The sequence below is a fragment of the Marinomonas pontica genome (assembly GCF_036322735.1).
In the GTDB taxonomy this organism is placed as follows: domain Bacteria; phylum Pseudomonadota; class Gammaproteobacteria; order Pseudomonadales; family Marinomonadaceae; genus Marinomonas; species Marinomonas pontica.
Map to the genome: position 1 here is coordinate 1,062,672 of NZ_AP027271.1, position 57,671 is coordinate 1,120,342.

General features: G+C 45.9%; 53 protein-coding genes (2 of these 53 cut by a window edge). 30 read left to right on the top strand and 23 right to left on the bottom strand.

Annotated features, from left to right (window positions below; genetic code table 11):
- On the top strand, positions 1-898 hold the 3' portion of the coding sequence (locus tag AABA11_RS04985) for an IS110 family RNA-guided transposase (protein WP_338264851.1). Its footprint begins 140 nt before the window's first position; 898 of the gene's 1,038 nt are visible here — the last part of the coding sequence; its start codon lies off the left edge, out of view; its stop codon occupies positions 896-898.
- Between the two features lie 611 nt (positions 899-1,509).
- On the opposite strand, the gene AABA11_RS04990 is transcribed toward AABA11_RS04985, so the two are convergent.
- Both AABA11_RS04990 and ppsA read right to left on the bottom strand, forming a co-directional pair.
- A complete protein-coding gene (locus AABA11_RS04990) occupies positions 1,510-2,481 on the bottom strand; it encodes an IS5 family transposase (RefSeq protein ID WP_067038543.1) in 972 nt (323 codons plus the stop codon).
- A gap of 999 nt (positions 2,482-3,480) precedes the next feature.
- On the bottom strand, positions 3,481-5,880 hold the full coding sequence (ppsA, locus tag AABA11_RS04995; protein ID WP_338265931.1) for a phosphoenolpyruvate synthase: 2,400 nt from the start codon (positions 5,878-5,880) through the stop codon (positions 3,481-3,483).
- Positions 5,881-6,086: 206 nt separating this feature from the next.
- Here ppsA and AABA11_RS05000 point away from each other — a divergent pair, with 206 nt between their 5' ends.
- From AABA11_RS05000 to AABA11_RS05075, 16 genes are all read left to right on the top strand, one after another.
- Positions 6,087-6,890, top strand: coding sequence for a pyruvate, water dikinase regulatory protein (locus AABA11_RS05000; RefSeq protein WP_338265934.1), 804 nt, complete (start codon positions 6,087-6,089; stop codon positions 6,888-6,890).
- 407 nt (positions 6,891-7,297) lie between these two features.
- Positions 7,298-9,859, top strand: coding sequence for a ribonuclease R (gene rnr / locus AABA11_RS05005; protein WP_420915711.1), 2,562 nt, complete (start codon positions 7,298-7,300; stop codon positions 9,857-9,859).
- Between the two features lie 80 nt (positions 9,860-9,939).
- Positions 9,940-10,707, top strand: coding sequence for a 23S rRNA (guanosine(2251)-2'-O)-methyltransferase RlmB (gene rlmB, locus AABA11_RS05010; protein ID WP_265728829.1), 768 nt, complete (start codon positions 9,940-9,942; stop codon positions 10,705-10,707).
- A 13-nt stretch (positions 10,708-10,720) separates the two neighbouring features.
- Entirely contained in the window at positions 10,721-11,782 is a 1,062-nt protein-coding gene (gene cobT / locus AABA11_RS05015; RefSeq protein WP_265728830.1) for a nicotinate-nucleotide--dimethylbenzimidazole phosphoribosyltransferase, read from the top strand.
- Between the two features lie 38 nt (positions 11,783-11,820).
- Positions 11,821-12,606: an adenosylcobinamide-GDP ribazoletransferase gene (locus AABA11_RS05020; protein WP_265728831.1), complete on the top strand. Its 786-nt coding sequence runs from the start codon at positions 11,821-11,823 to the stop codon at positions 12,604-12,606.
- Positions 12,603-13,193 (top strand): histidine phosphatase family protein, encoded by a 591-nt coding sequence (locus AABA11_RS05025; RefSeq protein ID WP_338265942.1) that lies wholly within the window; start codon positions 12,603-12,605, stop codon positions 13,191-13,193. Before AABA11_RS05020 ends, AABA11_RS05025 begins: the two co-directional genes overlap by 4 nt.
- A gap of 21 nt (positions 13,194-13,214) precedes the next feature.
- Positions 13,215-13,829, top strand: coding sequence for a trimeric intracellular cation channel family protein (locus AABA11_RS05030; protein ID WP_338265944.1), 615 nt, complete (start codon positions 13,215-13,217; stop codon positions 13,827-13,829).
- A gap of 34 nt (positions 13,830-13,863) precedes the next feature.
- Complete coding sequence (cobO, locus tag AABA11_RS05035; protein ID WP_338265946.1) at positions 13,864-14,517, top strand: cob(I)yrinic acid a,c-diamide adenosyltransferase; 654 nt, start codon at positions 13,864-13,866, stop codon at positions 14,515-14,517.
- A 201-nt stretch (positions 14,518-14,718) separates the two neighbouring features.
- Positions 14,719-15,162, top strand: a complete 444-nt coding sequence (locus AABA11_RS05040) for a tetratricopeptide repeat protein (protein ID WP_265728835.1) — start codon at positions 14,719-14,721, stop codon at positions 15,160-15,162.
- A 20-nt stretch (positions 15,163-15,182) separates the two neighbouring features.
- Complete coding sequence (locus AABA11_RS05045; RefSeq protein WP_338265949.1) at positions 15,183-15,380, top strand: hypothetical protein; 198 nt, start codon at positions 15,183-15,185, stop codon at positions 15,378-15,380.
- A 121-nt stretch (positions 15,381-15,501) separates the two neighbouring features.
- Positions 15,502-15,786: a S24/S26 family peptidase gene (locus AABA11_RS05050; protein WP_265728837.1), complete on the top strand. Its 285-nt coding sequence runs from the start codon at positions 15,502-15,504 to the stop codon at positions 15,784-15,786.
- Positions 15,787-16,027: 241 nt separating this feature from the next.
- Positions 16,028-16,648 carry a YitT family protein gene (locus AABA11_RS05055; RefSeq protein WP_338265953.1) on the top strand — a complete coding sequence of 207 codons (621 nt, stop codon included), beginning with the start codon at positions 16,028-16,030 and terminating at the stop codon, positions 16,646-16,648.
- 149 nt (positions 16,649-16,797) lie between these two features.
- Positions 16,798-17,328, top strand: a complete 531-nt coding sequence (locus AABA11_RS05060) for a GNAT family N-acetyltransferase (protein ID WP_265728839.1) — start codon at positions 16,798-16,800, stop codon at positions 17,326-17,328.
- A 26-nt stretch (positions 17,329-17,354) separates the two neighbouring features.
- A complete protein-coding gene (locus AABA11_RS05065) occupies positions 17,355-18,044 on the top strand; it encodes a pseudouridine synthase (RefSeq protein WP_338265956.1) in 690 nt (229 codons plus the stop codon).
- 12 nt (positions 18,045-18,056) lie between these two features.
- Complete coding sequence (locus AABA11_RS05070) at positions 18,057-18,428, top strand: DUF2750 domain-containing protein (RefSeq protein WP_338265958.1); 372 nt, start codon at positions 18,057-18,059, stop codon at positions 18,426-18,428.
- A gap of 88 nt (positions 18,429-18,516) precedes the next feature.
- The gene (locus tag AABA11_RS05075; RefSeq protein ID WP_265728842.1) at positions 18,517-19,152 is read left to right on the top strand and encodes a TetR family transcriptional regulator C-terminal domain-containing protein; all 636 of its coding nucleotides are present in this window, start codon (positions 18,517-18,519) and stop codon (positions 19,150-19,152) included.
- 14 nt (positions 19,153-19,166) lie between these two features.
- Here AABA11_RS05075 and AABA11_RS05080 read toward each other — a convergent pair whose 3' ends face one another.
- The gene (locus AABA11_RS05080; protein ID WP_338265960.1) at positions 19,167-22,634 is read right to left on the bottom strand and encodes a PAS domain-containing hybrid sensor histidine kinase/response regulator; all 3,468 of its coding nucleotides are present in this window, start codon (positions 22,632-22,634) and stop codon (positions 19,167-19,169) included.
- A 161-nt stretch (positions 22,635-22,795) separates the two neighbouring features.
- Between AABA11_RS05080 and AABA11_RS05085 the strand changes: the two genes are divergently transcribed.
- From AABA11_RS05085 to AABA11_RS05095, 3 genes are all read left to right on the top strand, one after another.
- A complete protein-coding gene (locus AABA11_RS05085) occupies positions 22,796-23,161 on the top strand; it encodes a DOPA 4,5-dioxygenase family protein (protein ID WP_338265962.1) in 366 nt (121 codons plus the stop codon).
- A gap of 245 nt (positions 23,162-23,406) precedes the next feature.
- Positions 23,407-23,889, top strand: a complete 483-nt coding sequence (locus tag AABA11_RS05090; RefSeq protein WP_265728846.1) for an FKBP-type peptidyl-prolyl cis-trans isomerase — start codon at positions 23,407-23,409, stop codon at positions 23,887-23,889.
- A 194-nt stretch (positions 23,890-24,083) separates the two neighbouring features.
- A complete protein-coding gene (locus AABA11_RS05095) occupies positions 24,084-24,926 on the top strand; it encodes a DUF6279 family lipoprotein (RefSeq protein WP_338265965.1) in 843 nt (280 codons plus the stop codon).
- Positions 24,927-25,029: 103 nt separating this feature from the next.
- Here AABA11_RS05095 and AABA11_RS05100 read toward each other — a convergent pair whose 3' ends face one another.
- Both AABA11_RS05100 and AABA11_RS05105 read right to left on the bottom strand, forming a co-directional pair.
- Positions 25,030-25,485: a GNAT family N-acetyltransferase gene (locus AABA11_RS05100; protein ID WP_338265967.1), complete on the bottom strand. Its 456-nt coding sequence runs from the start codon at positions 25,483-25,485 to the stop codon at positions 25,030-25,032.
- A 60-nt stretch (positions 25,486-25,545) separates the two neighbouring features.
- Positions 25,546-25,917 carry a glutathione S-transferase N-terminal domain-containing protein gene (locus tag AABA11_RS05105; protein ID WP_265728849.1) on the bottom strand — a complete coding sequence of 124 codons (372 nt, stop codon included), beginning with the start codon at positions 25,915-25,917 and terminating at the stop codon, positions 25,546-25,548.
- Between the two features lie 174 nt (positions 25,918-26,091).
- Here AABA11_RS05105 and AABA11_RS05110 point away from each other — a divergent pair, with 174 nt between their 5' ends.
- Positions 26,092-26,343 (top strand): TIGR03643 family protein, encoded by a 252-nt coding sequence (locus AABA11_RS05110; RefSeq protein WP_338265972.1) that lies wholly within the window; start codon positions 26,092-26,094, stop codon positions 26,341-26,343.
- Between the two features lie 240 nt (positions 26,344-26,583).
- Here the strand turns inward: AABA11_RS05110 and AABA11_RS05115 are convergent, their stop codons facing one another.
- Together AABA11_RS05115 and AABA11_RS05120 are read right to left on the bottom strand one after the other, a co-directional pair.
- Positions 26,584-26,787 carry an RSP_7527 family protein gene (locus AABA11_RS05115; protein ID WP_265728851.1) on the bottom strand — a complete coding sequence of 68 codons (204 nt, stop codon included), beginning with the start codon at positions 26,785-26,787 and terminating at the stop codon, positions 26,584-26,586.
- A 153-nt stretch (positions 26,788-26,940) separates the two neighbouring features.
- Positions 26,941-27,420, bottom strand: a complete 480-nt coding sequence (locus AABA11_RS05120; protein ID WP_338265975.1) for an Lrp/AsnC family transcriptional regulator — start codon at positions 27,418-27,420, stop codon at positions 26,941-26,943.
- Positions 27,421-27,557: 137 nt separating this feature from the next.
- Between AABA11_RS05120 and AABA11_RS05125 the strand changes: the two genes are divergently transcribed.
- Complete coding sequence (locus tag AABA11_RS05125) at positions 27,558-28,793, top strand: aminotransferase class V-fold PLP-dependent enzyme (protein WP_338265976.1); 1,236 nt, start codon at positions 27,558-27,560, stop codon at positions 28,791-28,793.
- A gap of 46 nt (positions 28,794-28,839) precedes the next feature.
- Here the strand turns inward: AABA11_RS05125 and bluB are convergent, their stop codons facing one another.
- The 4 genes from bluB to AABA11_RS05145 all read right to left on the bottom strand — a co-directional run bounded on the left by bluB (position 28,840) and on the right by AABA11_RS05145 (position 32,282).
- On the bottom strand, positions 28,840-29,505 hold the full coding sequence (gene bluB, locus AABA11_RS05130; protein WP_338265978.1) for a 5,6-dimethylbenzimidazole synthase: 666 nt from the start codon (positions 29,503-29,505) through the stop codon (positions 28,840-28,842).
- 124 nt (positions 29,506-29,629) lie between these two features.
- A complete protein-coding gene (locus tag AABA11_RS05135; RefSeq protein WP_265728855.1) occupies positions 29,630-30,151 on the bottom strand; it encodes a hypothetical protein in 522 nt (173 codons plus the stop codon).
- Positions 30,152-30,249: 98 nt separating this feature from the next.
- Complete coding sequence (locus AABA11_RS05140; RefSeq protein ID WP_338265980.1) at positions 30,250-32,016, bottom strand: sodium:solute symporter family protein; 1,767 nt, start codon at positions 32,014-32,016, stop codon at positions 30,250-30,252.
- A gap of 5 nt (positions 32,017-32,021) precedes the next feature.
- The gene (locus AABA11_RS05145; RefSeq protein WP_338265981.1) at positions 32,022-32,282 is read right to left on the bottom strand and encodes a DUF4212 domain-containing protein; all 261 of its coding nucleotides are present in this window, start codon (positions 32,280-32,282) and stop codon (positions 32,022-32,024) included.
- Between the two features lie 110 nt (positions 32,283-32,392).
- On the opposite strand from AABA11_RS05145, the gene AABA11_RS05150 reads away from it, so the two are divergent.
- Positions 32,393-32,665 (top strand): DUF6500 family protein, encoded by a 273-nt coding sequence (locus tag AABA11_RS05150; RefSeq protein ID WP_338265983.1) that lies wholly within the window; start codon positions 32,393-32,395, stop codon positions 32,663-32,665.
- A 50-nt stretch (positions 32,666-32,715) separates the two neighbouring features.
- On the top strand, positions 32,716-33,180 hold the full coding sequence (locus tag AABA11_RS05155) for an MOSC domain-containing protein (RefSeq protein ID WP_338265985.1): 465 nt from the start codon (positions 32,716-32,718) through the stop codon (positions 33,178-33,180).
- 48 nt (positions 33,181-33,228) lie between these two features.
- Here AABA11_RS05155 and AABA11_RS05160 read toward each other — a convergent pair whose 3' ends face one another.
- From AABA11_RS05160 to AABA11_RS05185, 6 genes are all read right to left on the bottom strand, one after another.
- Entirely contained in the window at positions 33,229-34,908 is a 1,680-nt protein-coding gene (locus AABA11_RS05160; protein WP_338265987.1) for an aminotransferase class V-fold PLP-dependent enzyme, read from the bottom strand.
- A 51-nt stretch (positions 34,909-34,959) separates the two neighbouring features.
- The gene (locus AABA11_RS05165; RefSeq protein WP_265728861.1) at positions 34,960-35,430 is read right to left on the bottom strand and encodes an Lrp/AsnC family transcriptional regulator; all 471 of its coding nucleotides are present in this window, start codon (positions 35,428-35,430) and stop codon (positions 34,960-34,962) included.
- 189 nt (positions 35,431-35,619) lie between these two features.
- Positions 35,620-38,862 (bottom strand): efflux RND transporter permease subunit, encoded by a 3,243-nt coding sequence (locus AABA11_RS05170; protein ID WP_338265989.1) that lies wholly within the window; start codon positions 38,860-38,862, stop codon positions 35,620-35,622.
- Complete coding sequence (locus AABA11_RS05175) at positions 38,859-40,049, bottom strand: efflux RND transporter periplasmic adaptor subunit (RefSeq protein WP_338265991.1); 1,191 nt, start codon at positions 40,047-40,049, stop codon at positions 38,859-38,861. The genes AABA11_RS05170 and AABA11_RS05175 overlap by 4 nt, the downstream gene beginning before the upstream one ends.
- A complete protein-coding gene (locus tag AABA11_RS05180; RefSeq protein WP_338265993.1) occupies positions 40,049-41,425 on the bottom strand; it encodes a TolC family protein in 1,377 nt (458 codons plus the stop codon). The genes AABA11_RS05175 and AABA11_RS05180 overlap by 1 nt, the downstream gene beginning before the upstream one ends.
- Before the next feature lie 173 nt (positions 41,426-41,598).
- Positions 41,599-43,023, bottom strand: a complete 1,425-nt coding sequence (locus tag AABA11_RS05185; protein ID WP_338265996.1) for an aminotransferase-like domain-containing protein — start codon at positions 43,021-43,023, stop codon at positions 41,599-41,601.
- Between the two features lie 251 nt (positions 43,024-43,274).
- On the opposite strand from AABA11_RS05185, the gene AABA11_RS05190 reads away from it, so the two are divergent.
- From AABA11_RS05190 to AABA11_RS05205, 4 genes are all read left to right on the top strand, one after another.
- Positions 43,275-43,481 carry a DUF1127 domain-containing protein gene (locus AABA11_RS05190; protein WP_338265998.1) on the top strand — a complete coding sequence of 69 codons (207 nt, stop codon included), beginning with the start codon at positions 43,275-43,277 and terminating at the stop codon, positions 43,479-43,481.
- Positions 43,478-44,101, top strand: coding sequence for a LysE family translocator (locus AABA11_RS05195; RefSeq protein ID WP_338266000.1), 624 nt, complete (start codon positions 43,478-43,480; stop codon positions 44,099-44,101). Before AABA11_RS05190 ends, AABA11_RS05195 begins: the two co-directional genes overlap by 4 nt.
- A gap of 76 nt (positions 44,102-44,177) precedes the next feature.
- Positions 44,178-44,447, top strand: a complete 270-nt coding sequence (locus AABA11_RS05200) for a GIY-YIG nuclease family protein (RefSeq protein ID WP_265729441.1) — start codon at positions 44,178-44,180, stop codon at positions 44,445-44,447.
- Between the two features lie 87 nt (positions 44,448-44,534).
- Positions 44,535-44,942 (top strand): VOC family protein, encoded by a 408-nt coding sequence (locus AABA11_RS05205; protein WP_265729442.1) that lies wholly within the window; start codon positions 44,535-44,537, stop codon positions 44,940-44,942.
- Here AABA11_RS05205 and AABA11_RS05210 read toward each other — a convergent pair.
- From AABA11_RS05210 to AABA11_RS05225, 4 genes are all read right to left on the bottom strand, one after another.
- Positions 44,917-46,932: a RecQ family ATP-dependent DNA helicase gene (locus AABA11_RS05210; RefSeq protein WP_338266004.1), complete on the bottom strand. Its 2,016-nt coding sequence runs from the start codon at positions 46,930-46,932 to the stop codon at positions 44,917-44,919. The two genes, AABA11_RS05205 and AABA11_RS05210, sit on opposite strands and share 26 nt — an antisense overlap.
- Positions 46,929-47,936 carry a serine/threonine protein kinase gene (locus AABA11_RS05215; RefSeq protein ID WP_338266005.1) on the bottom strand — a complete coding sequence of 336 codons (1,008 nt, stop codon included), beginning with the start codon at positions 47,934-47,936 and terminating at the stop codon, positions 46,929-46,931. Before AABA11_RS05215 ends, AABA11_RS05210 begins: the two co-directional genes overlap by 4 nt.
- Positions 47,937-48,031: 95 nt before the next feature.
- On the bottom strand, positions 48,032-49,297 hold the full coding sequence (locus tag AABA11_RS05220; protein ID WP_338266007.1) for a response regulator: 1,266 nt from the start codon (positions 49,295-49,297) through the stop codon (positions 48,032-48,034).
- Between the two features lie 261 nt (positions 49,298-49,558).
- Positions 49,559-50,209 (bottom strand): 2OG-Fe dioxygenase family protein, encoded by a 651-nt coding sequence (locus AABA11_RS05225; protein ID WP_338266009.1) that lies wholly within the window; start codon positions 50,207-50,209, stop codon positions 49,559-49,561.
- A 335-nt stretch (positions 50,210-50,544) separates the two neighbouring features.
- Between AABA11_RS05225 and AABA11_RS05230 the strand changes: the two genes are divergently transcribed.
- Positions 50,545-52,110, top strand: coding sequence for a methyl-accepting chemotaxis protein (locus AABA11_RS05230; protein ID WP_338266011.1), 1,566 nt, complete (start codon positions 50,545-50,547; stop codon positions 52,108-52,110).
- A gap of 108 nt (positions 52,111-52,218) precedes the next feature.
- The gene (locus AABA11_RS05235; protein WP_338266013.1) at positions 52,219-54,006 is read left to right on the top strand and encodes an ABC transporter transmembrane domain-containing protein; all 1,788 of its coding nucleotides are present in this window, start codon (positions 52,219-52,221) and stop codon (positions 54,004-54,006) included.
- Here AABA11_RS05235 and glgX read toward each other — a convergent pair.
- Both glgX and glgB read right to left on the bottom strand, forming a co-directional pair.
- Positions 54,003-56,042 carry a glycogen debranching protein GlgX gene (glgX, locus tag AABA11_RS05240; protein WP_338266015.1) on the bottom strand — a complete coding sequence of 680 codons (2,040 nt, stop codon included), beginning with the start codon at positions 56,040-56,042 and terminating at the stop codon, positions 54,003-54,005. The two genes, AABA11_RS05235 and glgX, sit on opposite strands and share 4 nt — an antisense overlap.
- A 36-nt stretch (positions 56,043-56,078) precedes the next feature.
- Positions 56,079-57,671: the 3' portion of a 1,4-alpha-glucan branching protein GlgB gene (glgB, locus tag AABA11_RS05245; RefSeq protein WP_338266017.1), read on the bottom strand. Its footprint extends 603 nt past the window's final position; the window shows 1,593 of its 2,196 coding nt (coding positions 604-2,196); the start codon falls outside the window, past its right edge — the gene reads right to left on this strand; its stop codon occupies positions 56,079-56,081.

Genomic DNA, 57,671 nt, shown 5'->3' on the forward strand with positions numbered 1-57,671 from the left:
CATCGCTAATCTTCCACCTTGCGTCATTGGTATTGAAGCCTGTGGCGGTGCACATTATTGGTGTCGTCAATTTACGGCCTTGGGGCATTCTGTTCGTATTATTGCCCCTCAATTTGTCAAACCCTATGTCAAATCGAACAAGAATGATGCTGCGGATGCAGAGGCTATTTGTGAAGCAATCCAACGCCCAAGTATGCGATTTGTGCCTACGAAAAGCATTGAGCAACAAGACATCCAGAGCATTCACCGAGTGCGTAGCCAAGCGGTTGCCCGAAGAACGGCGCAAGCCAATCAGATTAGGGGACTACTGATGGAGTACGGCATTACCATTCCCAAGGGAGTCTCCTATGTTCGAAAGCACATCCCCCTTATCCTCGAAGAGGCCGAAAGTGGCCTAAGTGACGTATTCCGGGCGTTGCTCAGTACACTCAGCGATGAAATGGTTCACTTGGATGATCGGATTGAGGCACTTGAGTTACAACTGGCAACCATCGCTAGAAACCATGAAGATTGCCAACGCTTACTCACCATTCCTGGTGTCGGCCTGCTGACCGCCACCGCACTGATCGCGGCGATTAGTGATGTGGCCGTGTTCAAAAACGGCCGTGAGCTGGCCGCCTGGCTTGGGCTGGTGCCCAGACAGTATTCCACTGGTGGAAAACCCACCTTGCTCGGCATCAGTAAGCGCGGGGATACCTACCTGAGAACCCTGATGATCCATGGTGGCAGGACAGTTGTCAGGGTAGCTGACAAACATGATGATCGCCGCAATCGTTGGGTAAAGGAGCTTGATAACCGCCGAGGCAAGAATGTTTCAGCCGTTGCGGTTGCCAATAAAAATGCGCGTATTGCCTGGGCAGTATTAAGTAAAAAAGAATCTTATCAGGCAGCAGCTTGATCCTGACCGTGCTGGGTATGAGATTCAAAGAAAAGTTAAATAGAAAAGCGGTTAACAAAGTAAATCAGCAACGAGTTGCGTGGATAAAGTACAAGTGATGGCATAAAAGGTAAGACCTGCGTTCCTAAAACCTGCTAGGGTCTAGGGCTCATAGAGGCCGATCATCTGATGAGGTAGGGGCGAGCGAATTCCATCAGGGCCAGAGGTTATAAAACCTCAGCTAAAGGCCGGATATATGGAAGCAATATCTTTCTGTCACACCAGTAACTTTATCTTGCATCGCGGGGTGGACCATATATGACCCTAATTGTTTTACTAATTGTTTAGATTGTTTCGGATGGTGCTAGGAAGGGGAGATTGATACTGAAACTCTATAGATGGGCGAAATCGGCTCACTAACATAAAAACCGTGAACAGATTTTGTTGGATGGAGAACAAAAACGTAGGACGCCATGAGCGAAGCGTGATGTGCCTAAGGAACATACGAACAAGTAAGACAATTTTTAGCTGACATTCAGCTTGTGACAGTATTTCCTCAGAAGCGACATTTAATCACCACTTAACCCACTTGTAAGGTACTTCAAGCACCTTACAACCGTTATTTGGACGGATTAACCCCGTGCAGAACGTATCATCTGATCTACTCGTAACAAATTTCCAAGTGCAAACAGCACGGCGAGTTTGTTGTCATTTTTAGACAGGCCTTTGTAGACGACTTTGCGGAACCCAAACTGGCATTTCAGTATTCTAAACGGGTGCTCGACTTTCGCTCGGATACTCGCCTTTAAGTATTCCGTTCGGATCAGCTGCTTGTTGAGGCGGGGGTGCTTTTTCCAAGCACGTATCTTGCTGGGCATCTCAGCTACTAACCAATCGACATTCTTATCTTTTGTTTCTGTGCGCTTTTCTACGCCACGGTAGCCAGAGTCCGCCGATACAAATGACTCATTGCCATGAAGAAGTTCCGTCAACTGGTTTAAATCGTGATCATTGGCAGGCGTCGTGGTGAAGCTGTGAACTAACCCACGCTTTGCATCAACACCGATGTGAGCTTTCATGCCAAAGAACCATTGTTTTCCCTTTTGCGTTTGGTGCATTTCGGGATCGCGTGCATTAGATTTATTTTTGGTGGAACTTGCTGCCTCAATAATCGTCGCATCAACGATTGTCCCTTCTTTAAAGTAGGTGCCAGAATCAGACAGCCATTTGTTTACTTCTTTGAAGAGTTTACGACCCAGCTTATGCTTCTCAAGCAGGTGACGGAAATTCATGATGGTCGTGTGGTCTGGGATCGCACCTTCTAATGATAGGCCAGCAAACAGCCGCATAGAGGTGATCTCGTAAAGGGCATCTTCCATCGCTGGATCACTCATGTTGTACCAGTTCTGCATAAAGTGAATGCGCAGCATGGTAGCGAGAGGGTATGGACGCCGACCATTGCCAGCTTTTGGGTAAAACGGCTCAATCTGAGCTTCGAGCTGTAGCCATGGAATCAGCTCATTCATCCGACCAAGGAAGAGCTCTTTGCGAGTCTTGCGGCGTTTGCTGGTAAATTCGGTATCGGCGAAGGAAAGCTGATTCATGTCATTCGGTCTTGAGGTAATGGTCAGATCGGCATTGTCTCATATTGGGGACTTAATCGCAGTTTCCTTAGGCGACTTTTTCATTTTCTTCCAGACCAAATGCGCAAAATACGACTATTCAAAACAGGCAAACTGAGCCAAAACCTGGAAACCATAAAAATAAACTGTTTATACCCATAAATTCCATGTCGGGCTAAAGCCGCGACCTATAGTGAAAGCTTCGCTTTCAGCGGCACATCACGCTGCGCTCATGGTGCCCTACGAAAACCTAGTCTCTACAATGAAGTCAGTTCGACGCAACGAAGTTGCGCGACTTTATGGCGTTTCAGAGTCAGTGTTTGACGAGCTATCTCACAGCGAATAAACAATCTATGCCTTACGATACAACGAGCGTAGGGGAACAGTTATGTGCCTATGATGAAAGGCAGGCATTAAAGATCTTAAAGTTACCCGCTCAGCAGAGCGGAATAAAGGTTGGGAATACAAAGTGTTTGAATGGAACATGAATTCCTACGAAAAACCAGCATCACAGATGAAGCCAGTTCGACGCGACGAAGTTGCGCGACTTTATGGCGTTTCAGAGTCAGTGTTTGACGAGCTATCTCACAGCGAATAAACAATCTATGCCTTACGATACAACGAGCGTAGGGGGACAATTATGTGCCTATGAAAAAAGTTAGGCATTAAAGATCTTAAAGAGACCTTTTGGTTACTTTTGCGGATCTGGGCAAAAGTTACCCGCTCAGCAGAGCGGAACAAAAGGTTGGGAATACAAAGGGTTTGAATGGAACCAAAGAAACCCCTCCCTAACCCTTGAAGAAAGGGGAAGGAACTCAAAAAAAAGCCCCGCAAAGCGGGGCTATCAAACTAGGGAGTGACAACGATAAGGTCACGCGCTGTTGTTACACAGCATTCTGATCCGGTGCCGTATTATTGAATACAACACCAAACGCAGTGGGTTTTCCTGTTGAATCATGTCGATGAAACAGGAATGTTTTGTTAAATGGCTTTGTTGGTTAATTCGGTATTTTTCAATACTTCATCAAGGTGTAGCCAGGTTTCGATGACGGTGTCTGGGTTAAGAGACATGCTTTCGATACCTTGGGCGACGAGCCAGTCGGCGAAGTCGGCGTGGTCAGATGGGCCTTGGCCACAGATGCCAACGTATTTGCCTTGTTCGCGACAGACGGTGATGGCCATTTTTAGCAGTTTTTTCACAGCTGGGTTACGTTCGTCGAATTTGTCGGCGATCAATCCTGAGTCGCGGTCAAGTCCGAGTGTTAGCTGAGTCAAGTCGTTAGAGCCGATTGAGAAGCCGTCAAAGTATTGTAGGAACTCGTCAGCCAGTAGGGCGTTAGACGGTAGTTCGCACATCATGATGACTTTCAGGCCGTTTTCACCGCGAGCCAAGCCTTGTTCAGCTAGCAGTTCGGTGACTTGTTGGGCTTCTTCCAAGGTACGAACAAATGGGATCATGATTTGTACGTTGGTTAAGCCCATGTCGTTACGAACGCGGCGGATGGCTTCACATTCTAGGGCGAAGCAGTCGCGGAACGAGTCGTCGATGTAGCGCGCTGCGCCACGGAAGCCAAGCATTGGGTTTTCTTCGTCTGGTTCAAACAATGGACCGCCAACAAGGTTGTGGTATTCGTTTGATTTGAAGTCAGACAAACGCACGATGACAGGCTTCTTAGAGAAAGAGCAAGCCAGTGTTGCGACGCCTTCGACCAGTTTGTCGACGTAGAATTCCACTGGGCTGTTGTAGCCGGCGATGCGGTGGTTGATCTCTTCTTGCAACGCGGGTGTCATGTCTGCGTAGTTCAACAAGGCTTTCGGGTGAATGCCGATCATGCGGTTGATGATGAATTCTAAGCGAGCCAAGCCTATGCCAGCGTTTGGTAACATGGCAAAGTCAAACGCGCGGTTTGGGTTGCCCACGTTCATCATGATTTTCACTGGCAGTTCTGGCATGTTGCCCACTTCAGAGGTGATGATGTCGAATGGCAGTTCGCCTTGGTAAACAAAGCCCATGTCGCCTTGTGAGCAAGATACAGTGACGATTTGGCCATCTTTCAATACGTCTGTTGCGTCGCCACAACCAACAACGGCTGGAATACCGAGTTCACGTGCGATGATCGCCGCGTGACAAGTACGGCCACCACGGTTGGTGACAATCGCAGAAGCACGCTTCATGATAGGTTCCCAATCCGGATCGGTAATGTCGGTAACCAGAACGTCGCCCGGTTGGATGCGATCCATTTCGGTAATAGAAGACAATACTTTTACGGCGCCTGTGCCGATTTTGTGACCAATGGCGCGGCCAGTGATCATTACCTGAGAGGTTTTCTTCAGGTTGTAACGTTCCATGCTTTGGGCGTTGGCTTGGCTACGAACGGTTTCTGGTCGCGCTTGAACAATGTAGATCTTGCCGTCGATGCCGTCTTTCGCCCATTCAATGTCCATTGGACGTTGGTAATGTTTTTCGATGATGCAGGCTTGGCGAGCTAGGTCTTGCACTTCGTCATTGGTCAGTGCAAAGCGGTTTTGGTCATCTAAAGCCACTGGGACGATTTTGACGAATTCGTCATCGCTGCCTGCTTCGGCGTATTCCATTTTTTGCGCTTTGCTGCCTAGGCTCTTGCGCACAACCGCCGGGCGATTGGCGGCCAGTGTTGGCTTGTGAACGTAGTATTCGTCTGGGTTTACGGTGCCTTGTACAACCATTTCGCCAAGACCGTAAGCGGCGGTGATGAAAACCACTTCGTCAAAGCCGGATTCTGTGTCTAGGGTAAACAAGACGCCAGACGCACCGATGTCACTGCGTACCATTTTTTGAATGCCTGCGGACAAAGACACGCCTTGGTGTTCAAAGCCTTGGTGAACGCGGTAAGAAATCGCACGGTCGTTAAAGAGGGAAGCAAACACGCGTTTGATCGATGCTTTGATGTCTGCCAAGCCTTTCACGTTTAGGAAAGTTTCTTGCTGGCCTGCGAAAGACGCGTCTGGTAAATCTTCCGCGGTGGCAGAAGAGCGTACGGCAAATGACGTGTCGTCTGTGTTGTCATCGCAAAGCGTTGCGAAAGCCGCTTCGATTTCTTGGTCAAATTCGGCAGAGAAAGTCGCCTCTTCGATCCATTGGCGAATTTTCACGCCCGTTTCAGCAAGGGCGTGAACATCGTCCACGTCCAATGCATCTAATGCTTGATGGATTTTTTCGTCTAGGCCGCTTTCAGTGATGAAGCTTTGATAAGCATAGGAAGTGGTTGCGAAACCGTTTGGTACTTGAATACCAAGGTCTGTCAGGTTGGAAATCATTTCACCCAAAGAGGCGTTCTTGCCGCCAACTTCACCGACATCTTCCATATGAAGATCTTTAAACCACTTAATAAACTTGCTCACTAGAGACTCCAATTTTTTTTATAAATGAATGGCAGGAATAGTATTTAGCCAGTTTTTCCTAGTACACCAAGTACTTGTCAAAGCACTTGATCTGGGTTCATTGTATGTAGGTGCGTTGCTTCGAATAAAATCGATTATTCGATGTAGTTTTATTTCAATCGAAAAAACGAATGTCGTTAGATAACAACAAAACAGGTGAATATTGAATGAAAGTGTATTTTGTCTCTGATGGAACGGCGATTACCGCTGAGGTATTTGGTTCGGCAATGTTGTCGTTTTTTGATGTGGCGGTAGAGACAAAAAGTGTGCCTTTTTTGATCACAAAAGATCAGGCGGAAGGGCTAAAACAACAGATCAATCTGGAAATGAAGGAAGGGGTTGCTTTGTTGGTTTTTTATACCATTGCCGATGTGGCGATCCGCGATATTATCGAGTCTTGTGACTGCCATTGTTACAACCTTTTTGGGGATTTACTGTCGCCGATTGAGCAAGCCTTGGGCGTGAAAGCACAGCCAACCGCACAGAAAGCGCATGGTATGAAAGAGGGCGTTTATGATGGCCGAATTGACGCGATAAACTACGCTTTGGCGAACGATGACGGGGCGTCGGTAAAGAATTTTACCGAAGCCGATATTATCCTACTTGGCGTGTCGCGCTCCGGTAAAACGCCGACCAGTTTGTATCTCGCAATGCAATACGGTATTAAAGCCGCTAACTACCCCATCACCGAAGACGATTTTTCTTCTCCAGGTTTGCCAAAAGTCTTAAAAGATCACAAGAAAAAGCTGTTTGGTTTGACCATCGATGCCCAGCGATTGCATGAAATTCGCACCGGTCGTATGGCGGCGAGTAAATACGCATCGTCGCGCCAGTGTCGCTATGAAGTGGACGAAGTGGAGTCTTTATATCGCCAAGAACGCATCCCTTTTTTGAATTCAACAAAACTGTCTGTGGAAGAAATTTCCACCAAAGTGATGGCTGAAATGAATTTGGTGCGGCACAGACAGTGAACGGATGCTGAGAAGTAATCGAATTATTCGATGGATTCCTGTTTTTTGCATGAAAAACACACAAAAATGGCATAAAAATATTTCAGTTAGTTCAAAATGGCATTACAAATGTCAGATAAATGTGACGAAGTCACCGGTTTAGATGCCAGTTTGTTGTGTAATTACCAAATTCGCTCTAAGAGAGTGTGAAGATAATGTTAAGAGCAGCGTGAACTGGGAGAGTATTTGTTGAATATGCTCTATAATGACAACTAATTGAACGCATCCGTCATTCGGCAGACGTGACAAACGAATACCGAGCGTTCTGAATAGTGAGATGTTCATATTTCTATTTTATAAAAGGGCGTCTTATTGAAAAAACCAAGGATAAAAATACATTGAGTAATAAAAAAATTAACGATCCCCACATGCAGCGAGAAGCGTCTAAGTACGATAATCCCGTACCAAGCCGTGAATTCATTCTAGAGTTTCTTGCCACCCAGAATAAAAGCATGGGTCACTTAGATTTATGCAAAGAGTTTTCGCTGACTGGCGAAGACGAAATCGAAGCCCTCCGTCGCCGTCTCATCGCTATGTGCCGAGACAATCAAATGACCAGCAACCAAAATGACGAATACTCGCCGATTTTAGAGAGTGACCTGATCGAAGGTTACGTCCAAGGCAATAAAGAAGGTCATGGTTTCTTGCTGCGTCAAAGCGATGACGATATTTTCCTATCTGCCCGTCAAATGCAGAACGTGATGGATGGCGATAAAGTCAAAGCACGCCTTTCTGGTCGTAGCGTTAAAGGTCGCTTAGATGGTGTCGTGGTTGAGGTGCTAGAACGTAAGCACACGCAACTTGTAGGTCGATACTATGAAGAAAGCCGTACCGCTTTCGTCACACCTGAAAACCCACGTATCGCTCAAGATATCTTGATCACCACAGATTCGGGTTTAACACCGACTCATGGTCAATATGTGTTGGCGGAAATTGTTAGCTACGCTGAGCGCGGTAAACCAGCCCAAGGTTTGGTGAAGAAAGTCTTGGGTGACTTTATGGCACCGGGCGTTGAAATTGAAGTGGCGATGCACCGTTACGAAATTCCTAACGAGTGGCCAGCGGCGGTAGAAAAGCAAATCAAAAACTTCAGCACAGAAGTAGCAGAAGAAGACAAAGCGCATCGCGTGGATTTGCGTGAGACACCGTTTGTTACCATTGATGGTGAAGACGCGCGCGACTTTGATGACGCGGTATATTGTGAAAAAACACCGGGTGGTTGGAAACTGTTTGTTGCCATTGCTGACGTTTCTCATTATGTGAAGAAAGACACCGCATTGGATGAAGAAGCGATTGTGCGTGGTAACTCTGTGTATTTCCCCGGCCGTGTTATTCCTATGTTGCCAGAAGTCTTGTCGAATGGCTTGTGTTCCCTAAACCCTGACGTAGACCGTTTGGCGATGGTTGCAGAAGTATCTTTGACGAGCAAAGGCAAGATGCGTGGTTTCAAATTTTATGAAGGTTTGATCCGTTCCCATGCCCGTTTGACTTACACCAAGGTCGCGAAAATGATCGCAGACGAGCCAGAAGAGCAAGGTGTTGAGCTGCGTGAGCGTTATGCGTCCATTGTGTCGCACATTGATGATTTGAAAGGTTTGTATCAGGTCCTAAAAGGCGCGCGTGATGAGCGCGGCGCGATGGAGTTCGATACCATCGAAACGCGCATGGTGTTTGACGAGAACTCCAAAATTGAACACATTGTTCCTGTCGAGCGTAATGACGCTCACAAATTGATCGAAGAATGTATGTTGTGCGCTAACGTAGCGGCGGCAGAGTTATTGATCAAAGCCGATTTGCCGGCCTTGTTCCGTGTTCACGAAGGGCCAAAAGACGACCGTTTGTTAACGCTACGCACTTATCTTGGTTTATTGGGATTAGAGCTAACGGGCGGTACTAAACCAACGCCAGCAGATTACGCGGCCTTGTCTGAAAGTATTAAAGACCGAGCGGATGCCCGTAGTATTCAAACTATGATGCTACGCTCTATGTCTCAAGCTGTGTATCAAGCCGATAATTTGGGTCACTTTGGTTTGAATTATGAAGCTTATACGCACTTTACGTCACCTATTCGTCGTTACCCAGATTTATTGGTTCACCGCGCGATTCGTTATTTGATTCGTGGTGAAGGTCGTCCGGCTGTGCGTCAGGCGCATCGTGTGGCAGGCAGCCCAGAACTGAAAGAACGCAAGATCTACGGCTACAACCATGCTGATATGGATGGTTTAGGGGATTCTTGCTCCTTGACCGAACGCCGTGCTGATGAAGCCACCCGTGATGTTGAAGCTTGGTTGAAATGCCAATACGTTGAACAGCACTTGGGGGAACCCTTTGATGGTGTCGTGACGGCGGTGACGTCGTTTGGTTTGTTCGTTGAGCTGCAAGGTTTGTTCGTTGATGGTTTGGTGCATATTTCGGGTCTTGGGCAAGATTACTTTGTTCACGATATGGAGCATCAAGCGATTGTTGGTGAGCGAACGGGTCGTGTTTTCCGTCTTGGTGACACGTTGAAAGTTCGCGTATCTAATGTGAACTTAGAACAGCGCAAAATTGATTTGAGCTTGGATGATAACGGCGGCCGACCACCACGTAAAAAGGTGGAGCGCAACGATATGACCGAATTGGAAATGCAATTGGCGCAATTGCCACCGATTGAATTAGGCGGTCGATCTAAGCCTAAGACGGCAGCAAAAGTAAGCGGAGATAAACCCAAAGACGATAAAACCTCTAAAGAGGATAACTCCAAAGACGGCAAAGGTTCAGACGGTAAAGCAAAGAAAAAACGCCGTTCGCCAGTGTCTAAAGGTAAACGCATTAGGCAGAAGAAATCGGGCACGGTGTCGGCAAACGGTAAGCCAACGGCGGCGGCTAAGAAGCCGAAAAAGCCTAAGAAGCCGAAAAAAAGCAATGCTAAGCCAAAAGCAAAAGATTGATCAGACATTGAAAATTGAACTTTCTAGATAAACAAATAAATGAATAAAAGGCGTATGCCCCCAAATTAATAGAGTAGATAATGTCAGATTTAGAATGGATATACGGTATTCATGCCGTGGAAAACGCGTTAAACCAACAGCCAGAACGCATCAAAGAAGTGCGTTTTCAAGAAGGCCGTGACGATAAAAAAAACCAACGTTTAGTACAGCTTTGTAAAACCAATAAAGTGCGTTACAGCGTGGTTGCTCGTCGAGACTTAGACCAATTGTTTACCTCCAGTAAAGATCGCGTGGTTCACCAAGGCGTGGTGGCTTACACCACGATGAACAAAGCGGGGAACGAAGCCGATTTGCATACTTTGATTGGTGGTTTGGATGAGACTCCGCTGATAATTATTTTAGATGGCGTGACCGACCCTCATAATTTAGGCGCGTGCTTGCGAAGTGCCGATGCGGCAGGTGCTCATGCTGTGGTGATGCCAAAAGACAACTCTGCGCCACTGAATGCGACGGTCAGCAAGGTGGCTTGTGGTGCTGCAGAAAGCATTCCGGTTTATGCCGTAACGAACCTTGCTCGTACGATGAAGAAGCTACAAGACCAAGGCGTATGGATCTTCGGTACGGCTGGCGAAGCAACACAGACCATTTACGAGCAAGACTTAACCATTCCAACAGCGATTGTGATGGGAGCGGAAGGTGATGGCATGCGTCGTTTAACTCGCGAGCAATGCGACTATTTGGTGAAGCTGCCTATGGCTGGTGTGGTTTCAAGTTTGAATGTGTCCGTAGCGACAGGCGTTTGTCTCTACGAAGTCGTGCGTCAGCGCGCTGTTAAGGCCAAAGGTTAAGGGGCACAAAGCCTTGTTTAAGCAGTTTACTATTCAAGCACCCTCGGTGCGTATTGAAGCCGAGCTACAACACAAAATCGACAATAAAACCAAACCGTTAGGTGCGCTGGGTGAGTTGGAAAGCATTGCGTTTCAGCTTGGCAAAATTCAGCAAACGACAACGCCCGATGTGTCAAAACCGCAGATGATCATTTTTGCGGCGGATCATGGCGTGGTAGCACAAGGCATCAGTTTGTTTCCACAAGAAGTCACACCTCAAATGGTGATGAACTTTCTAATGGGCGGCGCGGCGGTGAGTGTGTTTTGCGAACAACATAACGTGCCATTGCGCATTGTTGATGTGGGGGTGAATGCTGAGCTGGAAGCGCACCCTTTATTGGGTGCTCGCAAAGTGGCGTTTTCTTCGCAAGATTTCAGTCAACAGGCAGCCATGACGAGCACACAGTTAGAGCAAGCCCTTCAAGCTGGCGTTGACGAAGCGAATTTGGCAATTGACAAGGGCGTGAACCTATTGATGTTCGGTGAAATGGGCATTGGTAACACGTGCGTGTCGTCTTGCATGATGACGGCGTTGATTGGTGTGAGCGCCGAGGACAGTGCTGGGCGTGGTACAGGACTGGATTCTGCTGGGGTTTCGCACAAAGCACGTATTATTGAGCAATCATTACAGCGTGCGGAAAAAGAAACTGGCCAATTGATGTCTGACTGGAGTGCGCAAACACTGGCAGAACAAGTTGGCGGCTTTGAGATTCTGGCTATGGCAGGCGCGATGTTGCAATCGGCTCAGCGTCAAACGGTGTTTGTGGTGGATGGTTTTATCTGTTCAGTCGCGTTGTTGTTCGCTCAGAAAGTGGCGCCTGATGTGCGTGAATACGCGGTTTTTGCGCACCAATCAAATGAAAAAGCCCACAAAATGTTGCTGAGTCATTTGAAGGCCGAGCCTATTTTGTCTTTGGATTTGCGCTTGGGTGAAGGTTCTGGCGCTATTTTGGCCTATCCTTTGATCCAAAGTGCCTGTGCATTTTTGAATAAAATGGCGAGCTTTGAAAGCGCTGGCGTCACCGATTCTAAATAATATCAGTCGTACGAATAATTAGGTAAACATAGCCCATTATGAAAGGCGTTCTTGTTGGTCCCTATTGGCAAGGCTTTAAACGTAGCCTTGTTACTTATACTCGAATTCCGCTGAAGGTGGATTGGAGTGACGAGATAAAGCACATCCCAGCGGTGTGCTTTTTACCATGGATTGGACTGGTGGTTGCACTATTGAGTGCTTGGCCATTGTGGTTTGATTGGTCATCTGCGTTGCAGGCATTGTTGATGCTGTTGACCGCTGTGCTATTAACCGGTGGATTTCATGAAGACGGTTTGATGGACAGTTGCGATGGCTTGGTTGGTGGTTGGGACAAAGAGCAGCGTTTGGCGATTATGAAAGACTCGCGTATTGGCAGTTACGCGGCGTTGTCGATTTGGTTTGCTTTGTCGTTAAAATGGCTCTTGTTGACTGAGTTATTAGACAGTATTCCCAATTCATTTTTAGGCTTTATTTATACCTTGAGCGCTTGGTGTGTGGTGCATGTCATCGCGCGGGTGTTTCCATTGTTATTAATGCACACGTTGGACTATGTGACCATGGGACAAAGTAAAGCGTCGAGTATGATTGCTAAGCTAACGTCCAGTCACTGGTTGGTCGCGTTATTGCCCTGTTTGCTGGTTGGAATCGTGGCATTTAGTCTATTTGATCTTCTTGTTACCTTGCTGTTTTGTCTTGTTGTAGTGGCATTGATTCGCTTTTACCTGCGTAAAAAAATTGCTGGTTTCAATGGCGATACATTGGGGGCGAGTGAGCAGATTGGTGAGATTTTTGTCATTGTCTGTTTGTTGGTGTCGTATTCATGAAGTTGTATTTGATTCGTCACCCGAGACCGGATGTTAAGCAAGGTTTGTGTTATGGCGACATGGATGTACCGTTAGCAGACGGTTGGGAAGCAGGGGCTGCGGCTCTAAAAGCTCGCCTCGGTATAAACTTTGATGATGCGTCGAATGCGTGTTTTCACAGCCCTTTAATTCGAGCGGCAAGGCTTGCTGAGTACATAAGTGATGCACGTTCTCATTCGGTTGATGCATTAAAAGAGTTAGATTTTGGGCAGTGGGAGGGGCTGTGTTGGCAGGATATCCCAAAAGCCGAAATCGATTCATGGGCGAGTGATATTGTCCATTGCGCACCTTATCATGGAGAGTCGTTGCAGGTGGTGGCCAATCGCGTATGGGCGTGGTGGCTATCGATACGCGACTTGTCTATGGAGAACTGTGTGGTGGTGGCGCATTCAGGGGTAATTAAAGTCTTTGTTAGTTTGTTGTGTCAGTGGCCGTTGGAACAATGTCATCGCATTGATGTGGGTTTTACCAGTGTGACTGAGTTTGTTGTTTTGGACGATTTTGTTGTGTTGAAGCGTCTGGGTGCAGGCGATTGGGTTTCTGCTTAGGTTAATTCGAGAAGAATAAGAATGTTGCTATATCTTTTGGGTATGTTTGGGATTGCTGCGTTTGCCATTACGGGGGTGATTTCGTCTGGCAAAAAAGACATGGATCTATTTAGTGTTGTGTTTCTGGGAATGGTGACGTCATTAGGCGGAGGTACGATTCGTGATACGGTGCTGTCTGTCGAAACGGTTTATTGGGTGAAAGATACTTCGTATTTATGGGTGGCGTTTTTGTCGTCTGCATTGGCGTTTTTTACGGTGCGGTTTATTGAAGACAGGCAGACGGTTTTTCATTATGCCGATTCGTTTGGTTTGGCTTTATTTACTGTTGTGGCAACCGAAAAGGTGTTGCTTTTAGGCTTTCCGCCAACCATCGCCATTACGATGGGAATCATTACTGGTGTGGCTGGTGGTATTATTCGTGATGTCTTGAGCCATCGTCCGCCTTTGGTGTTGGGGCGTGAGTTTTATGCAACGCCTGCTTTTTTAGGGGCTTTACTGCTTGTACTACTTGAAAAAAACGTACCGACACATGAGTTTAACTCGATTTACGCTGTCTCTTTAGTCTTTATACTGAGGGTGTTCGCAATTCATAAAGGCTTATATTACCCAAGTTGGTTGTTGTACAAGAAAAAGTAGCGCAAGAACAATAGCATGTTAAAAGAGAGACATTATGACGGATACTACTCGAGATAAAACAAGCTCAGAGCTAAAAAGTACGGAGAAAACAGCAGAGCAAGCGGACAAGAACGAAGCGCGCTTGTTGAAAAAAAAGGCCATTGTGGATGAACGAATTGCGGCCGCAACCGAAGAACGCGGCGTTACGATTTTATTAACAGGCAATGGCAAAGGCAAAAGCTCCAGTGCGTTTGGCACCATGGCGAGAGCGTTGGGGCATGGGCAAAAAAGTGCGGTTATCCAGTTTATCAAGGGGCGCAAAGCCACCGGTGAGCAGTTGTTTTTTGGTTCTCATCCTTTGGTTGATTTCCATGTTATGGGCCATGGGTTTACATGGGAAACCCGAAACCCTGAATTAGAAAAAGAAGCCGCAGAACAAGCGTGGGCATTGGCAAAAAAAGTGTTGTCTGATCCTAGCGTACACTTTGTTTTGCTGGACGAAATTACCTATATGTACAAATATGGCTATTTAAACGAAGTGGATTTGGTTGCTGCATTAGCCGCTCGTCCAGCTCATCAAAATGTGATGATGACTGGTCGCACCGCACCAAGGGTTCTGTTGGACAATGTGGATACTCACAGTAAAATTGCCAACGAGCGTCATGCTTTTGCAAACGGTGTGAAAGCTCAAATCGGGATTGAATGGTAGTTCGCTTTGCGAGCTACTTGCTTGATTTGTAACGATTTTCTCTTGTGTTTATATTTATTTCCATGAATTCTCCTTCCTTAGCACTCTCGAACGTCCCCGTGTAAAGCATTTAAATGAGATTTATTCTCAAATTGGCTGGATTTTTTAAGATCTTTTACGATAATGATTCTCATTAAGTTTTTTATTCTTGTGGAGGATCTAATGCAAAACTGGGAACGTTTAACAAGGCAGGCGAATAAGGCATTTTCAAACCATGATTTCACGGATGCGGTCGACTTAAATCGCCAAGCTTTAATCCAAGCTGAGCGTTCATTTGATGAAGATTTCTATCGTGATGCGGAGTCGGCTGTCGCGGCTGCGGCGGTGAGTTTTTTGAATATGGCGGAATCGTACACGGCGTTGGGCGATTTTGTTTCGGCGAATACGCAGTTTGAATGCGCGGTAAATTTTTTGCAGCGTGTGATGTCCCGACCAGATATGAATAACGAGCAGCGTGATCTTATTATGAGAACCGCCACTCATATTCGTTTTGAGTGGGATTTATTCACCCAGAGTTATCGCAGAGAAGTCTCAATACAGAGTAAGGCATTAATGCAATCGTTATCCCATGCTATCTCCACATCTAATACGTTTGTTTGTCATTAGTAATGAGTTGAGGAGAGAGCATGAAATTGATGGTTGAGTGTGTATTCGTTTGCGCGGTCTTGTTAATGAGTCAAGTAGGGTTGGCCGCTGAGGGGCCTTTTGAGTCAAATGAGACGCGAGAGTTACTTCACTCTATTGGTGTTTTTGTTGGCGTTTTTGTCATAGTTGGAGGCTTTGTTTATAAACAATGGCTTCGTCGTAAAAGGTTTATGAAATAACAGGGGGAGCATCATGATGCATAGTGTGGTGGCGTTACTGGATAAGGTTGTGCGTTTTAAAACGGCAAAGGCGGATTGTGCTGTTGCTCATGGATTTGCGTTTTTATAGGGAGGAGCGTCTATGCTTCGCTTAATGAAAGTAAAGGGTGAGAACATGTCGCCGCAATTACAAGATGGGGATTTTGTTTGTATCAGTCGATGGTATCGGAAGTTGAAAATTGGTCAAATTGTGGTGGTTGATCATGCATTATATGGACTTATTATAAAAAAGGTCCTACATATTGCGCCAGATGGTCAGCTTTGGTTGGGAGGCGAAAATAATAAAAGCCTACAGTCTGAGCGTATCGGATGGGTTTCACCACGTCGTGTTGTAGGAAAAGTAATACGCCGAATCTGCTCGTCCTGATGCTGTTAAGATGGTCATAACGTTACGTCTTTTTGAACGGCACTTAATCTCCTTCTTTATTTGCGTGCTTTACAGTTAAAAATTTTTGAGGGATGAATGTATACATCTATGATGTGTACATAAAAATAGACACTCCCTGAAAATGGCCAAAAACGGCCTTCGGCTTCTGTATTGGTCTTAGTCTTATTTTTCTCTAGAATCCACGCCATTCTAATCCCGTCATTTATGTAGAGAGAAAACCATGTCGACAGCCGAGTTGCCAAAAACCAATAAACACACGCGCCTCGAAGATGCCCAAGCGGTGATTCTTGGTACCTTGATTATTGCTCTCGGCGTGAACCTTTTTACTCATGCGGGTTTATTAACCGGCGGTTCGGCGGGACTGGCATTTTTGATGCAATATTCAACACCATTGAGCTTTGGCCAGGCTTTTTTCTTGATTAACTTGCCGTTTTATATTTTGGCAATTATGCACTTTGGTTGGGAGTTCACCATAAAGACGTTCTTGTCCGTCTTCTGTTTGTCTGTGTTTGCCGACGTGACACCAATGTTAGTGACGTTTGATCATGTGAACCCTATTTACGCAAGTGTGGCCGGTGGATTCTTGATGGGGGTCGGTTTTCTGATGTTGTTCCGTCATAACGCCAGCTTAGGTGGATTAAACATTCTTGCGCGTTATCTTGCCGAAAAATATGGCATTTCAATGGGTAAATTTCAGATGATTGTCGATTGCATGATTGTGATGCTGTCCGTTTTTGTTGTGGACTATACCCTGATCATTATCTCGTTTGTTGGGGCCGTCGCGTTGAATATGATCATTGCTGTAAATCATAAACCTGGCCGCTACATGGGCAATGTGTAGAGACAGGCGATAATGCCTTCGTGAAAAAGCATAAAATAGCGACTTCGGTCGCTTTTTTTATGCCTACTTGCGATTCAATATGGCTGACGTTTCCTAACTGTGTCGTGCTCAGGTATCATTGGCACAACCAAAAGTCAGAGGAAAAGAGTTTGGAATTACTCAAAGTAGACAACCTTAACCCTTATTTGGACGATCTTGTTGAATTATTGTGTGATGCCGTGGATTCCGGTGCGCCTATTGGCTTTTTACCGCCAATGAGTGAGTCTGAAGCGAAAGCCTATTGGCAGACAATTAACGATGATTTACAGGCAAATGCGCGTCAAGTGTTACTTGTTCGAGAAGACGACAAAGTCGTAGGCAGTGTGCAAATCTCTATGTCGCCCAAAGCCAATGCATTGCATCGTTGTGATGTAGAAAAGTTGATGGTGCACACTCAAGCGCGTGAAAATGGTTTAGGTGGCATTTTAATGCAAGGTGTTGAGCGTGTTGCCGCCGCCATGCAAAGACAATTGTTGATATTGGAAGTAAGAAGCGATGACATAGCTCACGACATGTATGTGAATATGGGCTATATTCCGTTTGGTGAAGTACCTGGATACACACGCAGTGCAAACGGTATGTTGCATAATGCCACGTTCTTCTACAAAGAAATTGAAACCACCCACGAAGTATTCTCTTAATTTAAACAAAGCCATAGGCGATTCCCTTGAGACTTGATTTTTATATATCCCACGTGACCGAATTGGCGCGTAAAGCGGCAAAAATTGCTGCATCCAAAGGCCGTGTTACCGTAAATGGTGAAGTGGTTAAAAAAGCCAATTTTACGGTGCAAGAAGGGGATAAAGTATGCCTTGATGACACTCTTTTGGCGTGGCCATCGGAAGGGTACTACTTACTGAATAAACCCGCAGGTTACGTTTGCGCCACTCAAGACCCAGATCACCCTACCGTATTGGACTTGCTGCCCTCTCATTTAGGCCAAGAGCTGAAAATAGTGGGCCGGTTAGATAAGGACACGACAGGGTTGCTGTTATTGACGACCGACGGGCAGTGGTTACACAGAATTACATCACCACGAAATGCATGTAACAAACGTTACCGAATGATGCTAGCAGACCCAATCAGTGACGATGCATTAGCACAATTGGAAGAAGGCGTGATGCTGCATGGCGAATCACAGCCTACGTTACCGGCGATTGCTGAACGTATTAGTGACTGTGATATTTTCCTGACGATTCAAGAAGGCAAATACCATCAAGTGAAGCGCATGTTAGCGGCGGTTGGTAATAAAGTGGAAGAGCTTCATCGTGATCAGATTGGTCCGCTTTCGTTAGACGCCGATCTGGATGCCGGAGAATTCCGCGCTTTGACCGAAGAAGAAGTGGCTTACTTTTAAAAAAGAGAGTGAATGATGAAAGAGTTATCAATGGATGAACGCGTTCAATTATTAGTTGCGCCCGACAGTGAACGTTTGGCGTATTTTGTTGAGCAAGCGAAAGCGACACAATTGGTGTGGAGTTTGAGTAACGAAGAAGGCTTCGTTATGGTCGAAACAGACGATGGCGATTGTGTCATGGTATGGCCAGATGCTGAGTTTGCGAGCCAGTGGGCCATTGATGATTGGGACGATTGCGAGCCTGTTTCTGTGTCATTGGAGACGTTTAAAACCGAATGGTTGCCAAGTCTTACTCTGGATAATGTCACCGTGGCTGTTTTTCCTAATATTGAAGATGAAGGCAAAATATCGACGGCGGAAGAATTGACCGCATTGTTGGCTTAATACTGGAAAAGTACAGATTTTTCGGACAATGCTGATTCGTCTTTTCGGCTTTGTTCGAAGTAAATATAACTAAGGACCTAACTCCCCCATGAGCAAACGTCAAAATCATCGTGAAGAAGTCTTTGTAAAAATCCTAGAAGCGGCCGAAACGGAATTCGGGCTAAAGGGTTACAATGGCGCTAGCTTGCAGCACATCGCTGAGCGTGCAGGACTACCTAAACCTAATATTATTTATTACTTCCAGTCGAAGGCAAACTTATACAAGCAGGTGCTTGATCAAACCTTAACTGGGTGGAATGATTTATTCGATCGTGCAACGTTAGACGATGATCCTGCCTATGTATTAGACAGTTTTATTCGTGTCAAACTGAAACAAAGCTTTGAAAAAGGCGGTACGTCACGACTTTTTGCAATGGAAGTCATCGGTGGGGCGCTGCATATTGGCGACTATTTAAAAGAAGAATTACGCCCGTGGTTTAAGTCGAGAACGGAGCTGCTTCAAGGTTGGATGGACGCAGGTAAGATGCGTTCGTGTGACCCTGCTAGTGTGATTTACATGATTTGGGCGACGACACAGCATTACGCAGATTTTGAGGCGCAAGTGCTGGCGCTAAGCGGTATTGAATCACTTGGTGATGAGGACCTAAAGCGTATTGGCGATACGGTCAGTGGCATTATTTTGGCGGGCTGCGGCTTGCAGCCCCCTAAAATGGATTCTCATTAAACGACAAGTGTGAATTAATCATCGTCGTTTGCTTCTTCTCTTAACTGGTGAATATGCTGAACCAAAGCTCGCAATTTCGCGGGCTTTGCTGGTTTTGCCATATAAGTAATATTTTGCTGTTTGCATTGCTCTACTAATTCAGGGTCCCGTAATGCCGTGATGAGCACGGCTGGAATAGTTTTCCCCGCTCTTTTTCTGAGGGCCTTGATCAAAGAAACACCGTCTTTATTATCGTCGAGGTGGTAATCCACGAGCAGCAGTTCCGCTTCTCCCTCCGCTTCTAACGCATCGCTAAAACGATTAAAAGTGCGACAGTCGCATTGCCAATGAGTCAGGAGTGTGTGCATTGCAATGAGGTTGTTTTTCTCGTCATCAATACACCAAACATAACAATGCGACAGTTTTTCATGCTGTGTGCTGGTGGTTGGCGTCACGGCAATATCGGTTATTTGGTTGCTCTGAGCTAAAGGAATACCAATGCTAAAGCAGCTGCCTTTGCCTGGGATAGAGCGAATTTGTGTCGCAAGTCCTAGCTGTTTTTGCATACGTCGCACTAGCCCCAAGCCCAATCCCATGCCGGGTTCTTGGGTGTTTTCCCAGCGGTAAAAATCATCAAATATTTTTTTCTGTTCGGTTGCTGGAATGCCGACGCCAGTGTCCCATACTTGCAAATAAACCACGCCATCTCTGGGTCTCACGCTTAACAATACGCGGCCCTTTTGAGTATATTTCACCGCGTTAGAGACAAAATTTTGTATGATCCGACGCAAATAGATTGGGTCGCTGTGTACCCTAAAAGGACGTAGGTAAGTTGTTAGACGAATGTTTTTACTTTCTGCAATCACGCCAAATTCCGCGATAATAGGCGCTAAAATGTCTTGTAAGTTGCAATCCACTAATTTGGGGTGAATCGCCCCTTGGTCTAAGCGAGCAATTTCGAGCAGGGTAGAAATCAGGGCTTCGGTTGATTCTAAGGAATCGGACAACTTTCCAATGACTTGATTGGTGTCTTGAGGTAATGACGTGGACTGTAAAATGCCCATGTAGAGCTTGGCAGCGTTTAATGGCTGTAGGATGTCATGGCTGGCCAAAGCGAGAAATTCTGTTTTTGAGGCGTTGGCTTTTTCGGCTTCGGCCTTCGCACTGATAAGGGCTTTTTCTGCTTGGTTACGGCGTTCAATTTCCTGCATTAGCTCATTATTGACGCCTTGCACTTCTTCTGTACGAGCCTCCACACGTTTTTCTAAGTCAATGTTGGCTTCTTTTAACGCTTGTTGGCTTTCTATGTGTTCCGTGACGTCGGTAAAACTGGTTACAAAGCCACCGTCTGGAAGTGGGTTGCCTACCATTTCTATCACGCGTCCACTGGCTCGGCGGCGCAAAAAACGGTGCGTGGTGCCTTTTCGTAGATGTTCTAAGCGTTTGCTGACCAGTTCTTCTATGTCACCAACACCACATTCGCCGCGTTCCGCATTAAAGCGAATGAGCTCTTCTACGGGCAGTCCGACGGTCAACATACCTTCTGGGTATGGGTAAAGTGACAAGTAGGTTTTGTTCCAAGCTACGATGCGTAGGTCTTTATCTACGACGCTGATGCCTTGGTCCAAATTGTCCATGGAAACAAATAACAAGTTTTGACTAAACTGGATGGCTTGCGTTGTTTCATCTAGATACGTCACCATTTCTTCGACCTTGATTTGCTTGTCTACCAAAATGGAGTTGATGATGGTTCGAGCAGACGAGCCACCTAAAACGCCACCTAGAATGCGTTCGCAGTAGTCGACAAACAGCCGGTTTGGTGAGGCATTATTCGGCAAGGTTTGGTTGTAGTCTTGTTCAAAGTTAGCGAGCACTTGTTGGCATTTTTGTTTGCCTAAAAAGGTTTCTAGCAAAACAAAGAAGTCGCCGTTGGTGGCTTTGCTTTTCGGCTTAAAAAAGCCCTTTTCTAGTTCGGTAGTGGGGCTAACGAAAGCGGTTGCTTGAATGCGGTCTATCAGTCGTTCTGTGGACAATATCGATCCTGCAATGTAGCCAATAACGTTGGCTAACAAGCTGATAAATGCCCCGTAACTAATAAGCTCGGAACGAGATTGCGCGCTGTCTATGCCCCAGTCAATATTGCCTGTTAATGGTAGCATCATTAGCAAAACCCAACACAAAAAACCCAGTGTTAGCCCAGTATAAACGCCGTGCGCATGGGCGCGTTTCCAGTACAGGCCACCTAACACTGCGGGCATGAGTTGCAAGACCAATGAAAAAGCCAGTACGCCTGTACCAGCCAGAGATTCATTGTTGGCGAGCTTTTGGTAATACAAGAAGGACAGTACCAAAATGCCAATCATGGCAAGGCGACGGATGGTCAGTATTCGACGTCGATACAGGGGAAGGGCTTGTTGTTGCGCACTGGCGCGAGCCAGCATGAGAGGCAAGATCACGTCGTTACTGATCATAATGCTCAGGGCAAACGTGGCAATGATGATCATGGCGGTCGTCGCTGACATGCCACCAAGGAAGATCAATATTTGCAGCGGAAGGTTGTCTGAGACCAGGGCAAACTGGATAACGTACGTATCAGGGTTTATATCCGCAGAAAAAAGACTTTGTCCTGCAATGGCGATTGGCGGAATAATGGCGGCAAAAATCAATAGGTACAAAGGAAACAGCAATCGCGCCATATTGGATTGCCTGTCGTTCTGATGGTCCACCACAGTGACATGGAATTGACGTGGTAGACAAATGACTGCGGCCGCTGACATGAAGGTTTGCATCAAAAAGGAAAAAGACAAAAATTGTTCGGGGTTCCAAACAGCAAAGTCCACATTTTGACTTATTTCAGTGATATCTCGTTCTTGCGTCATTAAAATGGCGACTAGGCCAACGGCCACGATAGCGATTAATTTAAACAACGATTCGGCGCCAATGGCGAGCATCATGCCTGAACGATACTCTGTGACTTCTACTTTTCGTGTGCCAAACAGCATGGCAAAAACGCCAATTAAAATGGTGGCGATCAACACCACAATGCCCGTTGACGATTCGTCTTGATTCACAAATAGCGCAAAATTCGAGCCGATGGCTTTGAGCTGCAACGCAATATAAGGAATGACTGCCAGCATGCTGATTAGAATGACCAAGGGCGCAGTCATTGGGCGTTTGCCATATCGAGAAGAAATAAAGTCCGCGATGGAGGTGATGTTTTGTTTTCGGCTGACCGTAATCATTTTGCGTAAGATCGGAAAAGCGAACAAATACAAAAGAATGGGGCCAAGCAAAATGGGTAAGTAGCTCCAGCCAGATCGAGTAGCTTCACCGATCGAGCCGTAAAATGTCCAGGCCGTACAATAAATGGCCAATGATAAACTATAGACCAATGGGTGACGCGTGAGTTTTTTTGCTGTTGGACTTTCCTTGTCGCCCCAGATGGCAATCCAGAACAAACCTAAAACATACAGAATAGCTAACAGAATCCAGAAAACAGTCATTAAATTCGATACCTGAATATAGGCTGGGGATCATGATTTTGAATACTAAATGTAACACAAGCCCAAGAGTAATCCTCTACGACTTAGGTCGTGTAAGGGGGAGAGGGGAGGTGCTACACTGTTTGTAAATCCACAGATGATAATTAACGTTAGGCATTAAAATGAGCATACTTCCTTCATATCGAGACATCAAAGCGTTCCATGCACACCTTTATTATCACGATGAAGAGGGTGTTGAGATCGCAAAGCAGGTGGCGGCTCAAGCGGCAGAATTATTTGATATTCGTATTGGGCGTTTTCATCAAAAAAACGTCGGCCCACACCCAGCTTGGAGTTGTCAGCTTTCATTTGCAGCAGAGACGTTTGCGCAGATTGTTCCTTGGCTGATGTTAAATCGTCAGTCGTTGGATGTTTTTTTACATCCATTAACGGGTGATGAATATGTCGATCATACTCAAGGCGTTAGTTGGTTAGGCAAGTCTTATGAACTGGATATTTCGCAGTTCATGCCACCACATGACGAATAAACGGCAACGTAAAAGCATTGTTGTACCGTGTCTTTGGTATTTTTTTTAAAATTTTGTCAAACATCCCTTTAAAAATCGCCGAACGTACCAAACTTGTAGAGTTATACGGTAGTTATTGCGTTTATGGGACGTTATCATACTCATAATAACTGTTGTCTTGGTTCGTGTTGTGGCGGTGTCGTGCAAAATTGTTTGCTTGTATCAAGCACTCGTTCCTTATATTTATTTTTAAGCTGGAGAATTCAATGCAAATTACAGAAAACGCCGTTGTTAGCATGCACTACACATTGACAGATGAACAAGGCCAAGAACTTGACTCTTCTGTTGGTCAAGAGCCTTTAGTATTTCTAAGTGGCGCGCAAAACATCATTGATGGTCTAGACAAAGCCCTTCAAGGTAAAGCGGCTGGCGACAAGCTTGCTGTTTCTGTTGCTCCTGAAGATGGCTACGGCGCTGTTCATCAAGAATTGATTCAAAAAGTGCCTACTGAAAACTTCCAAGGCGTAGATGAGATCCAAGTTGGCATGCAATTCATGGCTCAGACGCCAGGTGGCCAACAGCCAGTGACGGTTATTGCAGTAGAAGACGATGGCGTTATGTTAGATGGTAACCATCCTTTAGCGGGCAAGACATTGAACTTTGATGTTGAAATCATTGACGTTCGTGAAGCATTGGCTGAAGAACTAGAACATGGTCATGTTCACGGAGAAGGTGGTCATCACCACTAGGCCTATTTTTTAAAATAGCAGGCTATACTGTAAGCGGCTTCTGTCTTGTTTTTATAACACGCAGAAGCCGTTTTTTGTATCTGCAATAACCGCCAACAGATTCCGCTTTTAAAGTAATCCGCTTGACCAACAAGTCCGTACAGGTTAGATAGGAAATACACATCTACTTGGTGACTTAAGGCGAGGGGTTGAAAATGAAGAAGGTTAAATTTCCCCTAATATTAGTATTTAGCTTTCTTTTGAGCGCGTGTTCATCTTCGTTTATGTACAACAATATTGATTGGTTACTTTATTGGTATGTGGACGACTATGTGGATTTATCGTCAGATCAAAAAGCGGCATTAGATAAGCACATTGTCGCATGGCAACATTGGCACCGTTCTACTGAACTTGAAAAATATCAAACACAACTTAAAAGCCTTCGCATTAAATTAGAGTCTGGACCTCTGAATGAAAAACAATGGCTGAGCGAATTTGAGCAAGCGCAACAGCACCTTAATCGTTTTCGTTCTAAAGTTGCGCCAGAGCTTGCGGGTCTTGCAGAACTCCTGTCTGCAGAGCAGGTAGAAGCGCTGCTGGTGGCATGGAGCAAAAAAAGGCAAGAACGTCAGTCTGAATCAGAAAAGCGAACAGAGGAAGAGCGGTTAATTCGTCGAGAGGAGCGTCTGGCTGAATTCATTGAGGATAATGTGGGCAGGCTAACCCAGCAGCAAACCGATATAGTTTCGTATTACGCCCTCAAATTTATTACGACAACGAATGGACGAACGGAATATCAAACCACCTTACAGAATGTGGTGAGAGATATTTTTGCCCATCGCGATAAACCAGAATTTACACCAAGGCTTGTTGCTCTTATAAGCGATCCAGACCAGTACAAAACCTCACAATACAAAGCAGAATCAGCTCACAATGCACGTTTGCATGCTCAAATGCTGGCTGAACTGAACCTTTCTTTTACTCATAAGCAAAAGCTAACGCTTGATACGCAACTTGAGGAATTGATCAATTTGATTGACGATTTGGTTTCAGACTGATGTGTTAACCATTTTTGAGAAGTACCCTCTAGTTCAAGCAACCTCCTAGATTTGCAGTAAACGTTTTGCTAGAGCTAACATCTAGCATGGCGAATTAAGGGTTTTATTCTGTCTTTCGTATCATATGGTAATGCTCAATTCCATCTTCCATATAAGGCTCAGAGACTGTGCTAAAGCCATGGGATTGGTAAAAGCGTTCAAGATGGGACTGCGCGCCAATTTTAATGTCGCTGTCTGGCCAACGTAGAAGCGTTTCTTTGATGGCGTTTGCCATTAGAACATGACCTATTTTATCTTTTCGGCTATTTTGCGCGACAACCACGCGTCCTATGCTGGTAAAGCCAGTGTAGGAGTCACCTTTTGCCAACAGCCTAGCGTAAGCCACCACCTTATTATCTTTTAGCGCATAAAGGTGTCGTGTATCCGGTCGTGTATCCAGATCATCTAAATCTGGAAAAACACAGTTTTGCTCAACCACAAAGACATCGCTGCGCAGTTTAAGTAAATCGTACAAGGTATGTGTAGTAAGCTCATTAAATGCCTGACAATGCCAAATCATACTGTTTTCCGTGAATGGTTTTTTTTGCGTTATGTGTGAAAAATTTGACCTACTTTTGGATCAGGCAAAACGTTTTTCAAGATAACGAATGATTTCAGACGATTCATACAGCCATTCCACCTCGCCATCTTTTTCGATGCGTAAGCAAGGCACTTTTACTCGACCACCGCCTTCTAGTAACTCATCACGGAAAGGTGAGCCTTCTGAAGCGCTGCGTTTTTCGATAGGCAGATTAAGTTTGTATATGGCGCGACGGGTTTTGATGCAGAAGGGACAAGCAAAAAACTGGTAAAGCGCCATGTTTTGGGCTTCTGCCTCTACAGATTGTTGTTTTTCTGCTGTGCGTTTTTGTTTTGATCCGCGAGTAAGGATATCGACGGTGGCAATGATAAGGCCTAAAAGATTTCGGATCAGTTTAATAAAAAGTTTCATATGGGTTACTCAGCTTCGCTAATGGGTCTTACAAAATGTTGGCGACATTCTAGCGGTAAAGTGTCCATTGTTTAAGTGTTCGTCATAAATTGTCATTCAAGACAGTTTGAGTCATCTCTTTTGTGAATCTATGCGTATTAGAGTCAACTGATTTTAGCAAGGGCAATACACGTTATGACATTGACGAACAGCGAAGCATCCAGAGTGATTGAAATGGCATGGGAAGACAGAACACCCTTTGAAGCCATTGAAAAACAGTTCGGCATGGGGGAAGCACAAGTGATTCGCTTTATGAGACGTCACCTAAAACCCAACAGCTTTAAATTGTGGCGAGAGCGCGTGAGTGGTCGCCAGACCAAGCATTTACAGCTTCGTGACCCTGCTGTGAGTCGCGGTTATTGTCGGGCGCAATATAAACCAAGATGACTGTGGTCGAGTTTTTCTTAAATACATTCTGGGTTGGCATTAGTGAACCGTATTTAATAAAGAAAACGACACCGAGCTAGCATGTTAGAGAATTACTGGAAGAAAAAGAAGGGGAGCAGGGAAGCGCTTAATGTTTTTATTCTAGCGCCATTTCCTGTTCAGAAGCTGGTTGGAATAAGCCAAAATATCTACGTTAGAAAGAGTAGACGCTTATCCAATATAGTCTGATTTACTGTGCGATTAAGCGTGTTGAGCAGAAGACGTTACTAGAGACGCTTTCAATTTTAGTACGGCTTTCTTAACGGCAACAACAGCAGAAGAGATACCAGCAACAATGTATTCTGCGCGTTCAGCGCGAGCAATGGCTTCGTATTTTTCAGCTTCAGTTAAGTAAGAAGTGTTAACGTTTTCTAGTAATTCAGCGATAGTTTGAGTGTTTTTCATGGTGTTTCCCTCATTTATGGTTGTTTCGATAAGCACCAAAACGTTTTCTGTTTTGATGCTTGTATAGTAGAAACTATGGGTAAATAAGACAAACGATAAAAAATACGCCTATACCTGAAAAAAACTAATCAATCGGATGGTTTTCTCATTTTGTCAGCATGAAGGCGTGTCTAGTGGGCTGCCATTTTGTTTGGCGGTATCCAATCGAATGTAGGACTTTGTACTGACAACATCAGCGTGTGCGTAGAGTTGCTTGACGACCAATTCAGTAAATTCGGTCATGTTTGTTGCGTATATTTCGACCATAAGGTCGACGTCTCCAGTGACGCCATGTACGTTGATTGCGGCACTTTGTTGTTGTAGAAAGCGCATTACATTGTCTCGAGCATTCGGGACATCTTTGCTGACGGTAACGAGTGTCCAAGCCATGACGCTATAGCCGAGCTTTTCATAGTTTATTTGTGCTCTGTAACCACTAATAATGTCCATTTCTTCTAAATGACGTAAGCGTCTTAAGCACTGAGATTGAGATAGGTTAATGGCCTCTGCTAATTGCGTGTTGCTCATGCGGCCATCTTTTTCCAATGCTTGGATTATTTTATAGTCGAGACGGTCTAAGGTGATTTCTTTCATAAAAGACTCATTAAAAACAAAAATCTTGTTTTAGCGTAAGTATTCTCTCGTAAAATGGCAAACAACTTGTGTGCCTTATTCTCTATACTTTGTTTTGTGAATCGCAGGTTTTAGACAATTTTATAGAGGTTAAGGCTATGGCAGTCTCGTTAGATTTAGCGTTTGTTCGCTCTCAGTTTCCCGCGTTTAAAGAGCCTTCTTTGGCTGGACAAGCCTTCTTTGATAATGCAGGCGGATCTTATGCTTGCCAGGCAGTGATTGATCATCTGGATCAATATTATCGAGAAACCAAACTTCAGCCCTACCACCTTCACCCTGCAGCACAAAAAGCCGGCGCTCAAATGGATTTAGCGCACGAGCGTTTGGCGTCTTATTTGAATGTCAGCAGTGGCAATGTGCATCTTGGTCCTTCTACCTCTCAGAACACTTATGTGTTGGCGCAAGCCTTCGGTAAGATTTTGAAAGCGGGTGATGAGATCATCGTAACCAATCAAGATCATGAAGCAAATATCGGAGTATGGCGTGCTTTGGCTACGCGCGGGGTGGTCATTAAAGAGTGGCAAGTGGATGCAAAAACCGGATCATTAAACCCGGATGATTTAGAGAAACTATTGACTGAGCACACTAAACTTCTGGCTTTTACCCACTGTTCCAATGTTGTTGCAGACATTAATCCTGTCGCAGACATTTGCGCGCGCGCAAAAGTGGCTGGCGTTGCCACATTGGTTGATGGCGTTTCTTTTGCTGGTCATGGACTGCCGGATGTTGGTGCTTTGGGCGCAGATATTTACTTGTTCTCTCTTTACAAGGCCTATGGCACGCACCTTGGTGTTATGGTTATTCGAGATGACATGGCGGATAAACTCGGCAATCAGGCGCATTACTTTAATCAGGCTTATCGCCAAAAATGGTTTGTACCAGCGGGGCCTGATCACGCTCAAATAGCCGCGAGTCGTGGGGTGTTGGATTATTTTGATGCCTTGCACGATCATCACTTTGAGGCGACGGATTCTGTTGCCGAAAAAGCCCAGCGTGTGCGAAATTTGTTGCATGATGCGGAGCAAATCTTATTGGCTAAGCTGCTTAATTTTGTTGAGCAGCACCCCAAACTGACCTTGCTTGGAGGTGCTGATCCGACCAAAAGGGCCGCTACGGTGTCAATTATTCCTAAAGGTCAAACGGTTCAAGCATTCGCCCAGAAGCTGGTTGATCAAGGGATTATCTGCGGGGCAGGGCACTTTTATGCAGTGCGTCTATTAGAAGCCATGGGCGTGGACACAGAAACCGGCGTGGTTCGTTTGTCATTCGTGCATTATACCAGTGACGAAGAAATGGATCAGTTGATTCATGCGTTGAACGTCGCGCTTAATTGAAATCCAATACGATAAGGCGGATGAATGTCATCCGCCTTGCGTGTCATTATTTTGGTTTATGCGACTTTGTTTCTTGCCAAGATTCATAATGAACCGCTGAGCTAACGTCTCTTCTGGGAAGCCATCCTGCTCTTTCTAGGTCGGGCGTGTCATGAAATGTCTCTACATAACCGACGCATAAATACGCAATGATATCGATGGACTCGGGGATGTTGAGCGTGTCGCGTATGACTTTATCGTGGACGATGCTCACCCAACCAGCGCCCAGGTTTTCCGCTCTCGCCGCTAACCATAAGTTTTGTACCGCGCACACGGCGCTAAATAAATCCATTTCTGGCTTGGCAGTTCGCCCTAGTACGACAGAGCCTGTTCTGCTGCGATCACATGTAATGCAAATGCCCAATGGCGCTTCTTCAATCCCTTCTAATTTTAGGCTTTTATATTGCGTTTGACGCTCACCTTCGAACAGTTCTGTGGCTTCTGCGTGCGCTTGCAGGAATCCTTGTTTGATTTGGTTTTTGGATTCTGGTTTGGTGACAAGGATGAAGTCCCAAGGCTGCATGAAACCAACACTGGGGGCATGGTGTGCGGCCAGTAAAACACGCTCTAAAACGTCATTTGGAATAGGGTCGGGTTTGAATTCTCGGCGAACATCACGACGCGAAAAAATTGTTTTGTAGACCGCGTCTCGTTCTTCTTGGCTGATGTTCATAATAATCGACTTTCGCTCGTGGAAAAGCCGATATTATGGTGGTTTCTGACGTCTGATACCAATGAGGAAAGCGCAGGTTAAAAAGAGCGATATTGAATTTGCGCTTTTGCTCGTTAATAGAGGATTATGCCTGATTACCGCAAACCGCTTTTATCAATGGGTCATCATTTTCAAGAGCATGCCATGTAGATTGAGTGTCTGTGGAAGATTTCGCAGTGAAGGTCTGGGTAAAATCCGCTCTTGCTGACTGGACACAATCAACAATTTGGGGAACACGCTTCGCCATGTGACGACGCTCAAAGAAATATAAATCAACAAGCACGAGGTTTGGGTCAATTTTATTAACGGCTGAATTAGCAACATCGGCTGCGATAAAGCGAACGGTTTGAGGAAAAACGTAACTCCATGGGCGCCATGGGGCTTCTTCTTGAACGGCTTTTACTACCACTACGCCTTCTGGCAGTAAACCGGCTTGATGATCATACCAGTCGTATTCTCCTTGAATTTGGAACCCTAACATTGCGGTTCCTGCAAATACGGGAACCAGCCATTTTGGGGCAGTTTGTTTGGTGATTTTTCTCAACAACAGGGCAATACCCGCGCCGCCAATACCAGCAAAAACGGTAGCAATGAGTTCCCAAAACATAAGCGCTCTCTTTTTGATCTTGAGTGGATTCTTATTATAAGGAAGTCGGGCCTCACAACATAGTAAGGCCCGATTTTAATGCAAGTGCGTGTTAGATCTTAATGATCAACGGCACCGCCTGCACCTTGAGGGTAACGAACACTTTCAACAAGGTCTTGGATTTCTTTTGGTGGTGGAGGCGTCATAGAAGACACGATGAACGCAACCGCGAAGTTAATCACTGCACCAATAGCACCGAATGACAACGGCGACACTCCGAACAACCAATTGTCTGGTGTGTTAGCGAAAGACGCTGTACCTGGGATGAAGAACCAACCTAGGAACAAGAAAATGTATACCAAGGTAGAAATCAAACCAGCTAGCATACCGGCTACAGCACCCGTGCTGTTTATGCGTTTAGAGAAGATACCCATCATCAACGCAGGGAAAATAGAAGCCGCAGCAATACCAAAGGCCAACGCTACTACTTGAGCCGCGAAGCCTGGTGGATTCATCCCGAGATACGTTGCTACAACAATGGCGACGAACATGGATATCCTAGCGGCTCGCAATTCTCCTTTGTCAGTGATATTGGGGTTAATCGAGCCTTTGATTAAGTCATGACTGATCGCGGACGATATAGCCAATAACAAACCCGCTGCCGTAGAGAGCGCCGCCGCAAGACCACCTGCAGCGATCAAACCAATAACCCAACCAGGAAGGTTCGCAATTTCAGGGTTTGCCAATACAAGGATATCTCGGTTAACGACTAACTCATTGCCTTCCCAGCCACGAGCGGTTGCTTCGTCTTTGAATGCTGGCACATCGTTATAGAATTGAACGCGGCCATCGCCATTTTTGTCTTCAAACTTAATAAGACCTGTGGTTTCCCAAGTTTGAACCCAATCTGGGCGTTCTGCGTATTCAATTGGCGCTTCTGTTGGACCAGAAGGGTAAATAGTGGTCAATAGATTCAAACGAGCCATTGATGCAACAGCAGGTGCTGTTAGGTACAACAAAGCAATGAATACTAGTGCCCAACCTGCAGACCAACGAGCGTCAGCGACTTTAGGAACAGTGAAGAAACGAATGATAACGTGAGGCAGACCCGCTGTACCTATCATCAATGATAGAGTAAACAGAACCATGTTTAACTTGTTATCAACGTCTGCTGTGTAATCACGGAAGCCAAGTTCTCGAACCACTTCATCCAGTTTTTGCAGCAAAGGCAAACCAGACTCTGTATGAGTAGAGAAAAGACCGATCGCAGGGATAAAGGTATCGGTTAATTGCAATGAGATGAAGATAGCAGGAATAGTATACGCGATGATCAATACGACATATTGAGCCACCTGAGTATAGGTAATGCCTTTCATACCACCTAACACTGCGTAGAAGAAAACCACAACCGCAGCGATCATTAGACCAGTATTGCTTTCTACTTCTAAGAAGCGGGAGAAGGCAACGCCTGCACCTGTCATTTGACCGATAACGTAAGTCACGGAAGCAATGATCAAACACGCCACAGCAACAAGTCGAGCGGTTTTGCTATAAAAGCGGTCACCGATAAAGTCTGGCACAGTGAACTTACCAAACTTACGTAAGTAAGGAGCAAGCAACATAGCAAGCAATACGTAACCGCCAGTCCAACCCATTAGGAAGGTGGAGTTAGCGTAACCGCCTGCTGCGATTAAACCCGCCATAGAAATAAATGATGCGGCCGACATCCAGTCTGCTGCGGTCGCCATACCGTTAAGTACCGGATGGACACCACCGCCTGCCACGTAGAATTCTTTTGTAGATCCCGCACGTGCCCAAAACGCAATACCGAAATACAGCGCGAAGGAACCGCCGACGAAAAGTAGGTTAATAGTAAACTGATCCATACGACTTACTCCTGAAGGCCAAATTCTTCATCAAGTTTGTTCATTCTCCACGCGTAGAAGAAAGTCAAAATGATGAACACGAGGATGGAACCTTGTTGAGCGAACCAGAATCCTAAGTCTGTTCCTCCGATATGAATACCTGAAAGCATGGGGCGAAGTAGGATGGCACAGCCGTAAGAGGCCAATGCCCAAACCACCAAACTGCCTAGTATCAGCCTGAGGTTTGCTTGCCAGTATTTTTCTGCATTAATGCTATGATCTGACACGGTAGATCTCCTTATAATTATTTTTATACGCCTCGTTAATTTAGCAGGCAGTCGATAGATAAGAAGTCAGACTTTAGTCGCATAGGGTGATTTTTAAACGATATAAGGCAATGCGAGATTCACGCAATGCCGTTTTTCAAAAAGAAGGAATGGAAGTGAATACAAAGATTAAACAAAAGATTCTGTCGGTTTGTGCGGAAAAAATTAAACAAAAAGGCGAAGGGGTTCAAGTATCGTTTTACGCCTTTTTTGCCAATAAAAACGACGATCCCATAACCTTGATGGAAGTTGCCCGCTGGTGGATAGAAGAGCATCAGTTAAATCACTTTGAAAAAGCCACTAAGATTTACGCCATGGTGGAAGATCTGAATGACAGTTTTTAATCACCTATGCCATACTCAATTCGCAATAATCTTGTCTTAGGAGACAAAGGGTGATTCAAGCAATTTTCGTGTCGAAAAAATCCAAGCAATCGCAGATAGGCATTGATGCCGTTAAAGTGGATGCGGGGAAAGGCATCGTAGGCGATCGATACTATGGTAAGAAAGGCACAGACGGTCCAAATATTACGTTTGTTGAAAGTGAAGAGATCGCTGCCTTTAATGCTAACTTCGCACAAAGAGTTGGCCTTTCAGCGACCAGAAGAAACATAGTGACCCAAGGTGTGCGGTTGAATCAGCTAGTAGGGCAAGAATTCTCGATCGGCGATGTTCGCTTTTATGGTGTCGAATTGTGTGAGCCCTGTGGCTCGTTAGGAAAATCTCTTGCCAACGATTCGATATCATCATCACAAGTGGTTAGAGCTTGGCTGCATCGTGGTGGTTTAAGAGCCAATGTCTTAAGCACTGGCATTTTGCGTACAGGCATGCAGTTTAATTTGATCCAGAAGAAAGCCTAATCGTCTCATCTGGATCGTATCTTAATACCTCAAAAAAAATCCGCTTGATTAAACAAGATCCTCAGCCAACACGAAGCGTTTAATGTCGTTGAACTCTTTACTAAATGGCTGTGTTTGTCGTGTGTATTTCCCTGCTAGACAGTCTCTTACAATCACTTTGGCTTGTTTTAGATAAGTGTGTTTATCTTCCGTTCTATCTGTTGTTTGCTCTGTCTGTGGTTGCTGTGCTTCTGTTTGCAAGAACAATAGCTCGTTAAGCGACTTAGGCGTGTTGGTTTGCCCTTGGAAGCGCCATAAATCCGCAGTTTGATCATAAGCGTAGTAAGGCAATAACGTGGTGCCGTGTTTCGCGACAAAATCGATAGCGTCCAAAATAAACATCGCTTCTGCATCGTCTAAGAAGTAATTCAAATTGAAGCGAACCCAACCCGGTTTTACGAGTTTCTCACCTTGTTTCAACGCTACTTGAATGCGCTCTGATTCCGTTTTGCCTATGCCTAAAAGCTGGTGGCCGTAAGGTCCTGCACAGGAACAACCGCCGCGAACTTGAATACCAAACATGTCATTTAATAGCGCGGTGACAAAGCCATGATGTAAATAACCCCATTCGGTTTTGATACGAAATGCGGTAATCGATAAACGATCTGCCTCTGCGTGGCCCAAGCGTTCGATATTTGGTTGCTGCTGCCAATGCTTGTCGATGAGTTGCACAAGTTCGTGCTCACGAGTTTCGATGGCTTTTTCGCCAACCGCTTGTTTGAGCTGGAACACTAATCCAGCGCGAATCGATTCAATGATACTTGGTGTGCCGCCTTCTTCTCTGCGTTCGCCCACGGGCAAAAAGGTATGATCATTCGGTGTCACAAAAGACACGGTTCCACCGCCTACATTGCTTGGTATTTGGTTGTCGATGATGGCTTTTTTGACGACTAAAATTCCTGGAGTACTTGGGCCGCCGATGAATTTATGAGTAGAGAAAAAGATCGCATCTTTGGCAAGAGCGGGGTCTGAACTTGGATTCATGTCCAATTTGACGTAAGGCGCAGCGGCGGCAAAATCCCAAAAAGACAGAGCGTGATAGCGATGAAGTAAGCTGGTCATGGCGTCTTGATTACATAAAATTCCGGTGACGTTCGATGCCGCGCTAAAGCTGCCTATGAGGCGTTTATCTTGGTTCGCCTGTAATTGACTTTCTAGAGTAACCAAACATACGCCACCGTCTTTAGATTCAGGAATTCTAATGACCTTAATGCCCAATTCACGCCACGGTAATTCATTGGAATGGTGCTCATAAGGACCAATAAAAACGCACACTTCAGATTTTTCAGATTCGCTCAATTGGCGCAATCCAATTTGGCTAATTAAGGTATTAATCGCGCTGGTGGCGCCGCTACCGCAGAATATCACCAAGTCATCTATTGACGCGTTAACGGCTTCTCGGATTTGCAGGCGAGCTTGTTCGCGAAAGGCGGTGGTTTGTTGGCCGGTGGCGTTGGCTTCGGTGTGCGTATTGGCGTAAAGCGGCAGCACATGATGGCGAATGGCGTCTTCGATAAAATCGAGACTGCGACCCGATGCGGTGTAGTCAGCGTAGGTGAGCGTTTTTACGCCAAATGGCGTGTGTATTTGCGTGTATTTGCCTATGATGCCGTCACGTATACGGGCGAATAAAGTCTCAGTATTAGATTGGGGTTGCTTGGTTGTATTTTCAGCGGCAGCAATGGACATCACTTTTTCCTCATTTGGCTGGCCGCATCAATACACTTGTTCGTTCGCTGCTTACTCTTTTGGGTTAGGCAAGGGCAACTGAGTTGTCCACTTGATCTGCTCCATGGCGAAGTTTGAGGTGACGTCGGTTAATGCGGTGGCACTAATTAATCGTTTATAAAATTTGTCGTAGGCTGGTATGTCTTTTACCAGTACGCGAAGCAAATAATCGTATTCTCCCGCCATGCGGTAAAACTCCACCACCTCAGGAAATTCCGCTACAACGCGAGCAAATTCCTCAGCCCAATTTGCATCGTGCTGGTTGGTTTTAACCTGTACAAAAACGGAAACACCAAGGCCAAGTTTGTCGGCGTCTAACAGCGCAACACGACGCTTGATAAAACCGGCATTTTCTAGCTTTTGAACGCGTCGCCAGCAAGGGGTTTTTGATAGGCCAACGTGCTTCGCCATAGACTCTGTGGAAATACTATCATCACTTTGAATTAAGGCAAGTAGTTGCAAGTCAACGTCATCTAAGTGCATTTTGTTCTCTTATTGTATTTAAATTTAGAATATGGTTTCGTATTGTGGTGGTTTTTTTATTGTTCTGCAACTTGGTTCCTGATTTGGACGAATAAGCGAAATGAAGTCACAAGGCATGTCTTGAAAATAAAACAAAAAAAAGCGTATTTTTTTCAAAATACGCTTGGATTTTCCTGCTTCTACATCATTTTACGGCTGGTCGGATGAGCTCGCTAAGGGGCTGGTATGCTTTAGGCGAGCAATTAACTCGTGAATATCTTCTTTGATCATTAATAAAACAGGAATCAAAATCAGCGTAATCACAGTGGCAAACATGATGCCGTAAGCGAGGGAAACCGCAGCAGGAATGAGCATTTGTGCTTGTCTTGATGTTTCCCAAAGAATCGGAATCAGACCCGCAAAGGTGGTGAAAGATGTCAGCAAAACTGCACGTAATCGGCTCCGGCAAGCGAGGCTGATGGCTTTTTTAACATGGCTGGTTTCATGACGAAGGTCGTTAAAGCGAGACACGAGCAGCAAGCTGTCGTTAACCACCACGCCGCTCAAAGCCAAAATCCCATTCAGAGAGAAAATCCCCAGCGCAAGATTGTTCATCCAGTGGCCTAATAAAGCACCGATGATGCCGAATGGAATGGCCATCATGATGATCAGTGGTTGCGAGTAAGATTTGAGCGGAATGGCAAGCAAACCATAAATGATCAGCAAGGCAATGAGGAACATTTCAGACATGGACGATTGTGTTTTCTCTCTTTGTTCCGCTTCTCCTGAGAAATAAATAGACACTCCCGCAAATTGGCGTTTCATCTGCGGTACAACGGCATTTTGTAAGTATTCGACGACCTCTGTGGACGACATGGTGTCTTTATCGACTTCGGCAGACAAGTACAACGAACGTTTACCGTCAATTCGAATAATGCGCGTTTCAGCGTCTTGTTGTGACAGTGTTGCCACGGTTGAAAGCGGAACTCGCGTGCCGTCTTCTAACACTACCTTGGTGTTCATCACAGCGGCAGGAGACTCTTTTTGATCACTGGGATAACCTACGTGAACTTCCACTTCAGAGTTATCGCGCTGGTACTTTTGTACGACTTGACCGTCAAAGTTGCGTGATACTTGAGTGGCGAGATCGCTGGTTGATAATCCAAGCAAGCGACCTTGGTCGGTGAGTTGTAGGATGAGTCTGGATTCTGTAGGGGCATTGTTTTGTTCAACCCCTGTTACCGCGGGCAGTGTTTCTAGTTGCTTTAATAACGCTTGCATCGAGCCATCTAAGACGCTGCTGTCGTTACCGCGTAACTCTATTCGCAGGGCATCGACGGTTTCGCGAGCGCTGCGAATACGCAGGTTTTTAACGCCTTCTGGCATGCCCGAAAGCTGTTGCCACTTACTGGCAAATTGCGCCGATGTGTATGGGCGATTATCGTCCAGTTCAATACGAATGTTTCCAGATTGGTCATCGCTTGCGGTTACTTGGATATTCTTGATTGCCACATCGCCTTTGGGTTTTGACGGTGTGTTTGGTTGTGATGCATTTGTTTTTGAGGAATTGGTGGATTCAGCACTGTCAGCCGCCGGTCGTTTTCGGTCGTTATTCCCGCTGCGCAACGCGATATCAGCGAGGTAGGCTTTTTGTTCCAGTTCCAGCAATACTTTGTTGGTTTGCCCATAACTGACGTCGTTGTACATGGTCAGCTGGCCCCGTACTGTATCGCCCGGAATTTGAGGGAAAAAGCTCATGCGAATCACACCGGTGAGAGGCATAGAGATCACCAGTGCGAAAATCGCGATGAAAAACACACAGACGGCGTACCGATGAGTTAATGCAAGATCAATGGTCGGGCGATAAATGCGTTCGCTGAACCATTGTAGTCCGCTGTCGGCACCCTGTTGAACCATCGCCCACGCTTTAGACAGTGGGTTAGTACGAGTCGATTTTTGGGTGTTGATGTGCGCCAAGTGCGCAGGCAAGATGATTTTGGATTCGATGACCGACAGAATCAAACAGATCGCCACCACCGTTGCAAACTGAGAGTACAGTTGCCCCAGACGCCCTTCGATATTGGATAACGCCCAAAACGCTGCCACTGTGGTAAATACACCGAATAAGGTAGGGATGGCGACCATTAAAGTGCCTTTGATGGTGTTGCCGATGGTGTCGCCTTCTTGGGAGCGAACGGTATACACACTTTCTCCAACGACAACCGCGTCGTCGACAACAATGCCCAGCGCCATGATGAAGCCAAATGTGGTAAACATATTTAATGTTAAGCCAACACTTTCCGTCCCCATAAAAAATAAGGTACCAAAGAAAATAAAGGGCAAGCCCATAGCAACCCAAAACGCGACGGTGACGTTCAGGAAAATCGCCAGCAAAATAAACACCAGCAGAACACCTGTGATGGCGTTTTCTACCATCAACTCTAAGCGTTGATTAATGGACTCGCTGCGGTCATACCAGGTGCCTAATTTGACATTGGCGGGCAATCTCCCGCTGTCTTCCCAATCCTGAATAACCGCTTTGGCGCCAATAACCGAGTTGGATATGTCGCTTTTTCCGGTGGTTAGCACCTGAATGCCCAAGCTGTTTTGTCGATTAAAGCGAGACAGCACGAAGTCATCTTCATCAAACGTGTCGCGTATGTTGGCGATGTCGCCCAATAGTAGTTTGCCACCTGCCGTGTTTGATTGAACAGGAATGCGCGCGAACTCACTTTTGATATAGGCTTGTTCAGACGCACTGATGGTTAGGTAGATGTTTTCATCGCGCAGGGTGGCAACTTGTGCCGGAGAGGATTCTGCATTGATCGCTGTGGCAATGTCTGACAGGGTCAGTCCGTAAGATTCGAGTTTATTCTTATCAACGTCAATCATGATGGTTGGATCTAACCAACCCGACACCGACGTGGCACTGATGTTTTCATTGGCGAGTAAGTCGGACTCTAACTCAAGAGTGAGCTTTTGCAATGTGCGTCGATCAGCCTCACCGTAAAGCTGAATCCAAATAGAGTGTTCTTCTCGAGTCGCCTTGGTGACAACGGCTGGATCGGCTTCGTCTGGTAATGACGATATTTGATCGATTTTGTCCTTCACGTCGTTGAATAGTGTGTCTATGTCATAACCATCCAGCATTTCGATGCTCGTGCTGGTGGCGCTGGCGGTGGACGACGTCGTGATGGTTTTTATCCCTGAAACGCCTTGCAGTGCTTCTTCGATAGGAATCGCAATGCCTTCTTCGTTTTCTTTCGCGGATCCACTGTCATTACTCACCGAAATGGCAACTCGGTTTGGCGTCAGGCTTGGAAACGCTTCTTTGTTGATAGACCCCATGTTTAAGACGCCGAGACTGATGACCAGAATCAACAGTAGATTGGCCGCAACCGGGTTATTGGCAAACCAAGGAATAATGCCTTTTGGTTGGTCTATTGGGGTCATTGTTTCGCGCCTTTATTTGCCGGGATAGAAGCATTCAGTGATTTGGCGAGCGTGCCTTTGAGGTAGCTGTTGTAAGGCTGAATAATGACTTGATAGGCTTTGTCGCGCATATTGTTAGGGACTTGAATGTAAACAAATTGGCCATCGACAAAGCGAGGCGTGGTTTCAAATGCCGCCAAACGGCTGTTTTCGTCTATGTACCAGATTTCGCTCTTCTGACTTAACGCGGTGTTTGGCAATCGCCATAAGTTATCAAGCTGCTTACCTTGAATTGTGATTTCGACAAACGTACCAGGCAGCAATGCTGGCGACTGGCTGAGTGGTTTATCAAGGCTAACAAATAGACTGCGCATGCGAGTGGTTTCATCGATGTGTTGGTTTACGCTGAGTATTTTGCCTTGCCAAGTGTGGTTATCATCGACACTGGCGATACGAGCTGGCCAGTCATTTTGTAGTAAGGTTTTGGTATCGGGAAGCTTTAACCAATCGTTATTTGAAAGGTCAATTTGTATTTCGGCTCGATCCACGCTGTACAGTGTGCCGACTTCGCTTCCGGAACTCATGTACGAACCCAGAGAAATATTGCGATCGACTATTAACGCATCAAATGGTGCGACCAATTTGGTGTGTTGAAGTTTTGTTTTGGCGTTATTTAGTGCGGCTTTTGCGGCTTCCAATTCGGCCTTTGCGGCGGAGAGTTGTGGCATGCGCAATACGAGGTCGGAGTCTGGATCACCATTGAAACCGGCTGCTTCCCATTCGGCTCTGGCTTGTTCACCTTGTCGTACTTCTTCTTTGAGCGCCAATTCTGCCGCTGCTAAGGTATTTTCCGCGCTGGCCACGTCACTGTTCAGTTCGGTGTTTTGTAATACCGCCAAAACATGGCCTTTTTTTACCACCTGACCGGCTTCGAATACGGGCGACAAACGCGTTATTTCTCCACTGACTTGGGTTGTCAGTGTTAATGCGTAACGTGTTTTCACAATTCCCGACGCTTTGATGGTGGCAGAATAGCTGCCTGTGTTGGTGGTCATGGTTGAAATTTCGATGGCTTGTTCCGGTGTCGCGGGCCGCGGTGTTTGCACTCTGTTTTTTTGTGCTTCGATGGCGCCGGTCACATAAACGTACACGCCAGCTATTGCAGCACCAGCCAATAATAACGTGATCCATTGTGAAAGATGTTTCATTAAGATTTTACTCCAAGACCGAGTGCGAGCCCTAAATCGACTCTGTTTGATAGGTGCTGATAAATTAAGTCGTCTAATTGCGCTTCTAAATCAAACGCGGTGGTTTGCGCACTGATTAGGTCGTTTAATTCGACTAAACCGGTACGGTATTTTTTCTCGTACTGTTTGAGGTTCTTTTGTGAGCTGGCTAAGGCCTCGGTTATGTGGCGTACCTGTTGCGATAACACTCGCTCTTGTCCCAAGGTATTTTCCACTTCATTGACTGCGGTAAGTAGAGTGTCTCGATAATCTTGATAAGCTTGAGCGGTTTCCAGTTTGGCTATTTCTGCTGCGGCTTTGAGCTGACCACCTTGGTAAAGAGGTTGGGTGATTTGAGCGAGCAAAGACCAGATAGGAGAGCCAAACAAGGCCGCACTTGGTGAGGCTGCGGATTCGCTCAGCGTGGCGCTTAAGCTGATGCTGGGAAGCATGTCTTTATAGGCGACCGATGTGCTTAAGTCGGCGGCTTCAATCGCTAAATACGCGGCTTTCAGGTCAGGGCGGCGTTGTAAGTTTTGTTGGGGAAAGTCATGCAGACTCAGGCTAACAGCGGGATATTGTGCGTTGGTCACAAAGCTCGGTAGGGAGGTTTCACCCAGATAAAGCTGCAAATTGCGTATTTCGATGGCAAGGTCTTCTTTGTACTCGATCAAATCGGCTTTGGATTGAGAAGTCGAGGTACGTGATTCGTCCATTTCTTCTAACGTGCCAAGGCCATTTTTAAAGCGTTTGAGAATGAGCTTTTCGTTGGCTTCTAACAGCGCAAGTCGCTTTTGTTCGATTTCGATGGCGTGTTGCTTTGCGGTGATTGCAAGCCACGTTTTAATGACGTTGGCCACGAGAGTGTCTCGGCTGGCTTGGTACAGCGCTTCGTCGCTGGCCAGTGATTTGGCGGCGGCTTGTTCGGACTGTGCCAGTTTTTGCCACAAATCGGCTTCCCAACTGATGCTTAGGCTGGCTTTGTAGCTGGTGTCACTGCCCTCGGACTTACTGCCAGAGAACCCCGCTTCGACACTAGGGAGAGAATCGCCGTGTTGACTTTTTATGCTCCACAAGCTGGCCTGTAAGGTGAGTTGTGTTTTTTGCAAACTGGGGTTGGCTTGCAATGCGTTGGTGATGAGGTTGTCTAATTGGGCATCTTGGATGAGATCGGTTAAGTAGCTTGCGGGAGCAACGTTATCCATAGTCTGCCATTCAGAGGTTTTCGATTTGCTCACCGTGTCGAGTTCGCTTTGCGCTAAGTCTGCGTAGTTTTCACGTTCTTGTGACGCACTGCAAGCTGTTAGCAACAGGCTTAGACAGAGTAATGTGGGAGGTAAAAAAGACCGTTTTAGCATTCAATGTGTCCTGATAACAAGGTCCGATTCGAGTCGTATTTATACGCTACATTTGATTTTTTGGTGAGCGCGATTTTTGAATTATTGCGTTTTTGGTTTAAGGCATTAAGTGTATTTTCGTTTCTTTACATTTCATCGGCGCTTTACACATTAAGGGGCTAAAACGGTCTTTATTATCCCGTCTTGGTACGTTGTTCTAAACCAAGCAAAATCGCGGCCAAGGTTTTGATGGCCCATTCTCTTTTTTCTTTGCTTTGTTCGCTGAAATTCAGTCGGAAACAATTGCGATATTTTCCCGTAGCTGAAAATAATGGACCGGGTGCAAACCCTACACCTTCTTCGCGACAGCGTTCTACTAAGGCCACACTGTCGATATTGGGGGTGAGTTCCACCCACAAAATAAAGCTGCCGGCAGGGTAGCTGACTCTTGTGTCGCTGGGAAAATAGGTTTTGATAGCCTTGAGTAAGTGGTCTCGCTGTTGTTCGTAGTTTTGTCTCATTTGGCGTATGTGTTTTGCGTAACCACCAAGGCGAATGAATTTAGCGATGGCCAGTTGGGGTAACACAGGGCACATAGAGCTGCTGACGTACTTTACGTGGGTGACCTTGTCTCGGTAGCGACCAGGGGCAATCCAACCAACTCGCATACCAGGGGCAATCGTTTTAGAAAACGATGAACACAGCAAGACACGGCCATCTTCATCAAACGATTTGATGGTTTTCGGGCGAGGGAATTGATAAGAAATGTCACCGTAAATATCGTCTTCAATGATGGCAATGTCGTAACTTTGAGCCAATCGATAGAGTTGCTCTTTTTTGTCGTCTGGCATGCTATAACCCATTGGGTTGTTGCAGGTTGGTGTGACAAAAATGGCTTTTATCGGCCATTGATCCAACGCCAGTTCTAGTGCTTCTAAACTAATGCCTGTTTCAGGGTGAGTTGGGATTTCCATCGCTTTTAGGTTAGCGGCTTTTATGGCCTGCATGGACCCATAAAAACTGGGCGATTCAATGGCAATAATGTCACCGGGTTCTGTTACCGCACGAAGGCAGACAGCTAGCGCTTCTTGGCAGCCTGAGGTGACCACTAAATCGTCTGGATGAAGCTGGCACCCTGACGCAACGGTAAGACGACAAAGTTGAGTCCGTAATTCTTCCGAACCGCGAATATCGGCGTAGCCCAGTCCGAGTTCAGGTTTTTGTTTCGTAAGATCGGACAAGGTTTTCAACAAAGGCTTCAATGTTGGGGCTTTCATGTCGGGCATTGCATGTTGCAACTGCACGCCTTTATTGCCGCTGCGATTCATCAGCATGTTGAGCACTTCTTCCCATTGAGAGACTTCTAAAGGACGCTGTGGCGGTCTTGAAATGCTGGGGAGATTGTCTTTCTTACGAGCGCAGACAAAGTAGCCCGACTTGGGTCTTGCTTCAACCAAGAACTCTTGTTCCAGTTGTCGATAGGCTTCTTGCACGGTCGAAATGCTCACGCCATGCTCCTGTGCAAGCTGTCTGACCGAAGGCAGTTTATCACCTGCTTTATAAAAATCGTGTTCTATGTGCTCGCGTAAACGGTTTGCAAGATTTTGATAAAGTGTCATGGCGTGAATTGAATCCTGTCGCTAAAAAGTAATCTGTATTGATAGTATGGTGTTTCAAATAGGAATTAACCATACAGTTATGGGTTTGTTATCCCATACAGATGCAATATTCGCAATCTGTATGAATCATGAAGCGAGTTTCTGAATCTGTATTGTTTGTTTTACTTCTTCTAAAGTATTTACTCATACACAAAGCACTGTTTCATCAGACTGCGTTGGGTGTAAATCGACGGATAAATAAGGAGAAGGTCATGTTAGTAATTAGTTTATTTGTGTGTATTCAACAAAGTGTGGAACGTTTTCAAACTCGCCGAAAATTGGCACGCTTAACCATTCAGCAATTAAACGACATTGGCATGACCAAAGAACGCCAACATGAAGAGATTTCCCGTGCCACTATAAAAGGGTTGTGGCGTGATGTTGTATTATTGATGAAACAGAAAGGAAGGACGTTATGATCGATGTGTCATTTTTCTTGGCGTTGGCTATGTTTGCTTTTGTGACATCGGTGACGCCCGGTCCGAATAATATTATGTTGTTGGCTTCTGGGGCGCAGTTTGGTTTTCGTAGAACCTTGCCGCATATGTTGGGCATTGTCTTAGGCGTGGCGAGTTTACTCTTGTCTACCTTGCTTGGTCTTGGTGCTCTATTTACCTTGTATCCGCCTTTATACAGTGTGCTGAAGTGGCTGGGTTGTGCGTATTTATTGTGGCTAGCATGGAAAATTGGCAGTGCACCTGTAGGGTCATTGGACAATAAAACGTCCGGTCGCAAGAAATCCGCTTCGGCTCCGATGCGCTGGTGGCAAGCGTTGCTGTTTCAATATGTGAATCCCAAAGCGTGGATGATGGCAATTGGTTGTGTTAGCACCTTTGCCATCGCTGGGGATCTGTATGTGCTGTCTGGTTTTTGGATTATTGTTTTGTTCGCGGCGGTTGGCTTTCCTGCTATTTCGATGTGGGCTTGGGCGGGTATCAAAATACGTCAGTGGCTCACCGACGAAAAACGCCAGCGTGGCTTTAATTTTGTCATGGGATTGGCGACGGCGTCGACCTTGTTGTTAATCGTGGGACATTAGTGATGGGTAGGGAGTAACGGTGACAGACACGCTGGAAAAAAGCGCCACACCCAAAAACATCGTATGGAGTCTTTATATGATAAAGACGCGAATGAATACGCTGTATACCGGCATAAGCACCGATGTGAATCGGCGCTTTTCGGAGCACTCAGGAAGCAGTAAACGAGGGGCCCGTTACCTTCGCGGAAAAGGCCCGTTGGAGCTGGTTTGGTCTGAGGTTGTTGGCTCTAAAGGGGATGCGTTGGTGTTGGAATATCAAGTCAAAAAGCTCAATCGTCGTCAGAAGCAAAGTTTGATTGAAGGGAGCATGGAACTGCAGTCTTTGCGTAACCATCCCAATGAATAAAGTCGCCGATCTGTGCTTGTTTTTCGGGGGAATCATTCGTAGCATGTCACCTACTGGGTAATGGCTTGCAATGGGAGGCAAGGAGCTATGATTAGTCACATTGACCACATCGTATTAACCGTAGCGGACATAGACAGGGCTGTTGTGTTTTACGAGACTGTTCTGAAACTGAAGTCGGTTACCTTTGCGAATGGACGAAAAGCCGTGCAGTTTGGTCAACAAAAAATCAATTTCCAGTTGCTTGGGCAAGAGTTGCGCAATCACGCCATGGAAGGGGCGGGGGATGTGTGTCTCATTTCCGATTGGCCGCTTGACGATGTAATCGCACATCTAAAAGCCAATAAAGTCGCCATTTTAGAAGGACCTGTGAGCAAGTCTGGTGCGCAAGGCCCTATCCAATCTGTCTATTTTAATGACCCTGACAATAACCTCATTGAAATCAGCGTGTATGACACAAAAAACGACTCCGCTAGCGATGAGACAGACACTGAGTAACCGCGCCTTTTACAGCCAAATAACGTTTTTCTTCGTATACCCCAAAGCCCTGTAACTGTCTCGCTTTTACCTTAGTAAAAATAGGTTGGGTAAGTCCCGTTAAAAAACGAGTGATTAGCACCGGGGTAATGTCTGTCATAGGGCTTTTGGTTTGAACGTGTTGAATAAATTCAGCGCAATATTCCGCTAGTCTATTTTTCCAATCGTTCGATTCAGCTTCTGAAGCGGTATGAGATTGGGCAAAGGTCAATGGTTTTCCTCGACAGACTGAGCAATGCCCACAGTGTTCGGGGGCGTTTTGATCACCAAAATAGCGTGCCAAATTGTGATTCAAACAACGATCTAATTGAAAAAAACGTATCATGGTGGCGATACGTTCAATTTCTGCGTTTTGTTTTTCTTCGGTATATTGATGCAGTTGGTTTGCTAATGTTTGATGATGAAAATGCTCTGTGTGGACTTGATATACGTCCGTTAACCCTTTGCTTTCTAGGGTCAAAACATGGTGGTCGGCAGCGAATTCCAAGATGTTTAACACCTCACCTCGTGATAATCCCGCGTCGTTAAACAGTGCGTCAAAATCGGGCGTTCCCCAGATTTTCTTATATTGAATGCCCTTTAAAATCGCTTGGTACGCCGCTTGCCATTCAGTTGGAATGCGATTTGCGAACGCTGTGCGGTCGCCTTCCCACTTAACACGAACATCGGCGTAGTAGGTGTATTTTGGCGTGATCACGTTCAAAAGCTCCAGTTGTACGAGCAGTGTTTTTAGCGGCAGCGAACGAATGTTTGTCAGGTTGGATAAAGCATACGGCTGCGTTTCCCATATCGCATTGGAAGCATCATAGTGAACCGGAGCGTGAGTTGTTTGTTCTGTGATGCTTTTGAGAAGTCTGTCGATATCTTGCGGTTCAGGTGTATCACCATAAACAAAGTTTTCTAATGTGCTTAAGCCTTCTAAGCTGGCCAATAATACGCAGCGACTGGGTTGATTATCGCGTCCTGCTCGGCCGATTTCTTGGCTGTAGTTTTCTATGGATTTGGGCAGATCAAAATGCACGACCAAGCGAATGTCGGATTTATCAATGCCCATGCCAAACGCAATGGTTGCGACAATAATACGCGTTTGGCTGGTTGTGTCTTTGTCGTTCATAAAACGGGCTTGAATTGCGCTTCGTGTGTCGCTGTCCAGCCCCGCATGATACGCTATGGCAGAATAGCCGTCGGCTTGTAAAGCGCGCGCCACATCCTCCGCCGTTTTTTGCTGTGTGACGTACACAATGCTTGCCCCTTGAGTATCGTCTAATGTGGTTTTTAACTGGTTCAGCTTTTCTTCGTACGGATTTACATCGCTTGGAATGGAGATAAGCTCTATGTCCAAATTATGACGGTAAAAGCCAGTTTGAGTGATGTGTTCAGGATGAATGGCAAACTTCTGCGCCATGTCTCGTTGAACACGACGAGTGGCTGTGGCGGTCAGTAATAACACCAACGGAATGGCGAGTTCCTGTTGGTAAGAGGGCAGCTTCAAATAATCCGGTCTGAAGTTATGTCCCCATTCCGAAATACAATGCGCCTCATCCACAACTAACATGGAAATAGCAATGTGTTTAATAAAGCGTCGAAAGCGTTCGTTTTTGAAGCGTTCAACGGAGATCATTAAAATTTTAATCGATCCGTCTTGGACACCGGACATGACAGCCTGACTTTCTTCTTTGCTTTGGCTGGAGTCTAAGCACGCCGCAGGGATTCCTTTCGAGGCTAAAAATGACAGCTGATCGTGCATGAGCGCAATTAAAGGCGATATCACCAGCGTTAAGTTAGGCAATTGCGTTGCTGTGAACTGATAACACAGGGATTTGCCCGATCCTGTAGGGAAAACCGCCAATGAAGAGTGGCCGGACAATAGCTGTTCAATGGTCTGTTTTTGTCCTTCTCGAAAAGCATCAAAGCCGAACTGAGAACGCAGAGTCTGTTCTAGAGGCATCATCGTGAAATATTCCCCCACTCTAATTCACAGCTTTTAAGCTCATTTAGGTGGTTGATCCAGTAATCTTCTGAGCCAAACCAACCAAATGCTTTTACAAACGCAGGGTCATGCCAACGGCTTTGTAGCCACGCCGCATAACTGATGACTCGTACGCTTTTAAACACATCAATCAAATCCAGCTCGCGAGTATCGAACGCTTGGTAGGTTTCGTAACCTTCAATAATCTCACTCAGTTGTTGTCGCGGGTTTTCCGTTTGGGTTATGTGTAGCCACAAATCTTGAACAGCTATGCCACTTTGACAGTCATCGAAATCCAATAAATGAAATTGACCATTGTGTAGCATGAGATTGCTGCGATGACTGTCACCATGAATAGGGCGTAATTGGGCTGGCCAATACGTATTGATTCGAGCTTCACTGAGTGCTCTAAGCGTAGCCACTTGTTTTTTGTACAGTGGCTTGAGCTTTTCAGGCAGCTGCAATGCCTTTGGAAGTTCGGCGTTACCAAGCAATGTACTTCCCGTCAGGATTTGGTTCGCAGCGGCGTCCATTTGCGCCAAAGGTGAAACACGCAAACGTTCTTCAAAATGCGTTTCAGACAGGCCTTGATGTACTTGCCCAATCAGTTCGCCAAGTTGGTAAAGCTGGTCTAAATTGTCGGCTTCTGGGTGTTGACCGACCAGGCGAGGGTACAAGCAAAAATACATGCCGTTGTGATTCAGTAAGCTGTCACCCTTAAATTCCAACGGTGCCACCACCGGAATGCCCTTGGCTTTTAGTGCCAATAACGCGTGATGCTCTTCTCGAATTTGCGCTTCGCTCCAGCGCTCTGGGCGGTAAAATTTCGCAATAACCGGCGTGCTGTCTTCGATACCAATTTGGTACACACGGTTTTCGTAGCTGTTTAATGGATAAATACGTGAATCACTCCACAAACCGGTCGATTCTACGGCATCTAAAATGACGTCAGGAACAAGAGTCGAAAACGAATGGGTTGCCGTCATAATGAAGCTCTTTGGTATGGTGAAAATAGAGAAGCAACCTGTTAGCAAGATTGCTCTATTGGAAAATGGTCGATGACCTTAACGATGTGTCGCTATTATAGCAAGCCAAGGCGCTTTTTGAGCGTGTGTTTTTGTGCAGAAGAAAGCGCCGACGCATGACCAGATTTAATCAGGCGATTCCATTGTTTCCACGACTTGATGGCTTCACCCAGATGATCGCGAGCCAAATATTGCTGGATTTCAATACGGAAGGAATTCGAGATGGCGGCGGGGTTTGTTTTGCCAAATGAGCGAAGTCGTATCAGCGTGCGTTTAAATTTATCGGCCCATTTTGAATTGTCAGCGCCACTCGACATGAGATTGGTTAAGCATTTTAAGTATTCGTAATAATGTTCTACTTTTTCGTAATTGGTTTCACGGGTCAGTCGGATGACGCGGGAATAGGCTTGTTCAGCGGTTGCCCAGTCATTTAACTGAATGCTTATTTGCGCGAGTCGGATGGCTCGTTCGCTCGACCGGGGAGAGACTTCCAGTACTTTGCTCAAAATGGTTTGCGCGTCGTTTAAATTTCCTTGGTCTTCGTGAGCGTCGGCCAGCAGATCGTAAGCGGATAAAAAATGCCGACTCAAACGGATGGTTTGTTCTAGTTTTGTGATTGCAGCAGCAACTGCGCCAAGTTTTAATTCACAAAGGGCAATGCCGTAGTGCGCCCAGGCTAAGTTTTTGTTTTTTAGAACGATCAACATGTAGTGATTTTTGGCGTCTTTATAGCGGCCACGGGCATAAAGCGATTCACCAATGATTTTTAGGCATTCACTGGCCAAATTTGGGTATTGCGCCATGATGGCTTTGGCCTGTGATTCCATGCCTTCAAAATCTTGATTTTTACGCGCGGCATTAATGCTTTCAAAGGTTTTCTTTTGTTTTTGAACGCGATCAAAACGTCGAAAAAATGCCGCAGGCGGAAACGGTTTGACTAAATAACTGTCTGGCTGATATTCGAGAACATTGACCACGCTTTCATAGGCCGTGTCGGCCGTTATCATAATAAAGATGGTGGAATGGTCTTGTGAATGGTTTTTACGAGAGGTTTCTAGAATTTGTTGTCCATCAATGCTGCCGCCGAGGTTGTAGTCGGATAACACGACATCGTATTGCTTTTCTAATATGCGTTTTATGGCGGATTGACCAGAAGGTTCGACATCTATGTTCGCGTAGCCAAGTGACGTCATGTAAGACTTTAACATGAGCCTCATTTCACCCAGATCTTCAATGATTAACACGCGTTTCTGTGAAGTATCAATCAATTCTTGGGGGATATTTTGGGTGCTTTCACTACTCAATGCCATTACATCCGACAACGCTACATCCTTACGTCACATGGTTACAATTCATTCTGTATGTGTATGTTTATAGCATGAGGAAAATGAAAACACTAAGGCTAATTTATCGGGCAAACTTTTCTATTTAAGGAAAGGCTAATATTTCTTTAAATATCAAATAGATGTTGTTTTGTATAAGAAATAGAGATTATAGAGCGTGTCATTTTTGAATACTCCCCGCTTTTATGGTGAATGAAAAACGGGGAGTGTGAATCAGTTAATCGCGATGCAACGGATCGATTAATGAAGTAAATTGGCGGTTAAGACAAAAATGTCCATATAACCTTGGTCGCCATTAATCGGTTGAATGGGTTGCGCACTGTGGAAAAACTTCCGGTCGTTTAGAACTACAAATTCGCCTTTATCAAAGTCATGGCTGATCAAAGCCGGACTGTTTTTTCCTAAATGTACGTTGATGTTGCCACCTTGAATGTTATGGCGCTGCATAACGTAAATACCAATTCGGTCGAAGCCATCTTGGTGGACGCCTTCTGGTGCCACTTCTGCGCTTTTATGATCGGCAAAAATTCGTAATTGATGCACTTCAATTGGTGTGCCATCACTCACACTGGCCATCTTCTGAAAATATTGAAACAGCTCGATGAATGCTGGATCCGATACGGTATTGCCGTCTATTTCTTCGTATTGGCGCACCACATTTCCTTGGAAATGGTTGATGCTTTCATCCTGTACGAAAGCTTGCGTTGGAAGACGATGAAGAGCGCCTTGTTCAACCGTAAAGCGAGAATAGCGACGCAAACGAAACGCGCCGTCGGCGTAGGGGTTGGGAGGCAAACGATCAAAAGAAGGCGCGAGATGACTAACACTGTCAGAATTAAGTTGCCCAAGTTCTAGAAAGAAAGGCTCGGAGTCAAATTTGTTGGTGATCATGGCGTTTATCCTCATTGTCGTCGTTGGCAGATTGTGCGCAACGCGGTTGTTATTTTTATGTCGCTTCGTGAGCGTTTTTCTAGTGTAGTTGGAATTTATGAGAAAAACTTTGCTATTTATGTGCGGAAAAAGCGTTATAGAGAATAAAAAATTCTATTGTTTTGTATTTTGGGAATAATTTATTCAGTTTCGTGGACTGCATGAACGTTGGTACGAAAGGTGTTATTGGTTTTTGTCTCTGTTACGACTTTAGTCTTAGGCTTTTCGTTTTGTGTTGACCTGACAGGGATGCCGTTAAACACTAGAAAAATAAAAATTATAGGAAGGGAAAGGCGATGGTGTATTTCCAGTTTTGCGCTGTTTTAGGGCTTTTGGTGTTGTTTATTTCGGGCTATGTGCAAGGCTCGGTGTCGCCTTATTTTGCGCTGGCGGGGATCTTACTCAGTGGGTGTTTGCTCGTACTGCATTGGCGGCTTAGCAATGTGAAGTCGGCCAATCAAGACGTTGAAAACGGCTCAGAACACACGTCTTCTGCTTTGACAGACGTGAGTAAAAGTGTGACCCATGCGACGTCTAAAATGGCCATGGGGGCGGCTGAGGTCTCTCATTTCGTGGATACCCTTAGCAAAGACATTCACTTAACGCGCGATGATAGCCAGCAAATTTCAAAAGCGGTAGAAATGCTGTCAGAAACGGGGCTCACTCTGTCGACAAATTTGGGGCAGTTGGCGCATACCATGACGGAAACGGCACAGTCGAGCCACACAGCTCAAAGTGCATTGACACAGAGCGCGGATCAAATACATGAGCTAACAGGTAAGGTGCAAACGGCCAGTGAGCAGTTGGCCTTGTTAACCAAAAGTGCTGATGATATCGATAGCATCACGGCCGTGATTAAAGCGGTTTCTGAACAGACGAATCTGTTGGCCTTGAATGCGGCCATTGAAGCGGCTAGGGCTGGTGAGCAAGGTCGAGGTTTTGCGGTCGTCGCGGACGAAGTTCGCGCATTGGCGGCCAAAAGTGCGGATGCCTCTGAGCAAATTTCCAGTTTACTGGCGGATGTGCGCCGTAATAGCCAGTTGACGCATCATGAAATGTCGGCGTTAAAATCCCTTACTGAGTCCTTATCGAGTACATTGTTAGGAGAAACTCAGCGCTTTATTTCACTGACGGAAGAGGTACGACATGCTTCACAAGTGCTGTCAGAGGTAGAAAGTGCGGGGGAGACACTGGGCGCAACCAGTACGCAAATAAATGGCTCAATTTCACGTATCAGTGGTTCTCTTAACGATATTTCCGAGCGCAGTGATCGTTTATCGAAAGAAGCCGCTGGGCTGAGTAATGGCGCAGAAGTGGTGTTCAGAGAGTTAGACAAAGTCGATCAGTCATTATTTTTCTCTGAGCTGCTGGCAGAAGCCAAAGCCTCGGCACTGGCGATAGGGCAAGTTTTTGAAACCGCGATCGAGAAAGGCGAATTGACTAAGCAGGCGGTGTTTTCTCGTGATTATCAACCAATCCGCAATACCAACCCACAGAAGTTCAGCACCGCTTATGATGCGTTTAGTGACCGTGCTTTTCCTGTCATTCAGGAAGCGGTTCTGGAAAAATACGACCAAGTGATGTTTGCGGGCGCCGTCGACGTGAATGGTTACTTTCCAACGCACAATAAAAAATTCAGTCAGCCGTTAAGTGGCGACTATGAAAAAGATTTGGTGAACAACCGCAGTAAGCGTATTTTCAACGACGCGACAGGCCGTCGTTGTGGTGCGCATACGGACAGCTTTTTACTGCAGACCTATAAACGCGATACAGGGGAGATTCTCCATGATCTTTCTGTGCCTATCTATGTTAATGGACAACATTGGGGTGGTTTCCGTATGGGATTTAAGTCGGTTTCCTAAAATACAGTGTGAATCAAGGTGAGTTATCTGTACTTGGTATTTGCTCAGTTCTGAGTCCTCAGATGCGCTATAGTGACGATCATTATTTCTTTATGGTGGTTGTGACGAATGAATGAATCGGACAGTGCGGAAAGCGGAATAAAGACACTCTTACCTTTTTTACGTCCTTATCGACGCCAAATGGTTTTGGCTCTGATTGCTTTGGTGGTGACCGCTGGCACTATGCTTAGCTTGGGTAAGGGCGTTCAATTTCTGATTGACCGTGGTTTGGCATCGGGTTCTGAAGCCGGTCTGACTCAGGCCTTGATGATATTCATTGGTTTGGTTTTTTTGTTGGGCATTGGCAGCTTCTGCCGCTTTTATCTGGTGTCATGGATAGGTGAGCGCGTGGTGGCGGATATTCGCCAAGCGGTGTTTGCGCATCTGCTGACCTTATCTCCCTCTTTCTTCGAAGACAATTCTCCCAGCGAAATACAATCTCGCATCACATCCGATACCACACTGTTACAAAGCGTGATTGGTTCTTCTTTATCGATCGCTTTGCGCAGCAGTTTGATGCTAGTGGGTGGGATCTTATTCTTATTGGTGATGCATTTTAAACTCACGCTTATTTTGCTGACTTGTGTGCCTTTTGTCATTGTGCCTGTGGTGTATTTTGGACGACGAGTACGCCGACTCTCACGTGATAGCCAAGATGAAGTGGCTAATGTCGGGCGCTATTTATCACAAGCGCTGCGTCACATAAAAGTCGTGCAAGCTTTTACTCATGAAAAGCACGATGCACAGCGTTTTTCTGCCACAGTAGATCGCGCTTTTAATGTCAGTGTAAAACGCATTCAGCAACGTTCTTGGCTTACCTTGATGGTTATTTTGCTGTCCATGAGTGGTATTGGCGTGATGTTGTGGTTTGGTGGCAAAGACGTTATCTCAGGTGAGATCAGTGCCGGAGATCTGGCGAGTTTCTTGTTTTATTCGATCATTGTTGCTGGCGCGGTTGGGGCTATTTCTGAAGTTATGGGCGAGTTGCAACGGGCGGCGGGGGCAGCAGAACGTATTATGGAGTTGCTCAGTGCTAAAAGTGCCGTGGTGAGTGGCGCTAGCGAGTTTCCTTCTCAGCGCATGACCGAAATCCACCAAGGCGACGAAGTCATCAGGTTTGATAATGTCGAATTTCGTTACCCAACCAGACCGGATTATGCCGCGTTAAAGAATTTGTCGTTTTCCATTAAACAAGGTGAGATGTTGGCTTTAGTTGGGCCATCAGGCGCGGGTAAGTCGACCTTATTTGAATTGCTTCTGCGCTTTTATGATCCTCAAGAAGGCGGTATTTACTTGGCTGGCGAAAACATTAAAGCGTATTCCTTAGACGATTTACGTCAGCGCTTTGCCTTGGTACCCCAAGAGACAGTTCTATTTGATCAAACGGTTTACGATAACTTGGGTTACGCCAATCGCAATGCCAGCAAGGAATCGATTCAATATTCTGCCGAACAAGCCAATGCTCATGAATTTATTACTCGTTTGGACAAAGGCTATGAGACGCGTTTAGGAGAAGACGGCGTGCGTTTGTCTGGTGGCCAAAGGCAACGTGTGGCGATTGCTCGGGCGATATTAAAAGACGCACCCATTTTATTGTTAGATGAAGCAACCAGTGCCTTGGATGCCGAAAGCGAGAGCAAGGTCCAAGCGGCACTTGAACCTTTGATGAAGGGCAGAACCACCTTGGTGATTGCTCACCGCTTGGCCACGGTATTGAATGCAGATCGGATTATTGTGATGGAGCAAGGGGAAATCATTGCCCAAGGCACACACAGCGAATTGCTCGCAAGCTGTGCCTTGTATAAGCGATTAGCGGATTTGCAGTTTAATCAAAATGACGACGTTCGTGCTGATTAAAACTTACCGACAAAAACACCCCGATAAGCGCAATGGAGTGCGCCCTCTTTGATGGACAAACCGGGTGTTTGGTAAAGTGTTTCAACCTCGCCATTGTCTGTTGGTAATGGAACGCTTAGTGGTGCGTCGCTGCTGTAAAAAACAATCCAAAAGCTGTTAGAAAGATCCGCGGGTGTGAGCGTCAACGCAATAAAATGTCGGCTGTCATCGGCCCAGTTTTCGATCGTCATTGGTTCGCTTTGCTCATTAAGCCAATGAATCTTATCCAACGACGTATGCTGATAAAGTGGGTCATCTTCTAAGCGGATTTCTGCAAAAATAGGATAGGCTTTTCGTAATGCCATCAGTGTTGCTATGGTGTCTTTTATCGCGGTTCTTGCTTGGCTGGTTTCAGCGTCTATGTCTTGCCAAGTTTGCCAAGTAATATCGTTGTCTTGGCAATAGGCGTTGTTGTTGCCTTGTTGACTGTGAGACAGTTCATCACCGCCTAAAAGGTGCGGCGTGCCTTGGCTTAATAGTAGCGTTGCGATAAAACAAAGCTGCTGGTTTAGGCGCTTTTCTTGAATGTCTTTGTTGTCTGTTTCTCCCTCAGTACCAAAGTTTTGGCTAATGTTGTCGCCGTGACCGTCGCGGTTTTCTTCCATGTTGGCGAGGTTATGGCGTTCATGGTAAGACACCAAATCCTTCATGGTATAACCATCGTGGTAGGTGATGTAGTTAACCGAATTCAGCGCGCTTTTGTGTCCTTTATGGAAGTAGTCTCTGGATCCCATAAGGCGAGTCGCGAACTCGGGTACTTTGCCATCATCACCGCGCCAGAAACGACGAATGGTATCTCGGTATTGGTCGTTGCATTCCAAGAATCCTCTGGGGAATTGTCCGACTTGATAACCGTTAGGGCCAATGTCCCAAGGCTCCATAACAAGGCAGGTTCCACTTAAAATAGGGTCTTGAAGAATAGCTTGTAACAGTGGGGCTTTTGCCGTGAAATCGTGATCAGTTCGACCAAGATCGACACCTAGATCAAAGCGAAAGCCATCGACGCCCATGACGTCAACCCAATAACGCATGCTGTCACAAATAAGGCGAATGCTGGTGGGGCTGTAGGTATCAATGCAGTTACCACAGCCTGTGTAATTCAAATATTGACCATCTTGGTGGCGGTAATAGCGCGCATTGTCCAAGCCTCGGTAGCACACGCTGGATTGGTCTACCTCACTTTCTGCGGTGTGGTTATACACCACGTCTAAAATCACTTCAAAACCCGCTTGGCGTAATCCATCTATCATTTGTTGGAATTCAACAATTGCATCTTTTATGGCGTAGGAAGGTTCTACGGCAAAAAAGCTAATTGGGTTATAGCCCCAGTAATTATTCAGTTCTAGTTGCTGTAAATGACGTTCTGTCATGAAGCTAAAGCAAGGCATTAACTGAATGGTCGTGATGTTCAGGCTTTTTAAGTGTTCGATGCCAGCGGAAGAAATAACGCCAAGATAAGTACCTTGCAGCCCGCGTTCAATGGGCAGATTTTTACTGAAACCTTTTACGTGTAATTCATACAGAGCACGGCTCGACGGAGTGACTTTTATTCTTCCGGGGCGATCTGACTTTGCTTCTACGGTGCGGACAATCGATTTGGGCACACAGTAGGCAGAATCGGTTTGGTGTGGCTGACCCTCTTTGGTGATTGCAGCTTGGTCTTCGTTCCACACAAGCTTGGCGCTGAGCTCTTTCGCATACGGGTCAATCAGTAGCTTTTGCTTATTGTAGAGCATTTGCTGTTCAGGTTTGAATTCGCCTTCTGTCCGTAATCCATAATGCTGGCCTTCTGTTAAACCAAGCACCTCCATGTACCAAATGCCTTTCGTTTTATTAAGAAAAGGCAAGGATTCTTGCTCATTGCCTTTCTCATCAAACAGACATAAATACAGCTGACTGGCGTCTTCCGCCACCACTGCGAAGTTAACACCATCCTTGGTGACAATAGCACCTAGAGGAAAAGGGGAGCCATTGGTAACCTGTTGCTCTTGGTTCATGAAAACCTCTAGACGCTGTGATTGAAAGGGCGAGAATTAAAACTCGCCTAACCATTTTAATAACACACCAGCAAGCGGTGGCACTTGCAGTTCGATACTGTGTTCACGACCATGACTCATCACGGCTTGTGTCGTGTACTCATTAATGTTTACGTAACCACTGCCCGTGTATGACGTTTTATCTGTGTCCATAATGACTTGATAACGACCCGCTTTCGGCACGCCAATGCGGTAGTGTCCATGCGGTGTTGGCGTAAAATTGATCACAGCAACCGTGTGCTCAGTGCTGTCTTTCGCTTTACGCGCAAAAGCCAAGATACTGTTGGCGTTATCATCGTAACTTATCCATTCAAAGCCGTGATAAGAATGGTCGTACTGCAAACTGCTTTCACCCTGATAAAGGTGATTCAAATCTTTCGATAACGCTTGTTGCGCTTTGTGGTAATCCGTATCCAGCAAATGCCAATCCAAAGAGCGTTCATGGCTCCATTCTTGGCCTTGTGCAAACTCGTTGCCCATGAAGTTAAGCTTTTTGCCTGGGTGGAAATACATGTAAGCTGAAAACGCGCGTAAGTTAGCGAACTTTTGCCAAGCGTCTCCTGGCATTTTAGTGATCATCGAGCCTTTGCCGTGTACGACTTCGTCGTGAGAAATTGGCAACACAAATTGCTCATCGAAGGCATAAACCATACTAAAACTGAGTTCGCCTTGATGGTGCTGGCGGTAGATAGGATCCTTTTTAATGTAATCCAAAGAATCGTTCATCCAGCCCATGTTCCATTTGAAACCGAAGCCTAAGCCGTTCATATAGGTAGGTTTGGACACACCCGGAAAAGCGGTTGATTCTTCTGCGACAGTAAAGCAGCGAGGGTGATTCAAGTACACGGTTTCGTTTAAGCGGCGTAAGAAATCAATGGCTTCGTAATTATGGTTGCCACCGTCTTTGTTGGGAATCCATTCACCGTCTTCACGGGAATAATCCAAATACAACATAGAGGCCACCGCGTCCACGCGCAGACCGTCAATGTGGAATTCTTCTAACCAATACACCGCGTTGCTGATGAGGTAATTTACGACATGCTCTTTGCCAAAGTCGTAAATCAGCGAATTCCACTCAGGGTGCCAGCCTTTTTTAGGGTCAGGGTATTCGTACTGTTTGGATCCATCAAAGTTGGCCAAACCATGGCTGTCGGCAGGAAAGTGCGCCGGTACCCAATCCATGATCACACCAATATTGGCTTGGTGAAGTGCATCGACCAACGCTTTGAAGTCTTCTGGTGTCCCAAAGCGGGAGGTAACCGCGTACAACCCAACAGGCTGATAGCCCCAAGAACCATCAAAAGGGTATTCTGTAATGGGCAAAAGTTCGACGTGCGTGTAGCCCATTTCTTTAACGTAAGGCACCAGCTGATCTTTTATTTCAAGGTAGGTGAGTGGCTGATTATCTTCCTTTCGACGCCACGATCCGATGTGCAATTCATAAATGCTCATCGGTTTCTCGTAGATGTCTTCAATAGGACGATTTACCCAAATATCGTCTTGCCAAGCATGTTTGTTGTCAAAGCAGGTGACGCTCGCAAAAGATGGAAATTGTTCAATCCGCTGGGCATAAGGGTCGCTGCGATGGGG

Bases quoted from the DNA above. Each gene is read 5' to 3' on its own strand.
- glgX (WP_338266015.1), bottom strand. From the start codon at position 56,042: ATGAACCAAGAGCAACAGGTTACCAATGGCTCCCCTTTTCCTCTAGGT.
- cobO (WP_338265946.1), top strand. From the start codon at position 13,864: ATGACGGATACTACTCGAGATAAAACAAGCTCAGAGCTAAAAAGTACG.
- AABA11_RS05180 (WP_338265993.1), bottom strand. From the start codon at position 41,425: ATGCTAAAACGGTCTTTTTTACCTCCCACATTACTCTGTCTAAGCCTG.
- AABA11_RS05045 (WP_338265949.1), top strand. From the start codon at position 15,183: ATGAAATTGATGGTTGAGTGTGTATTCGTTTGCGCGGTCTTGTTAATG.
- AABA11_RS05210 (WP_338266004.1), bottom strand. From the start codon at position 46,932: ATGATGCCTCTAGAACAGACTCTGCGTTCTCAGTTCGGCTTTGATGCT.
- AABA11_RS05120 (WP_338265975.1), bottom strand. From the start codon at position 27,420: ATGAAAGAAATCACCTTAGACCGTCTCGACTATAAAATAATCCAAGCA.
- AABA11_RS05170 (WP_338265989.1), bottom strand. From the start codon at position 38,862: ATGACCCCAATAGACCAACCAAAAGGCATTATTCCTTGGTTTGCCAAT.
- AABA11_RS05075 (WP_265728842.1), top strand. From the start codon at position 18,517: ATGAGCAAACGTCAAAATCATCGTGAAGAAGTCTTTGTAAAAATCCTA.
- AABA11_RS05200 (WP_265729441.1), top strand. From the start codon at position 44,178: ATGATAAAGACGCGAATGAATACGCTGTATACCGGCATAAGCACCGAT.
- AABA11_RS05070 (WP_338265958.1), top strand. From the start codon at position 18,057: ATGATGAAAGAGTTATCAATGGATGAACGCGTTCAATTATTAGTTGCG.
- AABA11_RS05195 (WP_338266000.1), top strand. From the start codon at position 43,478: ATGATCGATGTGTCATTTTTCTTGGCGTTGGCTATGTTTGCTTTTGTG.
- AABA11_RS05090 (WP_265728846.1), top strand. From the start codon at position 23,407: ATGCAAATTACAGAAAACGCCGTTGTTAGCATGCACTACACATTGACA.
- AABA11_RS05160 (WP_338265987.1), bottom strand. From the start codon at position 34,908: ATGTCCATTGCTGCCGCTGAAAATACAACCAAGCAACCCCAATCTAAT.
- AABA11_RS05175 (WP_338265991.1), bottom strand. From the start codon at position 40,049: ATGAAACATCTTTCACAATGGATCACGTTATTATTGGCTGGTGCTGCA.
- AABA11_RS05110 (WP_338265972.1), top strand. From the start codon at position 26,092: ATGACATTGACGAACAGCGAAGCATCCAGAGTGATTGAAATGGCATGG.
- AABA11_RS05080 (WP_338265960.1), bottom strand. From the start codon at position 22,634: ATGACTGTTTTCTGGATTCTGTTAGCTATTCTGTATGTTTTAGGTTTG.
- AABA11_RS05230 (WP_338266011.1), top strand. From the start codon at position 50,545: ATGGTGTATTTCCAGTTTTGCGCTGTTTTAGGGCTTTTGGTGTTGTTT.
- AABA11_RS05050 (WP_265728837.1), top strand. From the start codon at position 15,502: ATGCTTCGCTTAATGAAAGTAAAGGGTGAGAACATGTCGCCGCAATTA.
- AABA11_RS05040 (WP_265728835.1), top strand. From the start codon at position 14,719: ATGCAAAACTGGGAACGTTTAACAAGGCAGGCGAATAAGGCATTTTCA.
- AABA11_RS05165 (WP_265728861.1), bottom strand. From the start codon at position 35,430: ATGCACTTAGATGACGTTGACTTGCAACTACTTGCCTTAATTCAAAGT.
- AABA11_RS05000 (WP_338265934.1), top strand. From the start codon at position 6,087: ATGAAAGTGTATTTTGTCTCTGATGGAACGGCGATTACCGCTGAGGTA.
- AABA11_RS05085 (WP_338265962.1), top strand. From the start codon at position 22,796: ATGAGCATACTTCCTTCATATCGAGACATCAAAGCGTTCCATGCACAC.
- AABA11_RS05125 (WP_338265976.1), top strand. From the start codon at position 27,558: ATGGCAGTCTCGTTAGATTTAGCGTTTGTTCGCTCTCAGTTTCCCGCG.
- AABA11_RS05095 (WP_338265965.1), top strand. From the start codon at position 24,084: ATGAAGAAGGTTAAATTTCCCCTAATATTAGTATTTAGCTTTCTTTTG.
- bluB (WP_338265978.1), bottom strand. From the start codon at position 29,505: ATGAACATCAGCCAAGAAGAACGAGACGCGGTCTACAAAACAATTTTT.
- AABA11_RS05205 (WP_265729442.1), top strand. From the start codon at position 44,535: ATGATTAGTCACATTGACCACATCGTATTAACCGTAGCGGACATAGAC.
- AABA11_RS05105 (WP_265728849.1), bottom strand. From the start codon at position 25,917: ATGAAACTTTTTATTAAACTGATCCGAAATCTTTTAGGCCTTATCATT.
- AABA11_RS05020 (WP_265728831.1), top strand. From the start codon at position 11,821: ATGAAAGGCGTTCTTGTTGGTCCCTATTGGCAAGGCTTTAAACGTAGC.
- AABA11_RS05215 (WP_338266005.1), bottom strand. From the start codon at position 47,936: ATGACGGCAACCCATTCGTTTTCGACTCTTGTTCCTGACGTCATTTTA.
- AABA11_RS05025 (WP_338265942.1), top strand. From the start codon at position 12,603: ATGAAGTTGTATTTGATTCGTCACCCGAGACCGGATGTTAAGCAAGGT.
- AABA11_RS05225 (WP_338266009.1), bottom strand. From the start codon at position 50,209: ATGATCACCAACAAATTTGACTCCGAGCCTTTCTTTCTAGAACTTGGG.
- AABA11_RS04990 (WP_067038543.1), bottom strand. From the start codon at position 2,481: ATGAATCAGCTTTCCTTCGCCGATACCGAATTTACCAGCAAACGCCGC.
- rlmB (WP_265728829.1), top strand. From the start codon at position 9,940: ATGTCAGATTTAGAATGGATATACGGTATTCATGCCGTGGAAAACGCG.
- AABA11_RS05190 (WP_338265998.1), top strand. From the start codon at position 43,275: ATGTTAGTAATTAGTTTATTTGTGTGTATTCAACAAAGTGTGGAACGT.
- AABA11_RS05140 (WP_338265980.1), bottom strand. From the start codon at position 32,016: ATGGATCAGTTTACTATTAACCTACTTTTCGTCGGCGGTTCCTTCGCG.
- AABA11_RS05235 (WP_338266013.1), top strand. From the start codon at position 52,219: ATGAATGAATCGGACAGTGCGGAAAGCGGAATAAAGACACTCTTACCT.
- AABA11_RS05185 (WP_338265996.1), bottom strand. From the start codon at position 43,023: ATGACACTTTATCAAAATCTTGCAAACCGTTTACGCGAGCACATAGAA.
- rnr (WP_420915711.1), top strand. From the start codon at position 7,298: ATGCAGCGAGAAGCGTCTAAGTACGATAATCCCGTACCAAGCCGTGAA.
- AABA11_RS05055 (WP_338265953.1), top strand. From the start codon at position 16,028: ATGTCGACAGCCGAGTTGCCAAAAACCAATAAACACACGCGCCTCGAA.
- AABA11_RS05150 (WP_338265983.1), top strand. From the start codon at position 32,393: ATGCGAGATTCACGCAATGCCGTTTTTCAAAAAGAAGGAATGGAAGTG.
- AABA11_RS05030 (WP_338265944.1), top strand. From the start codon at position 13,215: ATGTTGCTATATCTTTTGGGTATGTTTGGGATTGCTGCGTTTGCCATT.
- AABA11_RS05135 (WP_265728855.1), bottom strand. From the start codon at position 30,151: ATGTTTTGGGAACTCATTGCTACCGTTTTTGCTGGTATTGGCGGCGCG.
- AABA11_RS05115 (WP_265728851.1), bottom strand. From the start codon at position 26,787: ATGAAAAACACTCAAACTATCGCTGAATTACTAGAAAACGTTAACACT.
- AABA11_RS05100 (WP_338265967.1), bottom strand. From the start codon at position 25,485: ATGATTTGGCATTGTCAGGCATTTAATGAGCTTACTACACATACCTTG.